The sequence below is a fragment of the Pseudomonas lactis genome, assembly GCF_001439845.1.
In the GTDB taxonomy this organism is placed as follows: Bacteria; Pseudomonadota; Gammaproteobacteria; order Pseudomonadales; family Pseudomonadaceae; genus Aquipseudomonas; species Aquipseudomonas lactis.
Genome location: NZ_JYLO01000022.1, coordinates 1 through 55330, shown reverse-complemented (window position 1 = coordinate 55330; position 55330 = coordinate 1). Strand labels below are relative to the sequence as shown.

Sequence of the window (55330 nt, the reverse complement as noted above, 5' to 3'; positions counted from 1 at the left end):
TTACAAGCTCGGTGACAAGCTGGTGCTGGCCCACGGCGTGGCGGTGGTCAGCCTGGTCAAGCATGACGACAAACCGTTCACAGTGGTCGGCATTCTCAAGCGCACCGGCACGCCGGTGGACCGCACGCTGCATATCAGCCTCGGCGGCATGGAAGCGATCCATATCGACTGGCACAACGGCGTGCCGGCACAGGGCAAAGGCCGCATCAGTGCCGACCAGGCGCGCAATATGGACCTCACGCCGCAAGCCATTACCGCGTTCATGCTCGGCCTGAACAACAAGATTTCCACCTTCGCCTTGCAACGGCAGATCAATGAATTCCGTGGCGAGCCCATGCTGGCGATCCTGCCCGGCGTCGCGCTGCAAGAGTTGTGGAGCATGATGGGCACTGCCGAAAAAGCCTTGTTTGTGATCTCGCTGTTCGTGGTGCTGACCGGTTTGATCGGCATGCTCACGGCGATCCTCACCAGCCTTAACGAGCGCCGCCGCGAGATGGCGATCCTGCGCTCGGTGGGTGCGCGGCCTTGGCACATCGCAACGCTGCTGATCTTCGAAGCCTTCGCCCTGGCCTTGTCCGGCGTGGTGGCGGGCCTGGGGTTGCTGTACCTGTGCATTGCCGCCTCGCGGGGTTATTTGCAGGCCAATTACGGCCTGGACCTGCCGATGTCGTGGCCGAGCGAATATGAATGGACGTTGCTCGCCGGTATCCTGGCAGCCGCCCTGTTGATGGGCAGCGTGCCCGCGTGGCGCGCCTACCGCCAATCTTTGGCCGATGGCCTGTCCATCCGTTTATGAGGAAGGCTTCGATGCGTCGTGCCCTGTTTGCCCTGTTGTTGTTGATGGCCGTGCCTGCCTGGGCGCAGGAGCAGCCCAAGGATTTGTCCTGGCAGGAGATGATCCCGCCTGATGCGCCACCCGAAGTGCCCAATATGAAGCCGCTGCACGACCTGTCGAACATGGCCGATGCCTTGTCCGCCGAAGCCGCGCCGGCGGCCAAGCAGGACATGCCCAACGCGCCGGTGGTACAGAGCCTGGATGGCCAGCACATTCGCCTGCCGGGGTATATCGTGCCGCTGGAAGTCAGCGAAGAAGGCCGCACCACGGAGTTTCTGCTGGTGCCGTATTTCGGCGCCTGCATCCATGTGCCGCCACCGCCGTCGAACCAGATCGTGCACGTGAAAAGCGAGGTGGGGGTGAAGCTCGATGAGCTGTATCAACCGTACTGGATCGAAGGCGCGATGCAGGTCAAGCCATCGTCCAGCGAATTGGCCGATGCCGGTTACCAGATGGATGCCCAGAAGATTTATATGTACGAGCTCGAGGAATAACCCCACCAGCAAACACACCGAAGATCCAAATGTGTGCGGGCTTGCTCCCGAAGGCGGTGTATCAGTCACTGAGTCTTTAACTGAACCAGCTTTATCGCAGCATAGGTATCTACACAACGCTGTAACGGTGGACGGTAACCAAGATGCGAAGCGAGCTGCTCTTGATCTTGATCTGCTTTTGATCTTAGGCGCCCCGTTAAACCACGCTGGCCGGAATTCGACAGGGATTTGGGGGGGGTAAACCGGCAGGGATGCCGGTTTAGCCGCCGTCAGGGCGGAACCCTAAGTGGCCGTTACCGCAGCAATGGATATGTACTCTGTAAGGCCGTCTTCGCAGGCAAGCCAGCTCCCACATTTGGATGGTGGTGTGTCTGGTAGATCAGCGTCGGCTGTCAGGCCGTCACGGGAGCAAGCTCCCTCGCCACAGTCCGGCGTCGCACCAAAGTTGTGTAGATACCTATGGCCATCGCACGCAAGCCAGCTCCCACAGGTTTAGATCAGTGGCAAAAGTGACTGATCACCCTTTCATTGAGCTGAGTCAAAAGACCGAACGGAACGATCTTTACCATTGGACGTACAACTTTTAAACGTCCTTTGGAGCTCCCATGAACAAGTCTCTGCTCGGCGCGTCCCTCTTCGCGCTCGCCCTCGTCGCCCCCGTCGCTCACGCCCACCAGGCGGGCGATATTCTAGTTCGCGCCGGTGCAATCACCGTGAACCCGAAGGCCGACAGCAGCAGCGTCAAAGTTGACCAGGGCCCATTGGCCGGTACCAACCTGGGCGGCAAGGCGACCATGAGCAGCGACACCCAATTGGGCTTGAACTTCGCCTACATGATCACCGACCACGTCGGCATCGAACTGCTCGCGGCCACGCCGTTCGAGCATGACGTGAAGATCAAGAACACCGCCCTGGGCGCCGCCAACGGCAAGCTCGGCACCCTGAAACACCTGCCGCCGACCTTGAGCGTCGTGTACTACCCGCTGGATCATAAGTCTGCGTTCCAGCCGTATGTGGGCGCCGGTATCAACTACACCTGGATCTACGACGAACACGTGGGCAGCCGTGCCGAACAGGCCGGTTTCAGCAACTTCAAGGCCGAAAACTCCTGGGGCTGGGCCGCGCAGATCGGCGCCGACTACATGATCAACGACAAGTGGATGATCAACGCCCAGGCGCGCTACATCGACATCAGCACCAAAGCGACTGTGGATAACAACGCGCTGGGCCAGGGCACTCGGGCCAAGGTCAATGTGGATGTAGACCCGATGGTTTACATGGTGGGTATCGGCTACAAGTTCTAAGTCCGGTTAAGCCACACCGCATAACCCATGTGGGAGGGGGCTTATGTGGGAGCCGGGCTTGCCCGCGATGCAGACACCTCGGTGTATCAGTGATACCCAGGTGATGCTATCGCAGGCAAGCCAGCTCCCACATAAGTCCCCTCCCACTTTTGGTTTTGGGGGTGTCAGCTATGGCGGTAGAAGCGATCCAGTAGCGCCGGCAAGCCTGCCCGCCATGCCCGTGGCTTGATGCCGAAGGTATGCAGGATTTTCTTGCAGGCCAGCACCGCATGCTGCGGTTCATCCGCCGCATCCGGCCGCGCTGCGTGAGCCTGGGCGGTGGGGGACTCGATGGCCAACGGATGGAAGTTGCGCGCTTCAGTGAGAATCGCCTGGCCCAGCGCCAACGGCGTGGTCGCCTCGTGGCCGGCGTAGTGGTAAGTGCCCCACAGTGGCGCGGCGCAATCGAGTTGCTTGAGCACCGAGATAATTACCCGTGCGGCGTCGTCAACCGGCGTCGGGTTGCCACGACGGTCGTCGGCCATCAACAGCTCATCCGGTTTTTCAGCCCGGGCCAGGAAGCGCCCCAGCGTGCCGTCGACGCTGTCATCCAGTAGCCAGCCAAACCGCAGCAGCACATGCTGCGGGCACGTGGCGCGCACGCTTTGTTCGATGCGCCACAACGCCTGGCCGCGCAGGCCCAGGGGCACCGGCTCGTCTTTCTCGCTGTAGGCGGTGGCGCGGGAGCCATCGAATACGCGGTAGCTGGACGGTTGCAGCAGGGTGATGCTGTGATGCTGGCACAGCTCGGCCAGGCGTTCGATGGCGAATTCCTGGGCGGCCAAGCGGGACTCGCTCACGGCTTCGGCCTGGAACCAGTCGAAATAGTAGGCGAGGTTGATCAAGGCATCGGGACGGGTGTCGTCGAGCAATTGGGTGAGACTTGCGGCATCCCAGCCGTCTTGGGGCGGTTTGGGGGCGAGGAAACCGATGTCTTCCTCCGCACCGAGGCGAATCAGCGCCTGCCCGAGGGCATTCCCGCCGCCCAGTAACATAAGGCGCATTCGCATAGATTGAGCAGGCCCGGTCTGTTTGGAACGATGGTTATTATCGACAGGCGTGTGTGCGCTGTCGTAGGTCATTGCCAGAATCGTTGCATTTTGCGGGCTTGTAGCGCAACCGTCACGGATTAAGTGTCTTGACGTCGGGTTCGGCGGCCTCCTGTTTCAGCGCCGTACGCGGTGCGAGCAAGAGCTGCTGTGGATAAGTCTGGGCGAAGTGCACCGCCTCACAGTTATCCACAAGCTTTTTCAGACGCTGGTTAAACGCACGGCTGACCGCGTACTGGCCACCCGAAACCGTGCGGAACTGCGCGGTGAGCACCACGCCATTGAGGTCCATCTTGTCCACCCCGAACACTTCCAACGGCCCTTGCAGGTTGTACTTGAGGAACACATCGTCGCGGATCGACTGGCCGGCTTCGCGGATCAGCTCCACGGCCTTGTCCACGTCGGTGTCGTAGGTGAACTGCACCGAGAAGAACGCATAGGCGAATTGACGGGACTGGTTGGTGACCGCCTTGATCTGCCCGAACGGCACAGAATGCACAAAGCCCTTGCCGTCGCGCAGGCGCAGGGTGCGGATGGTCAGGCCTTCGACGGTGCCGGCGTGGCCGGAGTCGAGCACCACCCAATCGCCGATGGACAGGGTGTCTTCGATAATGATGAACAGGCCGGTGATCACGTCCTGCACCAGTTGCTGGGAACCGAAACCGATGGCCAGGCCCACCACCCCGGCGCCCGCCAGCAACGGCGCGACATTGATGCCCAGGTTGGCCATGGTGGTGATCGCGCAGATCACCACCAGGATGATCTTCACCGCATTGCGCAGCAGCGGCAGGATGGTTTTGACCCGGGTACTGGGCTGGCGGCTGGAGCGTTTATTCACCGGTGGTTTGAGGGCTTCCTGGATCGCGGTGTCGAGCACCACCCAGAACAGCCAGGTCACCAACAGGATCAGGCCGATGCTGCTGAGGGAGTCACTGATGGCCCGGCCCACGGAGTTGCGCTGGGCGAATTCGAACAACGAGACACCCCAGATACGCCCGAGTATCTCGATAAACGCGATGGCCATGACGATACGCAAAATCGCGTGCAGCAAACTCAGGAAGCGTTCCTTGTAGGCGCTGCTGCGTTGGATCGATACCTGACTGCGGGACTTGAACAGGTGTTGCAGCACAGTGCTGAGAAACACCGTACCGATCAGTAACAAGGTGGTGAGCAGCGCGCAGCGCAGGGCCTCTTGGTTGTCGTCACCGGCGCCAATCAGGTTGACCGCCGAGACCAGCACCATCAACAGAATCGGCCAGTACCAGAGCCCGGAAAACACCCGCAGCGACTGTTGCAATGCTGGATGCTTGAGGCGCTGGGCCAACGGCCGGTTGCGGATCAAATGGGCCACCGGGCGACGCAGGCGTACCACCAGCACGCCAAAGATGACCGCGGCAAACAGGCCGGTAAACACAGCGATGCTGCTGGTGATATTGCCGCCCAGTTGCCGAGCGATTTGCGGGCTGGTCAGCGCATCGCTGAGGGCCGCGAGAAAGCCGATCAGGAATAGAGGCTTGGGGCAATAGTCACGAATGATCCGCACCGCAGGCCGCTTGTGCCCGACGTTGAACATCACAATGACGCACAGCAACAGCGAGGTGGAAAAGATGCCACTGCTGGTGGCGTAGGCAAAACACAGCGCCAGGGCTCGGCCGACAGACGCGGCTAAAAAGTGACTGACATAAAGGGTCAACGGCAAGCAGATCAGCGCTGGAATCGTGTAGGGCACCACATAGCCCAGCAAGCCTTGCAGCCGTTGACGCCGCGCAAGGAATGGGCGACGGCTCGCGCGTTTCACAACCAGGCGCCCCAGCATCGTCAGCAAAGCAAAGGCACCGGCCCACACGCCAGACAACAGCAGGAAATCGCCGGCCACGCTCCACGGCGAGCGTGCGGTGGTCTGGTCCACCAGACGCCCTACTTCGTCTGCGGCGCGGTCGGCCCGCAGGCGCCAGGCGTCAATGAGGTTCTGGTTGAGGTCGAGCTTGTCTTGCACGTCATCAATGCTGGAACTGATGGCCCCGAGTAGCCCGCCTTGCACCAGCAATTCCGGCTTGGCCGGCGTCTCGGCAGCGGGTGCCGTCGCTGCGGCTTGCAGTGCGCCGTTACCGCAAAGCAGCAACGCACCGAGCAGTAATGCAGTCTTTAGATTCAGCAAAACAGCGAGCTCCTTCAGCAGGGTCTGTAAGGAACTGACGGGTTTAGGCCTTGATCGTTCCCCGCATGGGCGATGCCCTCGCATCTTTTCCTACCCTGTACCGCCTGTAGGAATGTGGAAACTTTCAGCCAAATAGCGCAGTCATCCCATAACGGAGGTCACCTCACCCACCAACCACGGGAGCACACATGGCGGCGATTCACATCGGCATTTCCGGCTGGCGCTACACGCCCTGGCGCGGGGACTTCTACCCCGAAGGGCTGACCCAGAAACGCGAGTTGCAGTTTGCGTCACGCGCCGTCAACAGCATCGAAATCAACGGCTCGTTCTACGCGCTGCAAACCCCTAAGCGCTATGCCGAGTGGTATGCCGATACGCCTGAAGGTTTCATGTTCAGTGTCAAGGCGCCCCGTTTCATCACGCATATCCTGCGCCTGCGCGATGTACACAAGCCGATGGCGAATTTCTTCGCTTCCGGGGTGCTGGAACTCAAAGAAAAACTCGGCCCAATCCTCTGGCAGTTTCCGCCCAGCTTCAAATTCGACGCCACGCTGTTTGAAACCTTTTTGGCTGAATTACCCGCCGACACCCAACAGGCCGCCGCCCTCGCGCGCCAGCATGAGCCGCGTCTTAACGGCAAGGCGAGCATGAAGGCCTATGCCAAGAAGCCGTTGCGCCATGCCGTGGAGATTCGCAATACGAGTTTTGCCGTGCCGGAGTTCATCCAGATGCTGGATAAGCACGGGGTGGCCCTGGTGGTCGCGGACACCGCAGGCAAGTGGCCGTACATGGAAGACGTGACCGCCAACTTCATGTACCTGCGCTTGCACGGCGACAAGCAGCTATACGCCAGTGGCTATAGCGCCGAAGCGCTCCAGCGCTGGGGTGACCGCATCGAGCGCTGGGCCCACGGCAAGCAGCCTGCCGATGCACACCTGGTCGACCCGCACCACACGCCCCGCAGGCGTAAACAGCGCGATGTGTTCTGCTTTTTCGACAACGACATCAAAGTTCGCGCGCCCTTCGATGCACGCCAATTGCTGCAACGTTTCGGGCTGGACCAACACCTGCTCACCGAACCTGGCCGGCTGCCGGAACCAGGAGTATTGCCATGACACATCCAGAGCTGATCCCCACCCCGCCGACCACCGCCATCACTCGCTTTACAGTGCTGACGGTCAATATACACAAGGGTTTCACCGCACTGAATCGCCGCTTCATCTTGCCCGAGCTGCGTGAAGCGGTGCGCAGCGTGGGCGCAGACATGGTGTTCTTGCAGGAGATCCATGGCACCCACGAACGCCATCCGCAGCGTTACAGCGACTGGCCAAAAATGCCGCAGTATGAGTTCCTCGCCGACAGCATCTGGCCGCAGTTTGCCTATGGGCGCAATGCGGTGTACCCCCATGGCGACCATGGCAATGCACTGCTGTCCAAATTTCAGATCATCCGCTATGACAACCTCGACATATCGCAAAGCGGCCATGAAAACCGCGGCCTGCTGCATTGCGTGCTGCGCCTGCCGGGCAGCGGTCAGCAGGTGCACGCGATCTGCATCCACCTGGGCTTGCGCGAGGTGCATCGCCAACAACAATTGCGGTTGCTGGAACAACGTATCCGCGAGATTCCGGCCGATGCGCCGTTGGTGGTCGCCGGCGACTTCAACGACTGGCGGCAAAAAGCCGACCTGAGTCAAAGCGGTTTGCAGGAAGTGTTCATGCACACCCTCGGCAAACCGGCGCGCACCTTCCCGGCGCGCCTGCCACTACTGCCGCTGGACCGCATTTATGTGCGCAATTTGAAGGTGCACAACCCGCGCGTGCTCACCACTCGCCCCTGGTCCCATCTTTCAGACCATGTGCCGCTGTCGGTGGAGGTGGAGCTATGAACGTTGCGGTAGACCATATCGCCACAGACCAACCGCCAGACGACAGCAAGGCGCGGGATCTGGATTACGGCTGGCAAAGCGGCAACCGCGTGGAGTTGCTGGAGAACGGCGAGGCATACTTTCCTGCCGTATTCGAGGCGTTGCGCGGCGCCGAGCGCGAGATCCTGCTGGAGACCTTTATCCTCTTTGAAGACAAGGTCGGCTTTGAGCTGCACAGCATCCTCATCGAGGCGGCCAAGCGCGGGGTGAAGGTGGTGGTCAGCCTCGACGGTTTTGGCTGCGGCGAACTGAGCCCGGGCTTCCTGCGGGAGTTGGCCGAGGCCGGGGTGATGGTGCAGATGTTCGACCCGGCGCCCAAGACGCTCGGCATACGCACTAACTGGTTTCGCCGCCTGCACCGCAAGATCGTCGTGGTGGACGCCCGCGTGGCGTTTATCGGCGGGATCAATTTTTCCGCCGACCACCTGGCGGATTTCGGCCCCGAAGCCAAGCAGGATTACTCAGTACAGGTGATCGGCCCGGCTGTGGCAGACCTGCACCATTTCGCCCTCGCCCAAAGTGGCCGCCAGGTGCGCAGCCGTCGCGGTTGGCGACGGCGCCAACAACGGCCTTCGCCCTGGACAAACGAGCCAGGCGACGGCCTGGTGCGCCTGATCTATCGCGACAACATCCAGCATCGTGATGACATCGAAGACGCGTATATCCACGCCTTGAGCCAGGCCCGGCAGCGGGTGGTGATCGCCAATGCTTACTTCTTCCCCGGCTACCGCCTGCTTCGCGAGATCCGTAACGCGGCGCGCCGTGGCGTGCACGTGCAGTTGATCATGCAGGGCCAGCCGGACGTGCTGTTGGCGAAACTGGCCGCGCGCATGCTCTATGACTACTTGCTCAAAGATGGCGTGGTGATTCACGAATACTGCCAACGCCCGCTGCACGGCAAGGTGGCGTTGGTGGATGACGAATGGAGCACCGTCGGCTCCAGCAACCTGGACCCACTGAGCCTGGCATTGAACCTAGAAGCCAACGTGCTGATTCGCGACCGGGCTTTCAATCAACAGCTCTACGAACGCCTGGAAGCACTCGCCCACAATCATTGCCAGACCATGCCGGAAAAGCGCAAGCCACGCCTGTGGCTCTGGCGCCTGACCGTGGGTTTCCTGGTGTTTCATGTGATGCGCCATTTCCCGGTACTGGCCAGTTGGTTGCCGGCCCACAAACCGCGCTTGAAACCTTTTGAGGCCACGCCCCATGACGTCTGAAGCCCGCCCCCAAGCGCAAGCCTCTGGGTTCAAGCGCTGGAAGAAACCGCTGACGATTGCGTTCTTCGTGCTGCTGATCGTGTTGTTTACCCTGCTCGCCCGGCGCATCGACTGGAGCGAAGTGTTCCAGACCCTGAGCGAGTTCAAGCTGCGCACATTGTTCATCGCCGGCGCGCTGACGCTGTGCAGTTTCATTGTCTACGCCTGTTTTGACCTGATCGGCCGCACCTACATTCGCCAGCCGCTGCGCTGGAAGCAGATATTGCCGGTGGGCATCATCAGCTACGCGTTCAACCTCAACCTCAGCGCTTGGGTCGGCGGCATTGCCATGCGGTACCGGCTGTATTCGCGCCTGGGCGTGAGCACCAGCAATATCGCCAAGATCCTCGGCCTGAGCCTGGCCACCAATTGGTTCGGCTATACGGCGTTGGCCGGGGTGGTGTTCAGCAGCGGGTTGGTGACCCTGCCGCCGGGCTGGAAGCTCAGCAGCGGCGCCTTGCAAGGAGTCGGGGTGTTATTGGTGCTCGCGAGCCTGGGCTACCTGGCGGCGTGCCGGTTTTCTAAAAAGCGCGCGTGGTCGATTCGCGGTATCGAGATCAACTTGCCGTCGCTGCGCATGGCCTGTTTGCAGCTGGCTCTGGGTGCGTTGAACTGGTCGTTGATGGCCGCAGTGATATTCACCTTGCTGCCGGCCAAACTGGATTACCCGTTGGTGCTGGGGGTGCTGTTGATCAGTGCGATTGCCGGAGTGGTCACCCATATCCCGGCCGGGTTGGGGGTGTTGGAGGCGGTGTTCATTGCGCTATTGCAACATGAGGCGTCGCGGGGGAGTTTGCTGGCGGGGCTGATCGCGTACCGGGCCATTTATTTTATTTGCCCGTTGTTGATTGCACTGGTGATGTATTTGGGGGTGGAGGCCAAGGCCAAGGCGTTGCGGGTGAAGAAGACAGCCTGATGAGGCCGTGGTGACTGTTGAATCGCTATCGCGGGCAAGCCCGGCTCCCACCTCGGAACGCATTCCCCTGTGGGAGCCGGGCTTGCCCGCGATAGCGATCAAAAGGGCGACACCTATCGGGACTGAATGATGCTCAACCGCTCCCCCACCACCATCTCGGTAATCCAGTCCACCAGTATCGAGGTGTACGCCTGTTGCGACACCGGGTCGCTCAGGGAATGGTCGGCACCGTCGATGATGCGGTGGGTCAGGGAGTGGGTCTGCTGGCACGCCGCACGATAACTCATGATGGTGGCGTGGGGCACATGGTCGTCGGTTTCCGATTCGACAATCAGCACATCGCCGGTAAATTGCGCACAGGCATGCAGGGCCCGATTGGTTTCGGCGTGCACCAGGGTGCCGCGGTAATCCATCAGGTCGGCTTTGTCCAAATCGCGCTTGGGCTTGAGCCATTCCTGGTCGCGGTACAGTGCCGGCACTCGCAGCGCCAGCCAGCGTACCGGGCGCAACGAGGTGAGGATCGCCGCCAAGTAGCCGCCATAACTGGTGCCCACCACTGCCACCGCCGAGGTGTCTATTGCCGGGTGGGACAGTAGGCGGTCGTAAGCAGCCAGCAGGTCGCGCAGGTTGTCTTCGCGGGTGACGCGGGACAAGGGGATGCCGGTGCCAGCATGGCCACGCAGGTCGAAGGTCAGGCACACACACCCAAGGCCTGCGATACCTTTGGCTCGCTCCAAGTCGCGCTCCTGGCTACCGCCCCAACCGTGCACGAACAACACACCGGGCACTTTGGACTTGGGGCTGAGGAAGGTCCCGCTCATTTGTTCGTCGTCTATATCAATGCTGATGCTCTCGCTTCTAGCCGTCATAAGTCTGGACCGTCACATACTTGAGTAGAAAGTCGCTGTTCTCGGCCGGGCCTCGGTATACCTCGATGGCATCCGCCGGCAGCGCTTGGTCTACATAGGTTTCTACCGAGGACACACGGATGGCCTTCAGGCCCGGGTGGTTGATAAAGCTCTGCAGCGCCGCGACTTCCGCGCTACTGGCCCCGCCCATGCGCCAGGATTGTTCGAGCACGCCACTGCGGCGCTGGCCTGTGCTGTCCAGGCCTTGGGCGATGTCGTAGTTGCGGCGCGAGGCGAAGAAGCTTGGGTAGGCTTCATTCGCGGCTCGGTCAAAAACCAGCGCCTGTTCGATAGCCTTACGCACGTCTTCAGGCAGATCCAGTTCGAGCAGGGCTGCGTAATCACCGGGGACGACCAGCAGATCGGAACCGCCGTAGACCTCTTCGCCCTGCCCGTCTTGCGTCAGGTGCTGCTCGCCGCAGTAGCTGAAGAGGTGATCGCCGATAAAACTCTGGCCCACACTATGGGTGACCACCTCGTGCAGGTCTTGTTCCAGCACCACGCCTTGATTGAACATTCGGGCCGCTTCCGGGCGGGCCACTATCGCGTCGAATTCATCCAGGCTGTGGATAACTTCCTGCCCCCGCCCTGCACAGGCATTTACGGGTTTCAGACGAATCGGGCCGCTGTAGAGCAAGCGGGTCGCGGCAGGCCGTGCATCCTCAAGGGCGAACACACTCACGCCGTCCAACACCACGTCACGCACACGCTCGCAGAATGTCGGCGACCAGCCTTCGGGCGCCTTGGCCTCGGGACTCAGCAGGCCGTGACTGATGGCTTTGGTGCAGATGAAAGCGTGATCGACATAGCCGCCCCACAGATCTTGTGGCCCTTTGATATTGAGCCGTTGCGCTTGGGCAGGTCCGACCAGCGTTTGCGTGGGCAGCAGGTACAATTCCCGGCCCGCATGCAGGGCCGGGTCGTAGCTACCACCGAACTTGAGCCCCAGGATCTGCGCCAGCCAGCGCGCGAGTGCACGGTTGGTTTCAATTTCATGCAGGGGCGCGCCTTCTCGCATGGAGTGGGCGACCACCAGCTTCTTGCGACTTATGGGGGTCATGCGTTCCCCTTTCTATCAGCCGTTGTGTAGCAGGAGGGCTGCATGGATCAGGCCAACATAGGGTTTGCGGGGATGGTCGTAAAATCAATCAGTTGCGCAAGAAGTGATGGCCGTTAGCCTGTTTTATTCTGCACGACCCTAAGTTAACCCTGCGGCGTTCTGCACGATTCAAACCCCAAAACGGTTGCGGTAATCGCTGGGGGACAAGCCCGTGATTTTCTTGAAAATGGCGCGAAAGGCGCTGGGGTCCTGATAGCCCACGGTCCAGGCAATGTGATCGATCGTGCCGTTGGTGAACTCCAGCATCTGCCGTGCCTTGCCGACCCGCAGGTGCTGGCAGTACTCGGTGGGTTTCAACCCGGTGGCGTTGCGAAATCGCCGCAAGAACGTGCGCTCCTCCAGGTTGGCCTCCTGCGCCATCGCCGCCACGGACACATCCACCGCGCCACTGGCCTGCAGCCAATGCTGGACCTTGAGAACCGCACCATCACCATGCCTGAGAATCGGCGCAAAGTTGCTACCGCACTGGCTGGCACTGGCGCTGTGTTCAATCACCAGAAAACGCGCCGTGTCGGCTGCAACGCTCGGGCCCATCAGGCGGTCGACCAGGCGCAGGCCCAGTTCGGACCAGGCCATCAGCCCAGCGGAGGTGATCAGGTCGCCGTCATCGACAATGGGTTTATCCGCTTCCAGGCGCACCGCCGGGTAACTGGCCGCAAAGGACTTCGCGGAAGACCAGTGAGTGGTGGCGCTGCGACCATCCAACAAGCCGCTGCGCGCCAGCATGATCGAACCGATGCACACACCGCCCAGCACGGTGCCGGCCGCATGTTGCTGGCGCAGCCATTGCAGCAGTGCAGGCGGCGCCTGGTCTTCGGTGAACTCGGCAATCGAGGGTGGCACCAGCACGGCCATCATCGGTTGGTCGGGGCCGGGATGGCTGTCGAACGTGCGCGCGGGCGTGCCGTGGGCATCTACCTGCCAGTGGCTGACCCGCAGCAGCGGCAGTTGCGCAGATTCATGCTCGGCGGCGATGCGGTTGGCGACCCCGAACAGGTCAGTCAGCCCGTGGACTGCGGCGAGTTGCGCGCCCTGGTAGATCAACACACCCAGCTCGACAGTGCTGCGTTGCGCGGCCATTGTCAGTTTTCCCCCTGTTATTGTCGGTGCAGCCAATTCTCGGTGTGATCGCCAGATAAGATACTAGGCCCATCAACCCATCACGAGGCAACATACATGGCCAAGCAGGCGCTCATCCTAATCGATATCCAGAACGACTACTTCCCCCAGGGCAAGTGGCCGCTCGACGGCGTGGAAGCCGCAGCGGACAAGGCGGCGCAGGTGCTACAGGCGTTTCGGCAAGCAGGCGATGCGGTGATTCATGTACGCCATGAGTTCGCTGGCGACGACGCACCCTTCTTCACCCCGGGCTCCGAAGGCGCGCACTTGCATGCCAAGGTAATCAACAAGGGCGATGAGCCGGTGGTACTCAAACACTTCGTGAATGCGTTTCGCCAAACCAACCTGCGCGAACTGCTGGAACAGCGCAGCATCACCGACGTGGTGGTAGTGGGGAGCATGAGCCATATGTGCGTTGACGCCGTGGTGCGGGCAGCGGCGGACCTGGGCTACAAGGTTACGGTGATTCATGATGCCTGCGCGACCCGCGACCAGGAGTTCAACGGCCAGGTGATTCCGGCAGCGCAGGTACACGGCGCGTACATGGCCTCCCTGGCCTTTGGCTATGCGGGTGTGGTGTCGGCAGAGGAATATTTGAAGGCCCAAGCAGCGGCCGCGTGACCGCCACCCGGGCTGATCGCTTTAGCGTGTGGCAATGATGAACAGGCGCGGAAAGGGCAACAACACCGTGCCATCGGCCAGGGCTGGATAAGCCTGGGTAATTCGCGCCTGGTATTGCTGCAGGAAGGCGGCTTTTTCATCGTCGGTCAACGGCGCAAGAAAAGGCCGTAATGCCGAAGCCTTGAACCACTCCACCACCGCCCCGTGGTCCGCCAACGGGTGCTGATAGGTGGTGCGCCACACATCCACGGTACTGCAATGCTTGCTCAGCAGTTCGTAGTAGTAACTGGCGGTGTGCCGCTCATTGTGTTTGACCGCCCCTATCTTGGCCGCCCATGGGCCATCGGCCGCAACTTCACGGGCCAGGCGATGGGCGGGCTCGTCCAGATTGTCCGGGGTTTGCACCGCCAGCGTACCGCCTGGGTTCAGTTGGTGGACCAAGTGCGGGTACAGCGTGGCGTGATCGGGCAGCCATTGCAGCGAGGCATTGGCCAGGATCACATCCAAGCGTTGCGCCGGATGCCAGGCGCCGATGTCTGCCAGCTCGAAGTTCAACCTGGGCAGGCGCTTGCGTGCGTCTACCAACATGTCATCGGAGCTGTCCATGCCCGTGACGTGCGCTTGGGGGAAACGCTCGGCCAGTACTTCGGTGGAGTTCCCCGGCCCGCATCCCAGGTCGACAGCGGTGGTCACGTCGATGTTGGGAATGGCTGCCACCAGGTCACGGACGGGGCGAGTGCGCTGCTGTTCGAACATCGTGTACTGCTTGGCGGACCAGGTCATCACAGCTTTCCTTCTTGCTAGAGGTGGCGACAGCCTAAATCTTGTGAGCCATGAGAACAAATGTCGGGGTTGGTGTGCTGTCTGCACAAAGGCATCCCGTGCACCGACACCTGGGCATTGCCCATAAAAAACCCCCGATGCTTTCGCTATCGGGGGTTTTGTTTGTTCAGGGTCGGTCTTGGACCTTAGAACGGGATATCGTCATCAAAGCTGTCGAAATCCGGAGCCGGTTGCGGAGCAGCCTGTTGTGGCGCTGGGCGCGACTCACGCTGTGGCTGTTGGCTTGGCTGCGGACGCGACTGCTGTGGGCGCGGTGCCGAGTTGGACATGCCGCCCTGGCCCTGTTGGTCGCCCTGTGGACGGCCGCCCAGCAGTTGCATGGTGCCTTGCATGTCGACCACGATTTCGGTGGTGTAACGCTTGATGCCGTCTTTTTCCCACTCGCGGGTTTGCAGTTTGCCTTCGATGTACACCTGCGAACCTTTGCGCAGGTATTCACCGGCGATCTCTGCGACCTTGCCGAACAACGACACGCGGTGCCACTCGGTTTTCTCTTTGCGCTCGTTGGTCTGCTTATCGGTCCATTGCTCGCTGGTCGCCAGACTCAGGTTGGTCACAGCATTACCGTTAGGCAAGTAGCGAACTTCGGGATCCTGGCCGCAAGTACCGACCAATATGACTTTGTTAACCCCACGGGCCATAACGTTCTCCTAGGCTGGGCGCGCTGTCGGCACTGGGTTGACCAGTTGCTCGAGCGTCGCGCGATCCAATAATTCGGTGTCCAATTTGATGTAAATGGCCGCCTCTTCAGCGACCACCACTGCATCCGTTACCCCTACCACGGCCTTCAGGCGCTCGACCAGGCCGGCTTCGCGGATCGCCTCGGGCGATAGCGGCAAACGCAGGCTGGTGACGTAGGGAGGTTCGCGCATGGTAACAGCAAAGACCAGCCAAAGTGCAGCCAGCGCGGCGCATCCGAGGAACACAACCGACAAACCGCCATGCTGGAACATCCAGCCGCCCATGATGCCGCCCAACGCGGAGCCCAGGAACTGGCTGGTGGAATACACCCCCATGGCCGTGCCCTTACCGCCCGCCGGTGAAACTTTACTGATCAGCGACGGCAACGACGCTTCGAGCAGGTTGAACGCGGTGAAAAACACCACCGTGCCGATCAACAGTGCGCGCAGGCTGTCGCCGAACTGCCAGAAGAATAGTTCAGTGAGCATCAATGTCGCGACGGCGCCGAGTAAAACTCGTTTCATTTTGCGTTTCTTCTCGCCATAGATGATGAACGGGATCATGGCGAAGAACGAAATCAACAACGCAGTGAGGTAGACCCACCAGTGCTGTTCCTTGGGCAGCCCGGCTTTTTCCACCAGGGCCAGGGGCAAGGCGACGAAGCTGCACATCAGCATGGCGTGTAATACGAAGATACCTAAATCCAGGCGCAGCAGGTCCGGGTGCTTGAGCGTCGGCAGCAACGCCTTGCGTGCAACGCCCGATTCACGGTGCGCCAGGGTGCCGGTGGAGCGCGGCACCATAAACGCCACGATCAGGATGCCAAACAACGCCATGCCGCCCGTGGCCAGGAACAGCCCATGCAAGCCGAACGCACGCGTGAGCAAGGGGCCCACCACCATGGCCACGGCAAACGACAAGCCGATGGTCATGCCGATCATCGCCATGGCCTTGGTGCGGTGTTGTTCGCGGGTCAGGTCCGAGAGCAGCGCCATCACGGCGGCGGAAATCGCACCGGCGCCCTGCAGGATGCGCCCGGCGATCACGCCCCAGATCGAATCGGACTGGGCCGCCAGCACACTGCCAAGGGCGAATACGATCAGCCCGAGATAGATCACCGGGCGACGGCCAATGCGGTCGGAAATAATCCCGAACGGGATCTGGAAAATTGCCTGGGTCAGGCCATAGGCGCCAATCGCCAGGCCGATCAAGGCGGGGGTCGCCCCTGCGAGATCCATCCCATAGGTGGCCAGCACCGGCAACACCATAAACATGCCCAGCATACGGAAGGCGAACACCAGGGCCAGACCGCTTGCCGCTCGGGTCTCGCCGCTACTCATGCGTTCGCTGTGGGGATCGTGCATGGAAAAACCTCGTGTGAACCGGCGGCGATTCTACCAGTCCCATCGATTGAGAGGGTATATGCGGCGCTTTGCCGCGCAGCTTTCATGTAAGGCTGCAAGCGGCGTTTTGACAGTGTATATTCATCCAGTCTTTAGCCGTATACTCCGGCATCATTTACGCCCGCCGTGCGAGGCCATCTTGGACAAGATCCTGATTCGTGGGGCTAGAACCCACAACCTGAAGAACATCGACCTGACCCTGCCCCGGGACAAACTGATCGTCATCACCGGCTTGTCCGGCTCCGGCAAATCGTCCCTGGCGTTCGACACGCTGTATGCCGAAGGTCAGCGTCGCTATGTGGAATCGCTGTCGGCCTACGCCCGGCAGTTCCTGTCGATGATGGAAAAGCCCGATGTCGACACCATTGAAGGCCTGTCGCCGGCTATTTCCATCGAGCAGAAGTCCACGTCTCACAACCCGCGCTCTACCGTGGGTACCATTACCGAGATCTACGACTACCTGCGCCTGCTGTACGCACGCGTGGGTATCCCCCGTTGCCCGGACCACGATATCCCCCTGGAAGCCCAGACCGTCAGCCAGATGGTCGACCTGGTGCTGGCCCAGCCCGAAGGCGCCAAGCTGATGCTGCTGGCGCCCGTCATTCGCGAGCGCAAGGGTGAACACCTGTCGGTCTTCGAAGAGCTGCGGGCCCAGGGCTTCGTGCGGGCGCGCATCAACGGCAAGCTCTATGAGCTGGACGAAGCGCCGAAGCTGGACAAGCAGAAAAAGCACTCCATTGATGTGGTGGTCGACCGTTTCAAGGTGCGCGCCGACCTGCAGCAGCGTTTGGCGGAATCGTTCGAAACCGCGCTGAAGCTGGCCGATGGCATTGCCCTGGTAGCGCCGATGGATGACGAGCCGGGCGAAGAGATCATCTTCTCCGCGCGTTTCGCCTGCCCTATCTGTGGCCATGCCATCAGTGAGCTGGAACCCAAGCTGTTTTCCTTCAACAACCCGGCCGGCGCCTGCCCGACTTGCGACGGCCTGGGTGTGAAACAGTTTTTCGATATCAAGCGCCTGGTCAATGGCGAACTGACCTTGGCCGAGGGTGCGATACGTGGCTGGGACAGGCGTAACGTCTACTACTTCCAGATGCTTGGGTCATTGGCGTCCCACTACAAATTCAGCCTGGAAGTGCCATTCAACCAACTGCCGGCAGACCAGCAGAAAGTCGTTCTCAATGGCAGCGGTTCACAGAATGTCGACTTCAAATACCTGAACGACCGCGGCGATATCGTCAAGCGCTCGCACCCGTTCGAAGGCATCGTGCCGAACCTGGAACGCCGCTACCGCGAAACCGAATCGGCGAGCGTGCGCGAGGAGCTGGCGAAATTCCTCAGCACACAGCCATGCCCGGATTGCCGTGGCACGCGCCTGCGCCGTGAAGCCCGGCATGTATGGGTAGGCGAGAAGACCCTGCCGGCAGTGACCAACCTGCCGATCGGCGATGCCTGTGAATACTTTGGCGTGCTGAAGCTGACCGGTCGTCGCGGGGAAATTGCCGACAAGATCCTCAAGGAAATTCGCGAGCGATTGCAGTTCCTGGTTAACGTGGGCCTGGACTATCTGTCGCTGGACCGCAGCGCCGACACCTTATCCGGCGGTGAGGCGCAGCGCATTCGCCTGGCCAGCCAGATTGGCGCCGGCCTTGTGGGCGTGCTGTATATCCTCGACGAGCCGTCGATTGGCTTGCACCAACGGGACAATGACCGCTTGCTGGGCACGCTGAAACACCTGCGCGATATTGGCAATACCGTGATCGTGGTCGAGCATGATGAAGACGCTATCCGCCTGGCGGACTACGTAGTCGATATCGGCCCCGGCGCGGGCGTGCATGGTGGCCATATCGTTGCTGAAGGCACGCCTGCCGAGGTGATGGCACATCCTGATTCACTGACCGGCAAATACCTGTCCGGCCGTGTGAAGATTGAAGTGCCCGCCAAGCGCACACCGCGCAACAAGAAGATGGCGCTACACCTCAAGGGCGCGCGCGGCAACAACCTGCGCAATGTCGACCTGGAGATTCCGCTGGGCCTGCTGACTTGCGTGACCGGTGTTTCCGGTTCGGGCAAGTCGACGCTGATCAACAACACCCTGTTCCCCCTGAGTGCTACCGCCCTGAACGGCGCGACCACCCTGGAAGCAGCGGCCCACGACAGCATCAAGGGCCTGGAGCATCTGGACAAGGTGGTCGACATCGACCAGAGCCCGATTGGACGTACGCCGCGTTCAAACCCAGCCACCTACACCGGGCTGTTTACGCCTATCCGCGAGTTGTTCGCTGGCGTGCCAGAGTCGCGCTCACGGGGTTATGGGCCGGGTCGGTTCTCGTTCAACGTCAAGGGTGGCCGCTGTGAAGCGTGCCAGGGCGATGGCCTGATCAAGGTGGAGATGCACTTCCTGCCGGACATCTACGTGCCGTGCGATGTGTGCAAGAGCAAGCGCTACAACCGCGAGACCCTGGAGATCAAGTACAAGGGCAAGAGCATCCACGAGACCCTGGAAATGACCATCGAGGAAGCTCGCGAGTTCTTCGACGCGGTGCCGGCGTTGGCGCGCAAGCTGCAGACGCTGATGGATGTGGGCCTGTCGTACATCAAGCTGGGGCAATCAGCGACCACGCTGTCGGGTGGCGAGGCGCAGCGGGTCAAGCTGTCTCGCGAGCTGTCCAAGCGCGATACCGGCAAAACCTTGTACATCCTCGACGAGCCGACCACCGGCCTGCACTTCGCGGATATTCAGCAGTTGCTGGACGTACTGCACCGCCTGCGAGACCACGGCAATACCGTGGTGGTGATCGAGCACAACCTTGATGTGATCAAGACTGCCGACTGGCTGGTAGACCTGGGGCCGGAAGGTGGTTCGAAGGGTGGCCAGATTATCGCAGTGGGCACTCCGGAGCAGGTTTCCGAAATGCCGCAGTCGCATACCGGTTACTACTTGAAACCGTTGCTGGAACGCGACCGGGCCTGATTTTTCAGGCCCAATAAAAAGCCCCTGTCACTTTGCAGTGACAGGGGCTTTTTTGTAACCGGGAATCAGAACTGCGATTGCAGGTAATTCTCCAGGCCGATCAGCTTGATCAGGCCCAACTGCTTTTCCAGCCAGTAGGTGTGATCTTCTTCGGTGTCATTCAACTGCACCCGCAGTATTTCCCGGGTGACATAGTCGTTGTGCTGCTCGCAAAGCTCGATGCCCTTGCAGAGTGCGGCACGGACCTTGTACTCAAGGCGAAGATCGGCAGCGAGCATGTCAGGCACTGTGGTACCCACATCCAGATCATCAGGACGCATACGCGGCGTGCCTTCGAGCATCAGAATGCGGCGCATCAGGGCATCAGCGTGCTGCGCCTCTTCTTCCATTTCGTGGTTGATACGCTCGTAGAGCTCGGTAAAGCCCCAGTCTTCGTACATACGCGAATGGATGAAATATTGGTCACGAGCTGCCAGTTCGCCCGTCAGCAACGTGTTGAGGTAATCGATTACGTCGGGGTGACCTTGCATCGCCCTACATCTCCCTGCTTGAAAGGCTGTAGTTTGAACCATGCTGACTTGAAGGTCACGGGACAAACGGCAGAAAAGTGAAGATTTTCAGGGAAAAGTAGCTGAATTAACGCAAAAACCGCCCAAATGAGGGCGGTTCTGCTTATCGTTTAGAGTCAGTTAAGCGATACACCCAGTGCCTTTGCGATTGCTTCTCCATAAGCCGGGTCGGCTTTATAGAAGTGCTGCAGTTGACGCTGGACCACGTCGCTGGAAACGCCCCCCATTGCACCGGCGATGTTATTGGTGAGCAGGGCTTTCTGCTCGTCATTCATCAGACGGAACAGCGCACCGGCGTGGCTGTAGTAGTCCGTGTCTTCGCGATGATCGTAGCGATCAGCGGCGCCGCTCAGGGCCAATGCTGGCTCTGCATATTGCGGAGCTTGTTTCGGTGCGTCGGCGTAGCTGTTTGGCTCGTAGTTCGGAGCCGCACCACCGTTGCTGCCAAAAACCATGGAACCGTCACGCTGGTAGCTGTTAACCGGGCTACGTGGCGCGTTCACCGGCAGTTGCTGGTGGTTGGTGCCCACACGGTAGCGGTGCGCATCGGCGTAGGCAAAAACCCGACCTTGCAGCATACGGTCTGGCGACAGGCCAACGCCTGGGACCATGTTGCTTGGGCCAAATGCGGCCTGCTCGACTTCGGCGAAGTAGTTCTGCGGATTACGATTGAGCTCCAACTCACCCACTTCAATCAACGGGAATTCTTTTTGCGACCAGGTCTTGGTCACGTCAAACGGGTTCTCGTAATGGGCGTTCGCCTGGGCCTCGGTCATGATCTGGATGCACACGCGCCACTTGGGGAAGTCACCGCGCTCGATTGCGCCAAACAGATCGCGCTGGGCGTAGTCAGGATCAGTACCCGCCAAGCGGGCAGCCTCGGCCGGCGCCAGGTTCTTGATGCCTTGCTTGGTCTTGTAGTGCCACTTCACCCAATGACGCTCGCCCTGGGCGTTGATCAGGCTGTAAGTGTGGCTGCCGAAACCGTGCATGTGACGGTAGCCGTCTGGAATGCCACGGTCCGAAAACAGAATGGTGACTTGGTGCAGCGCCTCCGGGGAGTGCGACCAAAAATCCCACATCATCTGTGCGCTTTTCAGGTTGCTTTGCGGCAGACGCTTCTGGGTGTGGATAAAGTCCGGGAATTTCAGCGGGTCACGGATAAAGAACACCGGGGTGTTGTTACCGACGATGTCCCAGTTGCCTTCTTCGGTGTAGAACTTCAAGGCGAAGCCACGTGGATCGCGCTCAGTATCAGCCGAACCACGTTCACCGCCTACGGTGGAGAAACGCAGGAACGTAGGCGTCTGCTTGCCAACGGACTCGAACAACTTGGCGCTGGTGTACTGGGTAATGTCTTTTGTCACCGTGAAGGTACCGAAGGCACCCGAACCTTTGGCGTGCACGCGACGCTCAGGGATATTTTCACGGTTGAAGTGAGCAAGCTTCTCGATCAGGTGGAAATCGTCGAGCAGCAATGGGCCACGTGGGCCGGCGGAACGTGAGTTCTGATTGTCCGCAACGGGCGCGCCGCTGGCGGTGGTAAGGACTTTATTCTGGCTCATGCGCATCTTCCTCAGGTCGGGCTTTGAACTGCCGGCTAATCGGCTTGGAGGGAGTATTGACCATCCACATGACACCTACAAATTCATTAAATTGTAGGCTTCAATAGAAAATAACTACCAACATACCCAACGCTCATAGTGAGGCGTGTCGCTTGAGGATTCTTGTACGCAGCACGCTTTTGTTACGCGCACAAAAAACCGGGCACTAGGCCCGGTTTTTCGTTGCAGCTTGTCGTCTTACTCGGCGCTTACAGCTTCGCCGGCAGTAGCACGATCAACCAACTCGACGTACGCCATAGGCGCGTTGTCGCCAGCGCGGAAACCGCACTTGAGGATGCGCAGGTAGCCACCCTCACGGGTAGCGTAACGCTTGCCCAGGTCGTTGAAGAGCTTACCAACGATAGCTTTCGAACGAGTACGGTCGAAAGCCAGACGGCGGTTAGCCAGGCTGTCTGTCTTGGCCAAAGTGATCAGCGGCTCAGCAACGCGACGCAGTTCTTTAGCTTTCGGCAGTGTAGTTTTGATCAGCTCGTGCTCGAACAGCGACACCGCCATGTTTTGGAACATGGCCTTGCGGTGCGAGCTGGTACGGCTCAGGTGACGACCACTTTTACGATGACGCATGGTTCATTCCTTACCAAACTCACGTTCGGTGATTACGACGATCAGGCAGTCGCCTTGTCGTCCTTCTTAAGACTTGCAGGCGGCCAGTTGTCGAGGCGCATGCCGAGGGACAGACCGCGGGAGGCCAGAACGTCCTTGATTTCAGTCAAGGATTTCTTGCCCAGGTTCGGAGTCTTCAACAGTTCTACTTCGGTGCGCTGGATCAGGTCACCGATGTAGTAAATGTTTTCCGCCTTAAGGCAGTTAGCCGAACGTACAGTCAGTTCCAGATCGTCAACCGGGCGAAGCAGGATCGGATCGATCTCGTCTTCCTGCTCGATTACCACTGGTTCGCTGTCACCTTTGAGGTCGACGAACGCAGCCAACTGCTGTTGCAGAATGGTTGCAGCGCGGCGGATAGCCTCTTCAGGATCCAGGGTACCGTTGGTTTCCAGATCAATAACCAGCTTGTCCAGGTTAGTACGCTGTTCGACACGGGCGTTTTCCACCACGTATGCGATACGGCGAACCGGGCTGAACGAAGAGTCAAGCTGCAAGCGACCAATGCTGCGGCTTTCGTCTTCATCGCTCTGACGCGAGTCGGCCGGTTCATAACCACGACCACGAGCTACAGTGAGCTTCATGTTCAGGGCGCCGTTAGACGCCAGGTTAGCGATTACGTGATCGGGGTTAACGATCTCGACATCATGATCCAGCTGAATATCGGCAGCGGTAACCACCCCCGAACCCTTCTTCGACAAGGTCAGCGTAACTTCGTCACGGCCGTGCAGCTTGATAGCCAGACCTTTAAGGTTCAACAGGATTTCAATTACGTCTTCCTGTACACCTTCGATGGCGCTGTACTCGTGGAGCACACCGTCAATCTCGGCCTCGACTACTGCACAGCCGGGCATTGAGGACAACAGGATGCGGCGCAGCGCGTTGCCCAGGGTGTGGCCAAAACCACGCTCGAGAGGCTCGAGAGTAATTTTGGCGCGGGTTGGACTGACAACCTGCACATCAATGTGGCGGGGTGTCAGGAACTCATTTACCGAAATCTGCATGGATGCACCTATTTTCTAGCCCTTACTTGGAGTAGAGCTCGACAATCAGGCTTTCGTTGATGTCGGCGGACAGATCACTGCGAGCAGGAACGTTCTTGAAAACGCCCGACTTCTTCTCAGTGTCTACTTCTACCCATTCTACGCGGCCACGTTGGGCACACAGATCGAGAGCTTGGACAATGCGAAGTTGGTTTTTTGCTTTCTCGCGAACTGCGACCACGTCACCAGCACGAACCTGGTAGGACGGAACGTTTACGGTCTGACCGTTAACGCTGATCGACTTGTGCGATACCAGCTGACGGGATTCGGCACGAGTCGAACCAAAGCCCATACGGTATACAACGTTGTCCAGACGGCATTCGAGCAGTTGCAGCAGGTTTTCACCGGTTGCACCTTTCTTGCCAGCAGCTTCTTTGTAGTAGCCGCTGAACTGACGCTCGAGAACGCCGTAGATACGACGGACCTTCTGCTTTTCACGCAGTTGGGTGCCGTAGTCGGACTGGCGACCGCGGCGTTGGCCGTGGATACCAGGTGCTGCTTCAATGTTGCACTTCGATTCGATCGCGCGCACGCCGCTCTTCAGGAAGAGATCGGTGCCTTCGCGACGAGCGAGTTTGCATTTTGGACCAATGTAACGAGCCATTCTTTACAATCTCCTGGATTACACGCGGCGCTTCTTCGGCGGACGGCACCCGTTGTGCGGGATTGGCGTCACGTCGGTGATGCTGGCGATCTTATAGCCACAGCCGTTCAAAGCACGGACAGCAGACTCACGACCTGGACCTGGACCTTTGACGTTAACGTCGAGGTTTTTCAGGCCATATTCCAGCGCAGCTTGACCAGCACGTTCAGCAGCTACTTGAGCAGCAAACGGAGTGGACTTGCGGGAACCGCGGAAACCCGAACCACCGGAGGTAGCCCAAGAAAGCGCGTTACCTTGACGGTCGGTGATGGTCACGATGGTGTTGTTAAAAGATGCATGGATGTGGGCGATGCCATCAACCACTGTCTTTTTAACTTTTTTACGAGGACGAGCAGCAGGTTTTGCCATGATAATTTTCCTGTCGATTCGCTGGGGCGATTACTTGCGGATCGGCTTACGCGGACCTTTACGGGTACGCGCGTTAGTCTTGGTACGCTGACCGCGTACTGGAAGACCACGACGATGACGCAGACCGCGATAGCAACCGAGGTCCATCAAACGCTTGATTTTCATGTTGATTTCGCGACGCAGGTCACCTTCAGTGGTGAACTTCGCCACTTCGCCACGCAGCTGTTCAATCTGCTCGTCGCTCAGATCCTTGATCTTAGCGGCTGGGTTTACCCCAGCGACCGCGCAAATTTTCTGCGCAGTAGTGCGACCAACACCATAGATGTAGGTCAGCGAGATAACAGTGTGCTTGTTATCTGGAATGTTAACGCCTGCAATACGGGCCATTCAGTGGGACTCCAATTGACAGCTACCTACGCCCCGGAAGCCAAGAAATAGGGCGCGAGATAATATCGCTGTAATAACAAATAATCAACCCGGCAGCGCACTAGCTGCCGGGCTTCAAGCGGATCACACTCAGCCTTGGCGCTGTTTGTGACGCGGTTCCGCGCTGCAAATTACTCGAACAACACCTTCGCGGCGAATAATCTTGCAGTTACGGCACAGCTTTTTCACCGATGCACGAACTTTCATCACCAACTCCTCGAACCTTATGGGGTACTCAGCGCAACATGCCGCTGCCGTAGCCCTTCAGGTTGGCTTTCTTCATCAGGGATTCGTACTGGTGCGAAACGAGGTGCGATTGTACTTGGGACATGAAGTCCATCACAACCACGACCACGATCAGCAACGAGGTCCCGCCAAGGTAGAACGGAACGTTTGCTGCAACCACCAGGAACTGGGGCAACAGACACACGGCCGTCATATATAGAGCACCGAACAGGGTCAAACGAGTCAGAACGCCATCAATGTAGCGTGCCGACTGCTCACCTGGACGGATGCCCGGAATAAAGGCACCGGACTTCTTCAGGTTTTCCGCTACGTCTTTCGGATTGAACATCAACGCCGTATAGAAGAAGCAGAAGAAAATAATCCCTGCACTAAACAGCAGAATATTCAACGGCTGACCAGGAGCGATCGACTGAGAGAGGTCCTGCAGCCAGCCCATATTTTCAGACTGACCAAACCAGGTACCCAACGAAGCCGGAAACAGCAAGATGCTGCTCGCGAAAATTGCCGGAATAACACCGGCCATATTCACTTTCAGCGGCAAGTGGCTGGTCTGCGCAGCAAAGACCTTACGGCCCTGCTGACGCTTGGCGTAGTGAACAGCAATACGACGCTGGCCACGCTCAATGAACACCACAAAACCGATAATCGCTACTGCCAGCAAACCGATGGCAACCAAGGCGAAGATATTGATATCACCCTGACGCGCAGACTCGAAAGACTGCCCGATTGCTCTCGGAAGACCGGCGACGATACCTGCGAAAATCAACATCGAGATACCGTTGCCAACACCACGCTCAGTAATCTGCTCACCCAGCCACATCATGAACATCGCACCAGCCACAAACGTGGATACTGCGACGAAATGGAAGCCAAAGTCACCAGTGAACGCAACGCCCTGCCCGGCCAAGCCAACGGACATGCCGATAGCTTGAACCAGGGCGAGGACGACAGTGCCGTAGCGGGTGTACTGGCTAATCTTGCGACGGCCAGCTTCACCTTCCTTCTTCAACTGCTCCAGCTGCGGGCTGACGGCTGTCATCAGCTGCATGATGATCGATGCCGAGATGTACGGCATGATCCCCAGTGCAAAGATGCTCATCCGCTCCAGCGCGCCGCCGGAAAACATGTTGAACAAGCTAAGAATGGTCCCCTCATTCTGTCGAAACAGGTCTGCGAGTCGGTCCGGGTTGATACCTGGAACCGGGATGTGTGCGCCTATTCGGTAGACGATAATCGCCAGGAACAGAAAACGCAGACGAGCCCAAAGTTCAGACATACCGCCTTTGCCGAGCGCTGAGAGAGCACCTTGCTTAGCCATTTATTCCTCGAACTTGCCGCCAGCTGCTTCGATAGCCGAACGCGCACCTTTGGTGGCGCCGATTCCCTTGCCGATAGTGACAGCGCGAGTCACTTCACCGGACAGCATGATTTTCACACGCTGTACGTTGACGTTGATCACGTTGGCATCTTTCAGGGTCTGCACAGTAACGATGTCGCCTTCCACTTTAGCCAGTTCGGACAGACGCACTTCTGCGCGGTCCATGGCTTTCAGGGATACGAAACCGAACTTAGGCAGGCGACGATGCAGCGGCTGTTGACCGCCTTCAAAGCCTGGAGCAATGGTGCCACCGGAGCGGGAGGTTTGACCCTTGTGGCCACGGCCACCGGTCTTACCCAAACCACTACCGATACCACGGCCCGGACGATGCTTTTCGCGACGGGAACCCGGCGCTGGACTCAGATCATTGAGTTTCATCGATTAACCCTCTACACGCAGCATGTAGTAAGCCTTGTTGATCATCCCGCGATTCTCGGGAGTATCCTGGACTTCTACAGTGTGACCGATGCGACGCAGACCCAAACCTTTAACGCACAATTTGTGGTTAGGGATGCGGCCGGTCATGCTTTTGATCAGCGTTACTTTAACGGTAGCCATGATCAGAAGATCTCCTTGACAGTCAGACCACGCTTGGCAGCGATGGACTCAGGAGATTGCATAGCCTTCAGACCCTTGAAAGTGGCGTGAACCACGTTTACCGGGTTAGTCGAGCCGTAGCACTTGGCCAGAACGTTCTGAACGCCAGCAACTTCGAGGACAGCACGCATAGCGCCGCCAGCGATGATACCGGTACCTTCAGAAGCAGGCTGCATGTACACCTTCGAAGCGCCGTGAGCGGACTTCATTGCGTACTGCAGAGTGGTGCCGTTCAGATCAACTTGGATCATGTTGCGACGAGCAGCTTCCATTGCCTTCTGGATCGCAGCAGGCACTTCACGTGACTTGCCACGGCCGAAGCCAACACGCCCTTTACCATCACCCACCACGGTCAACGCGGTGAAAGTGAAGATACGGCCGCCTTTAACGGTTTTGGCTACGCGGTTAACTTGAACCAGCTTCTCAATGTAGCCTTCGTCGCGCTTTTGGTCGTTATTTGACATAACTTAGAACTCCAGCCCAGCTTCACGAGCAGCATCAGCCAGCGCTTTCACGCGACCGTGGTACTTGAAGCCAGAGCGGTCGAAAGCCACTTGCGAGACGCCAGCGGCCTTAGCACGCGTAGCGACCAGCTGGCCAACCTTTGTGGCCGCGTCGATGTTGCCAGTGGCACCATCACGCAGTTCTTTATCCAAAGTCGAGGCGCTTGCCAGGACTTTGTTGCCGTCGGCCGAGATGACCTGGGCGTAGATGTGCTGCGACGAGCGGAACACGCAGAGACGCACGACTTCGAGTTCGTGCATTTTCAGGCGTGCTTTGCGAGCGCGACGCAGTCGAGTAACTTTTTTGTCGGTCATTTGCTATGCCCTACTTCTTCTTGGCTTCTTTACGACGGACGACTTCGTCCGCGTAGCGCACACCTTTGCCTTTGTACGGCTCTGGTGGACGGAAGTCGCGGATCTCAGCGGCCACTTGACCTACCAGCTGCTTGTCGATGCCCTTGATCAGGATATCGGTCTGGCTAGGAGTCTCAGCAGTGATGCCCGCTGGCAGTTCGTAATCCACTGGGTGCGAGAAGCCAAGGGCAAGGTTCAAAACCGTGCCTTTTGCTTGCGCTTTGTAACCAACACCGACCAGCTGGAGCTTACGCTCGAAGCCTTGGCTTACGCCTTGGACCATATTGTTTACCAACGCACGCGTGGTACCGGCCATTGCGCGAGTTTGTTGATCGCCATTGCGAGCAGCGAAACGCAGCTCACCAGCTTCTTCAACGATCTCAACGGACGAATGGATGTTCAGTTCAAGAGTACCCTTGGCACCCTTCACCGAAAGCTGTTGGCCTGCGAATTTGACTTCGACACCGGCTGGCAGCTTAACGGGGTTCTTAGCGACGCGAGACATGCTTATCCCCCCTTAGAACACAGTGCAAAGAACTTCGCCGCCGACACCGGCAGCGCGCGCAGCACGATCCGTCATCACACCTTTGTTGGTGGAGACGATAGACACGCCCAGACCGCCACGAACTTTCGGCAGATCTTCAGCGGACTTGTACTGACGCAGGCCTGGACGGCTAACGCGCTTCACTTCCTCGATGACCGAACGGCCTTCGAAGTACTTCAGCTCGATGGACAGCAGTGGTTTGATTTCGCTGCTGATCTGATAACCCGCAATGTAGCCTTCGTCTTTCAGGACTTTGGCAACAGCTACCTTCAACTTGGAAGATGGCATGCTTACGACGGACTTTTCAGCCATCTGGGCATTACGGATACGAGTTAGCATGTCCGCTAACGGGTCCTGCATACTCATGGGCTAGACGCTCCTAATACAAAAAAATTAGCCTTGCGGCTACATATGTCGCCGAGAATCTCCGAGCACAAAAAACACGGGCTCAGGCGAGCCGCGTATTTTAGACATACTCCAGAAATGAAACAAGCCCCAAAAGGGGCTTGATCCAGATTCAAGGTCACCGGTGGTCAGTATCTTGCGATTCCGACCACCTGGACGTTGAAAGTACTTACCAGCTGGCTTTAACCAGACCTGGTACGTCACCACGCATTGCCGCTTCACGCAGTTTGTTACGGCCGAGGCCGAACTTGCGGTAAACGCCGTGTGGACGACCGGTCAGGCGGCAGCGGTTACGCATGCGCGAAGCGCTTGCGTCACGTGGCTGCTTCTGCAGAGCAACTGTCGCTTCCCAACGTGCTTCTGGACTTGCGTTCAGATCAACGATGATTGCTTTCAGTGCTGCACGCTTCTTGGCGTACTTGGCAACCGTGAGCTGACGCTTCAGCTCGCGGTTTTTCATGCTCATCTTGGCCATGGTCCTACTCCAATCAGTTGCGGAACGGGAATTTGAAAGCACGCAACAGGGCGCGACCTTCATCATCGTTCTTGGCAGTGGTGGTCAGGGTGATGTCCAGACCGCGGAGAGCATCGATCTTGTCGTAGTCGATTTCCGGGAAGATGATCTGCTCTTTCACGCCCATGCTGTAGTTACCACGACCATCGAAGGACTTGGCATTCAGGCCGCGGAAGTCGCGGACCCGAGGCAGGGAGATCGACAGCAGACGATCCAGGAATTCGTACATACGCTCACGGCGCAGAGTCACTTTGACGCCGATCGGCCAACCTTCACGGACTTTAAAGCCAGCGATGGATTTCCGAGCGTAAGTCACAACGACTTTCTGACCGGTGATCTTTTCCAGGTCGGCAACAGCGTGCTCGATGACTTTTTTGTCGCCGATCGCTTCGCCCAGACCCATGTTCAGGGTGATTTTGGTGACGCGCGGAACTTCCATCACGTTCCCGAGCTTAAGTTCTTCCTTAAGCTTAGGGGCGATTTCCTTCCGGTAAATCTCTTGTAGTCGTGCCATGGTCTAATCTACCTAGCAGTGTTCAAGCATCAACCGCTTTTTGGGTCGACTTGAAGACACGAATTTTCTTACCGTCTTCTACTTTGAAACCAACGCGGTCAGCCTTGTTGGTTTCGCCGTTGAAGATGGCGACGTTAGAAGCATCCAGCGGAGCTTCTTTCTCGACGATACCGCCCTGCACGCCCGACATCGGGTTAGGCTTGGTATGACGCTTGACCAGGTTCAGACCACCGATAACCAGACGGTTATTAGCGAGAACCTTAAGCACCTTACCGCGCTTACCTTTGTCTTTGCCGGCGATCACGATGATCTCGTCGTCACGACGAATCTTTTGCATGTCGGATCTCCTTACAGCACTTCTGGGGCGAGCGAGACGATCTTCATGAACTTCTCAGTACGAAGTTCACGGGTCACTGGCCCAAAGATACGGGTGCCGATCGGCTCTTGCTTGTTGTTCAGAAGAACAGCAGCGTTGCCATCAAAGCGGATAATGGAGCCATCAGCACGACGTACGCCGTGACGAGTGCGGACTACAACAGCAGTCATCACTTGGCCTTTTTTCACCTTACCGCGAGGAATTGCTTCCTTCACGGTAACTTTGATGATGTCACCGATACCAGCGTAACGACGATGGGAGCCACCCAGCACCTTGATGCACATAACACGGCGAGCGCCGCTGTTATCGGCCACATCGAGCATGGATTGAGTCTGAATCATATAATTTCTCCGACCCCTAGTCCTTAGACTTCCACAGCGCGTTCGAGAACATCAACCAGTGCCCAAGACTTGGTCTTGGCCATCGGACGAGTTTCACGAATAGTGACTTTGTCGCCGATGTGGCACTGATTGGTTTCGTCGTGCGCGTGCAGCTTAGTCGAACGCTTAACATATTTACCGTAGATCGGGTGCTTAACGCGACGCTCGATCAAAACGGTGATGGTTTTGTCCATCTTGTCGCTGACAACACGGCCAGTCAGCGTACGGACAGTCTTTTCGGCTTCAGCCATGATCACTTACCTGCCTGCTGGTTGAGCACAGTCTTCACGCGAGCGATGTCACGCTTAACTTGCGAGAGCAGATGAGACTGCCCCAACTGGCCAGTTGCTTTCTGCATACGCAGATTGAACTGGTCGCGCAGCAGGCCGAGCAGTTGCTCGTTCAGCTGCTGTGCGGATTTTTCACGAAGTTCATTCGCTTTCATCACATCACCGTCCGTTTAACAAAGGAGGTGGCGAGCGGCAGCTTTGCAGCAGCCAGGGCGAAAGCCTCACGCGCCAGCTCTTCAGAAACACCCTCGATTTCATACAGGACTTTGCCTGGCTGAATCTGGGCTACCCAGTATTCCACGTTACCCTTACCTTTACCCATCCGAACCTCGAGAGGCTTTTTGGAGATCGGCTTGTCCGGGAATACACGGATCCAGATCTTGCCGCCACGTTTTACGTGACGGGTCAGAGCACGACGCGCTGACTCGATCTGACGAGCGGTGAGACGACCACGAGCTACAGACTTCAGCGCGAACTCGCCGAAGCTGACTTTGCTACCGCGCTGAGCCAGACCACGGTTGTGGCCTGTCATCTGCTTGCGGAACTTCGTACGCTTAGGTTGCAACATTTGGCGTACCCCTTACTTAGCAGCTTTTTTACGAGGCGCTGGTGCTTGTGGTTTCAGTTCTTCTTGGCGACCACCAATTACTTCGCCTTTGAAGATCCAAACCTTTACACCGATCACACCGTAAGTGGTGTGAGCTTCGTAGTTGGCATAGTCGATGTCGGCACGCAGGGTGTGCAGTGGCACACGACCTTCGCGATACCATTCAGTACGTGCGATTTCAGCACCGCCGAGACGACCGCTCACTTGGATTTTGATGCCTTTGGCACCAATGCGCATGGCGTTCTGTACGGCGCGCTTCATAGCGCGACGGAACATTACGCGACGCTCCAGCTGCTGAGCTACGCTCTGCGCAACCAGCATACCGTCGAGCTCCGGCTTGCGGATCTCTTCGATATTGATGTGCACAGGCACACCCATTTGCTTGGTCAGGTCCTGACGCAGTTTCTCAACATCTTCACCTTTCTTCCCGATAACGATACCTGGACGAGCGGTGTGGATGGTGATACGTGCAGTTTGGGCCGGACGATGGATATCGATACGGCTTACGGACGCGCTTTTTAGTTTGTCTTGGAGATACTCACGCACCTTCAGATCAGCGAACAAGTAGTCCGCATAAGTCCGACCGTCTGCGTACCAGACGGAGGTGTGCTCCTTGACGATTCCCAGGCGAATGCCAATGGGATGTACTTTCTGACCCATCTCTTCGACTCCGTTACTTGTCAGCAACCTTGACAGTGATATGGCAAGACCGCTTGACGATGCGATCAGCACGGCCTTTGGCACGTGGCATGATGCGCTTCAGCGAACGCCCTTCGTTGACGAAAACGGTGCTGACCTTCAGGTCATCAACGTCTGCGCCTTCGTTATGCTCGGCGTTGGCTACGGCCGACTCCAGCACTTTCTTCATGATCTCGGCGGCTTTCTTACTGCTGAAAGCCAACAGGTTGAGCGCTTCGCCCACCTTCTTCCCGCGGATCTGGTCGGCGACCAAGCGGGCTTTCTGGGCGGAGATTCGAGCGCCCGACAACTTAGCGGCTACTTCCATTTCCTAACCCCTTAACGCTTGGCTTTCTTGTCTGCCACGTGCCCACGATAAGTGCGGGTACCGGCAAACTCGCCCAGTTTGTGGCCGACCATGTCTTCGTTAACGAGAACTGGGACGTGTTGACGACCGTTGTGTACTGCGATGGTCAGACCGACCATTTGTGGCAGGATCATCGAACGACGCGACCAGGTTTTAACTGGTTTGCGATCGTTCTTTTCCGCCGCCACTTCGATCTTCTTCAGTAGGTGAAGATCAATAAAAGGACCTTTTTTCAGAGAACGTGGCACTGTCGTATCCCTCTATTTACTTGCGACGACGGACGATCATTTTGTCGGTACGCTTATTACCACGAGTCTTCGCGCCCTTAGTCGGGAAGCCCCATGGCGATACCGGATGACGACCACCAGAGGTACGACCTTCACCACCACCGTGTGGGTGGTCAACCGGGTTCATGGCAACACCACGAACGGTTGGGCGAACGCCACGCCAGCGTTTGGCACCAGCTTTACCCAACGAACGCAGGCTGTGCTCGGAGTTCGAGACTTCGCCCAGGGTCGCACGGCATTCAGCCAGTACTTTACGCATCTCACCAGAACGCAGACGCAGGGTCACGTAGACACCTTCACGAGCGATCAGCTGAGCCGAAGCACCAGCGGAACGAGCGATCTGTGCGCCTTTACCTGGCTTCAATTCGATGCCGTGTACGGTGCTACCAACTGGAATGTTACGCAGTTGCAGAGCGTTGCCCGGCTTGATCGGTGCCAGAGCACCTGCGATCAGCTGGTCGCCAGCACTCACGCCTTTAGGGGCGATGATGTAGCGACGCTCGCCATCTGCGTACAGCAGCAGAGCGATGTGAGCAGTACGGTTTGGATCGTATTCGATACGCTCGACAGTGGCAGCGATGCCATCTTTGTCGTTGCGACGGAAGTCGACCAGACGATAATGCTGCTTATGGCCACCACCGATGTGACGAGTGGTAATGCGACCATTGTTGTTACGACCACCAGACTTCGATTTTTTCTCGAGCAGCGGTGCGTGAGGAGCGCCTTTATGCAGCTCCTGGTTGACCACCTTGACCACAAAACGGCGGCCAGGGGAAGTCGGTTTGCATTTAACGATTGCCATGATGCACCCCTTCCTTACTCAGCACTGCTGCTGAAATCGAGATCTTGGCCTGGCTGAAGGGAGATAACTGCCTTCTTCCAGTCATTACGCTTGCCCAGACCGCGAGCAGTGCGCTTGCTCTTACCCAGAACATTCAGGGTAGTAACACGCTCTACTTTCACGCTGAACAGGCTTTCGACGGCCTTCTTGATTTCCAGCTTGGTTGCGTCAGTTGCAACCTTGAAAACGAACTGGCCTTTCTTGTCAGCCAGAACCGTAGCCTTTTCGGAAACGTGCGGGCCAAGCAGAACTTTAAATACGCGTTCCTGGTTCATCCCAGCAGCTCCTCGAATTTCTTCACGGCCGACACGGTGATCAACACCTTGTCGTATGCGATCAGACTAACTGGATCGGAACCTTGCACGTCACGTACATCAACGTGTGGCAGGTTGCGAGCAGCCAGGTACAGGTTCTGATCAACAGCTTCAGACACGATCAAAACGTCGGTCAGGCTCATGTTGTTCAGTTTGCCCAGCAGATCTTTGGTTTTTGGACTTTCAACAGCGAAGTCCTGAACCACGACCAGACGATCAGTACGCACGAGTTCAGCAAGGATGGAGCGCAGTGCTGCGCGGTACATCTTCTTGTTGAGCTTCTGAGAGTGATCCTGTGGACGAGCTGCGAAAGTGGTACCGCCGCCACGCCAGATTGGGCTACGGATAGTACCGGCACGAGCACGGCCAGTGCCTTTCTGACGCCAAGGGCGCTTACCGCCACCACGTACGTCGGAACGGGTCTTTTGCTGCTTGCTACCTTGACGGCCGCCGGCCATGTAGGCCACGACTGCTTGGTGAACGAGCGTCTCGTTGAATTCGCCGCCAAATGTCAGTTCGGAAACTTCGATCGCTTGAGCGTCATTTACATTTAATTGCATGTCAGCTTCCCCTTAACCGCGAGCCTTGGCCGCTGGACGTACAACCAGGTTGCCGCCAGTAGCGCCAGGAACAGCACCCTTGACCAACAACAGATTGCGTTCAGCGTCGACGCGCACTACTTCGAGGGACTGCACGGTCACGCGCTCAGCGCCCATATGACCGGACATTTTTTTGCCCTTGAATACACGACCAGGAGTCTGGCACTGGCCAATAGAGCCCGGGACGCGGTGGGAAACGGAGTTACCGTGAGTGTTGTCTTGACCACGGAAATTCCAACGCTTGATCGTACCCTGGAAGCCTTTACCTTTGGACTGACCGGTTACATCAACCAGTTGACCAGCGGCGAAGATTTCAGCGTTGATCAGATCGCCAGCCTGGTAGTCGCCGTCTTCAAGGCGGAACTCCATGACAGTACGACCAGCTGCAACGTTTGCTTTAGCGAAGTGACCTGCTTGAGCAGCAGTCACGCGCGAAGCACGACGCTCGCCGACAGTGACTTGCACTGCACGATAGCCATCGGTTTCTTCAGTTTTGAACTGGGTGACGCGATTCGGTTCGATCTCAATGACCGTGACCGGAATGGAGACACCTTCTTCGGTGAAAATACGGGTCATACCGCATTTACGACCGACTACACCAATAGTCATGTTGTAAACCTCATGAGTGTACGGGGCTTTCACCCGCTATGGCCGCCCATTTCAGAGCGTTACACGACTAAGACCCAAGTCTTAGCCGAGGCTGATCTGTACTTCCACACCGGCCGCCAGATCGAGCTTCATAAGTGCATCAACGGTTTTATCCGTTGGCTGGACGATGTCCAGTACGCGCTTATGAGTACGGATCTCGTACTGGTCACGCGCGTCTTTGTTGACGTGCGGGGAGACCAGAACGGTGAACCGCTCTTTACGGGTAGGCAGTGGAATTGGACCACGCACTTGAGCACCAGTACGTTTCGCGGTTTCCACGATTTCCTGGGTGGATTGGTCGATCAGGCGATGGTCAAAAGCCTTCAACCTGATACGGATTTGCTGATTTTGCATTGGATTTCAGACTCCGGCTGCTATTCCCACCGGGCGCAATACGCCCGTTAAAAGGAGGCGCAATTCTATAGACGCCCTAGATAGGTGTCAACCCAATAAAAAAGCCCCCGCTAAGCGGGGGCTTTCTCAAAACATCAAAGCTCACTCAAAAGAGAGATTACTCGATGATTTTAGCTACAACGCCAGCACCAACGGTACGGCCGCCTTCACGGATTGCGAAACGCAGACCGTCTTCCATAGCGATGGTTTTGATCAGGGTGACAACCATTTTGATGTTGTCGCCTGGCATTACCATTTCTACGCCTTCCGGCAGTTCGCAGTTACCAGTCACGTCAGTAGTACGGAAGTAGAACTGTGGACGGTAGCCTTTGAAGAACGGAGTGTGACGACCGCCTTCTTCTTTGCTCAGCACGTACACTTCAGCTTCGAACTTGGTGTGCGGCTTAACCGAACCTGGCTTGACCAGAACCTGGCCACGCTCAACGTCGTCACGCTTGGTACCACGCAGCAGAACGCCGCAGTTCTCGCCAGCACGACCTTCGTCGAGCAGCTTACGGAACATTTCAACACCGGTGCAGGTGGTGACGGTAGTGTCACGCAGACCAACGATTTCCAGTGGATCTTGTACCTTGACGATACCGCGCTCGATACGACCAGTTACAACAGTACCGCGACCGGAGATCGAGAATACGTCTTCGATTGGCATCAGGAACGGCTTGTCGATAACACGGACTGGATCTGGGATGTAGCTATCCAGAGTCTCAACCAGTTTACGAACGGACGTGGTGCCCATTTCGTTATCGTCTTTGCCTTCCAGAGCCATACGAGCAGAACCGATGATGATCGGAGTGTCGTCACCTGGGAAGTCGTAAGTGCTCAGCAGATCGCGCACTTCCATCTCAACCAGTTCCAGCAGCTCAGCGTCGTCTACCAGGTCAGCCTTGTTCAGGTAAACCACGATGTACGGAACGCCAACCTGACGGGACAGCAGGATGTGCTCACGGGTTTGTGGCATCGGACCATCAGCGGCCGAGCAAACCAGGATTGCGCCGTCCATCTGGGCAGCACCGGTGATCATGTTCTTCACATAGTCAGCGTGACCTGGGCAGTCAACGTGAGCGTAGTGACGGATCAGCGAGTTGTATTCAACGTGCGCGGTGTTGATGGTGATACCACGAGCTTTCTCTTCTGGCGCGCTGTCGATTTTATCGAAATCAACGATTGCGGAACCGAATACTTCGGAGCAAACGCGAGTCAGAGCAGCAGTCAGAGTGGTTTTACCGTGGTCAACGTGACCGATGGTGCCAACGTTGACGTGCGGTAGGGAACGATCAAATTTTTCTTTAGCCACGACAATTAACTCCTTGCCTAAAGGACTGAATCAGCCTTGTTTTTTGGATACAGTTTCAGCGATGTGCGCCGGAGCTGTGTTGTATTTTTTGAATTCCATAGAGTAGCTTGCGCGACCCTGGGACATGGAACGAACGTCGGTCGCATAACCGAACATCTCGCCCAACGGAACCTCGGCGCGAATCACTTTGCCGGAAACCGTGTCTTCCATACCCAAGATCATGCCGCGACGACGGTTAAGGTCGCCCATGACATCACCCATATAGTCTTCAGGTGTAACAACTTCTACCGCCATGATTGGCTCAAGCAACTCACCACCGCCCTTCTGGGCCAGTTGCTTGGTTGCCATGGAAGCAGCCACCTTAAACGCCATCTCGTTGGAGTCGACGTCGTGGTAAGAACCGTCAAAAACGGTTGCTTTCAGGCCGATCAGCGGATAGCCGGCAACAACACCGTTCTTCATCTGCTCTTCGATACCCTTCTGGATAGCAGGGATGTATTCCTTAGGAACAACACCACCTACTACTTCGTTCACGAATTGCAGACCTTCCTGACCTTCGTCAGCAGGAGCAAAACGGATCCAGCAGTGACCGAACTGACCACGACCGCCGGACTGACGAACGAACTTGCCTTCGATTTCACAGTTCTTCGTGATGCGCTCACGATAGGAAACCTGAGGCTTACCGATGTTGGCTTCGACGTTGAACTCACGGCGCATCCGGTCAACCAGGATGTCCAGGTGCAGCTCGCCCATGCCGGAGATGATCGTTTGACCAGTCTCTTCATCAGTCTTGACGCGGAAAGATGGATCTTCCTGAGCAAGTTTGCCCAGAGCGATACCCATTTTTTCCTGGTCATCCTTGGTCTTAGGCTCTACGGCAACCGAAATAACCGGCTCCGGGAAGTCCATGCGAACCAGGATGATTGGCTTGGCAGCGTCGCACAAAGTCTCACCAGTGGTGACGTCCTTCATGCCGATCAGGGCCGCGATGTCACCAGCGCGTACTTCCTTGATCTCTTCACGGGCGTTTGCGTGCATTTGCACCATACGACCCACGCGCTCTTTCTTGCCTTTAACCGAGTTGATCACGCCGTCGCCGGAGGCCAACACGCCCGAGTAAACGCGGACGAAGGTCAAAGTACCCACGAATGGGTCGGTAGCGATCTTGAACGCCAGAGCCGAGAACGGCTCGTTGTCATCGGCGTGACGCTCCATTTCTTCTTCCTCGTTATCAGGGTTGGAACCCTTGATAGCAGGAATGTCGGTTGGAGCAGGCAGGTAGTCGATAACGGCGTCGAGAACCAGGGGAACACCCTTGTTCTTGAACGAGGAACCGCAAACAGCCAAGACGATCTCACCAGCGATAGTACGCTGACGCAGAGCGGCCTTGATTTCCACGTTGGTGAGTTCTTCACCTTCGAGGTATTTGTTCATCAGCTCTTCGCTGGCTTCGGCAGCAGCCTCAACCATGTTGTTGCGCCACTCGTCAGCCAGTTCCTGAAGCTCTTCAGGGATAGGCTTACGAACAGGAACCATACCTTTGTCGGAATCATTCCAGTAAACAGCTTCCATGTTGATCAGATCGATCTGACCCTGGAAGTTGTCTTCGGAACCGATAGCCAACTGGATAGGCACCGGAGTGTGACCCAGACGCTGCTTGATCTGACCGATCACGCGCAGGAAGTTGGCACCAGCACGGTCCATCTTGTTTACATAAACAAGACGTGGAACACCGTACTTGTTGGCTTGACGCCATACGGTTTCCGACTGAGGCTCAACACCCGAGGTGCCGCAGAACACAACGACAGCGCCGTCGAGTACGCGCAGGGAACGCTCAACTTCAATGGTGAAGTCTACGTGGCCCGGGGTATCGATTACGTTGAAGCGATGCTCGTCTTTGTACTGCTTCTCGGAACCTTTCCAGAAGGCGGTAATAGCAGCAGAAGTAATGGTAATACCACGCTCCTGCTCCTGAACCATCCAGTCTGTGGTCGCGGCGCCGTCATGCACCTCGCCCATTTTGTGACTTTTGCCGGTGTAAAACAGTACGCGCTCGGTGGTGGTGGTTTTACCAGCATCCACGTGAGCGACGATACCGATGTTACGGTAGCGGCTAATCGGAGTAGTACGAGCCATAAAGCCCTCGCAAAATTAGTGAAGCTAAAATTAGAAGCGGTAGTGCGAGAAAGCTTTGTTGGCTTCAGCCATACGGTGCACGTCTTCACGCTTCTTAACAGCAGCACCTTTACCTTCAGCAGCGTCCAACAGTTCGCCGGCCAAACGCAGAGCCATAGACTTCTCGCCGCGCTTACGGGCGAAGTCTACCAACCAGCGCATTGCCAGAGCGTTACGACGGGACGGGCGAACTTCAACCGGAACCTGGTAAGTAGCACCGCCTACACGGCGCGACTTCACTTCGACCAGCGGAGCGATGGCGTCGAGAGCTTTCTCGAAGATTTCCAGGGGGTCGCTGTTCTTGCGTTCTTTAACCTTTTCCAGCGCGCCATAAACGATACGCTCGGCAACGGCTTTCTTGCCGCTTTCCATCACGTGGTTCATGAACTTGGCCAGAATTTGGCTTCCGTATTTTGGATCGTCAAGCACTTCGCGCTTGGCTGCTACGCGTCTTCTTGGCATGGATAAGCCCTCAAACGGTCTTCAGGTTCGCTCGGAATCGGTGCCCTTTCGGGACGCCTCCGACCTTACTCTTATCGACTCAGAAAATAAGATGATTCAGGTTTACAAAAAGCCGCTACTACTTAGGCTTCTTGGTACCGTACTTCGAACGACCCTGGTTACGACCTTTAACGCCGGAAGTATCCAAAGAACCGCGTACGGTGTGATAACGAACACCTGGCAAGTCTTTTACACGACCGCCGCGGATCAGTACCACGCTGTGCTCTTGCAGGTTGTGGCCTTCACCGCCGATGTACGAGGAAACCTCGAAACCGTTGGTCAGACGCACACGGCATACTTTACGCAGTGCCGAGTTAGGTTTTTTCGGCGTGGTGGTATACACACGGGTGCATACGCCACGACGTTGCGGGCAGTTCTGCAGCGCAGGTACGTCGGATTTCTCGACGATACGCTTACGCGGCTGACGTACCAGCTGGTTGATAGTTGCCATCTACTAGCTCCACTGTTGTCTTGCGACGCTATTGTCTTGCAAGAAAAGCAAAATGGCAGGAACGAATTCCCGCCAAATTTAGGGGTACAAGAGTCTAAAGAGGATCTTGTCCCCAGTCAAGGCAAGGCCCCGACCTCCCCTCGCGTCGAACCGGGGCAAAAATGCCTCGATCCGACGAATGGGAGTGTCAGGGCCCAGACTCATCTATCGCAGAACTCAGTTACCGCTTGAGTTCAGCGCTTCGGTCAGTGCAGCTTCCACTTCACTGGCGCTTACGCGCAGCGGCTTGTCAGCATCACGGCGACGCTTACGCTCGCTGTGATAAGCCAAACCGGTACCCGCCGGGATCAGACGACCCACGACTACGTTTTCTTTCAGGCCGCGCAGGTAATCGCGCTTGCCGGTTACCGCTGCTTCGGTCAGTACGCGAGTGGTCTCCTGGAAGGAGGCCGCCGAGATGAACGACTCAGTGGACAACGACGCCTTGGTGATACCCAGCAACACGCGAGTGAACTTGGAGACAAATTTCTCTTCGTTCGCCAGGCGCTCGTTTTCTACCAGTACGTGAGTCAGTTCCATCTGGTCGCCCTTGATGAAACTGGAATCGCCGGATTCAGCGATTTCAACTTTACGCAGCATCTGACGCAGGATGGTCTCGATGTGCTTGTCGTTGATCTTCACGCCTTGCAGACGGTAAACGTCCTGGATCTCGTTAACGATGTACTTGGCCAGCGCACTCACACCCAGCAGACGCAGGATGTCGTGTGGATCGCTCGGACCGTCGGAGATAACTTCGCCGCGGTTTACCTGTTCGCCTTCGAACACGTTCAGGTGACGCCACTTCGGAATCAGCTCTTCATACGGATCGCTACCGTCGTTCGGGGTAATGACCAGACGGCGCTTGCCCTTGGTCTCTTTACCGAACGCGATGGTGCCGCTGACTTCAGCCAGAATCGACGCTTCTTTCGGACGACGAGCTTCGAACAAGTCGGCAACACGCGGCAGACCACCGGTGATGTCACGGGTCTTCGAAGTTTCTTGCGGGATACGCGCGATAACATCACCGATCGCGATCTTCGCACCATCCGCTACACCGACCAGGGCGTTGGCTGGCAGGAAGTACTGAGCGATTACGTCAGTGCCTGGCAGCAACAGATCCTTGCCGTTGTCATCGACCATCTTCACGGCAGGACGGATGTCCTTACCGGCAGCTGGACGATCTTTGGCGTCGAGTACTTCAATGTTGGTCATACCGGTCAATTCGTCAGTCTGACGCTTGATCGTGATGCCTTCTTCCATGCCCACGTAGGTCACGGTACCTTTCATTTCGGTAACGATTGGGTGAGTGTGCGGATCCCACTTGGCCACGATTGCGCCAGCGTCGACCTTGTCACCTTCTTTAACCGAAATCACAGCACCGTACGGCAGCTTGTAACGCTCACGCTCACGACCGTAGTCATCAGCGATGGCCAGCTCACCGGAACGGGACACAGCAACCAGGTGGCCATCCACTCGCTCAACGTGCTTGAGGTTGTGCAGGCGGACGGTACCGCCATTCTTCACCTGAACGCTGTCGGCTGCGGAGGTCCGGCTTGCCGCACCACCGATGTGGAACGTACGCATGGTCAGCTGGGTACCCGGCTCACCGATGGACTGGGCAGCGATAACGCCGACCGCTTCACCGATGTTCACCTGGTGACCACGAGCCAAGTCACGGCCGTAGCACTTGGCGCAGATGCCGTAGCGGGTTTCGCAGCTGATCGGCGAGCGAACGATCACTTCGTCGATGCTGTTGAGTTCGATGAACTCGACCCACTTCTCGTCAACCAGGGTGCCGGCAGGAACGATAACTTCCTCGGTACCTGGCTTGAATACGTCACGGGCAATAACACGACCCAATACACGTTCACCCAGTGGCTCTACAACGTCACCGCCTTCAATGTGCGGAGTCATCAGCAGGCCGTGCTCGGTGCCGCAATCGATCTCGGTTACAACCAGATCTTGTGCAACGTCTACCAGACGACGAGTCAGGTAACCGGAGTTAGCGGTTTTCAACGCGGTATCCGCAAGACCCTTACGAGCACCGTGAGTGGAGATGAAGTACTGAAGTACGCTCAAACCTTCACGGAAGTTCGCAGTGATCGGCGTTTCGATGATGGAACCGTCCGGCTTGGCCATCAGGCCACGCATACCGGCGAGCTGACGGATCTGCGCAGCAGAACCCCGCGCGCCCGAGTCGGCCATCATGTACATCGAGTTGAAGGATTCCTGGTCAACTTCGTCGCCGTGACGGTCGATGACTTTCTCTTTCGAGAGGTTGGCCATCATCGCCTTGGAAACTTCGTCGTTCGCCTTGGACCAAAGGTCGATCACCTTGTTGTACTTCTCGCCCTGGGTTACCAGGCCGGAGGCGTACTGGCTCTCGATCTCTTTCACTTCGTCAGTGGCAGCACTGATGATGCGAGCTTTTTCATCCGGGATAACGAAGTCGTTAACGCCGATGGAAACGCCGGAGATAGTCGAGTAAGCGAAACCTGTGTACATCAACTGGTCAGCGAAGATAACGGTCTCTTTCAAACCAACCACGCGGTAGCACTGGTTGATCAGCTTGGAGATCGCCTTTTTCTTCATCGGCAGGTTGACGACGTCGTACGACAGACCTTTTGGCACAACCTGGTACAACAGCGCACGGCCGACAGTGGTGTCGACGATACGGGTGTTGCTCACGCTGCCGCCGTCACGGTCGTTGACGGTTTCGTGGATCCGCACTTTGACCTTGGCGTGCAGTGCGGCTTCGCCGGCACGGAACACACGGTCAACTTCTTGCAGGTCAGCGAACACACGACCTTCGCCCTTGGCGTTGATCGCTTCACGGGTCATGTAGTACAGACCCAATACAACGTCCTGCGACGGAACGATGATTGGCTCACCGTTGGCTGGCGACAGGATGTTGTTGGTCGACATCATCAACGCACGCGCTTCCAACTGAGCTTCCAGTGTCAGCGGTACGTGCACGGCCATTTGGTCGCCGTCGAAGTCGGCGTTGTACGCAGCACAGACCAGAGGGTGCAGCTGGATAGCCTTACCTTCGATCAGTACAGGTTCAAACGCCTGGATACCCAGACGGTGAAGGGTCGGTGCACGGTTGAGGAGAACCGGGTGTTCGCGGATCACTTCAGCAAGAACGTCCCAAACCTCTGGCAGTTCGCGCTCGACCATTTTCTTGGCCGCTTTGATGGTGGTCGCGAGACCGCGCATTTCTAGCTTGCCGAAGATGAACGGCTTGAACAGCTCGAGTGCCATCTTCTTAGGCAGACCGCACTGGTGCAGACGCAGGGTCGGGCCTACGGTAATTACCGAACGACCGGAGTAGTCAACACGCTTACCGAGCAAGTTCTGACGGAAACGACCTTGCTTACCCTTGATCATGTCAGCTAGGGATTTCAGAGGACGCTTGTTGGAACCTGTGATAGCGCGGCCACGACGACCGTTGTCGAGCAGGGCATCGACCGCTTCTTGCAACATACGCTTTTCGTTGCGCACGATGATGTCCGGAGCGGACAGATCAAGCAGGCGCTTCAAGCGGTTGTTACGGTTGATCACGCGGCGGTACAGGTCGTTGAGGTCGGACGTCGCGAAACGACCACCGTCCAACGGTACCAGCGGACGCAGGTCTGGCGGCAGAACCGGCAGAACGGTCAGCACCATCCACTCTGGCAAGTTGCCGGAACCCTGGAAGGCTTCCATCAACTTCAGACGCTTGGACAGCTTCTTGATCTTGGTTTCGGAGTTGGTTTGCGGAATCTCTTCGCGCAGACGACCAATCTCGTGCTCCAGGTCGATAGCGTGCAGCAGTTCGCGGACAGCTTCGGCACCCATGCGGGCATCGAAATCGTCGCCGAACTCTTCCAGCGCTTCGAAGTACTGCTCGTCGTTCAGCAGCTGACCTTTTTCAAGGGTGGTCATGCCTGGGTCGATAACGACATAGCTCTCGAAGTAGAGAACACGTTCGATATCACGCAGGGTCATGTCCATCAGCAAGCCGATACGGGACGGCAACGATTTCAGGAACCAGATGTGGGCAACCGGCGAAGCCAGTTCGATGTGCGCCATGCGCTCACGACGAACCTTGGCCAGCGCGACTTCAACGCCACACTTCTCGCAGATCACACCACGGTGCTTCAAGCGCTTGTACTTACCGCACAGGCACTCGTAATCCTTTACCGGGCCAAAGATCTTGGCGCAGAACAGGCCGTCACGTTCTGGTTTGAACGTACGGTAGTTGATGGTTTCCGGCTTTTTAACTTCACCGAACGACCACGAACGGATCATCTCAGGCGATGCCAATCCAATACGGATGGCGTCGAACTCTTCGACTTGACCCTGGTTTTTCAGCAAATTCAGTAGGTCTTTCAAGGCCTTTCCTCCTGGCGGAGCAGAGAGCGGGCTAAACAGCCCCGCTCTCGATTCGCGTCACGTGTTATTCGGTTTCCAGATCGATATCGATGCCGAGGGAACGAATTTCTTTGATCAACACGTTGAAGGACTCGGGCATGCCCGGCTCCATACGGTGATCGCCGTCCACGATGTTTTTGTACATCTTGGTACGACCGTTCACATCGTCCGACTTCACTGTGAGCATTTCTTGCAGAGTGTATGCAGCACCGTATGCTTCCAGTGCCCAGACCTCCATCTCCCCGAAACGCTGACCACCGAACTGAGCCTTACCACCCAGCGGCTGCTGGGTAACCAGGCTGTACGAACCGGTAGAACGAGCGTGCATCTTGTCGTCTACCAAGTGGTTCAGCTTCAGCATGTACATGTAGCCAACAGTAACCGGGCGCTCGAACTTGTTGCCGGTACGGCCGTCGAACAGCTGCATCTGGCCGCTTTCTGGCAGGTCTGCCAGTTTCAGCATGGCCTTGATTTCGCTTTCCTTGGCACCGTCGAACACCGGGGTAGCCATTGGAACGCCGCCGCGCAGGTTCTTCGCCAGATCCAGGATTTCCTGGTCGGAGAAGGTGTCCAGCTCTTCGTTGCGACCGCCGATCTCGTTGTAGATCTCGTGCAGGAACTTACGAAGGTCTGCGACCTTGCGCTGCTCTTCGATCATACGGTTGATCTTCTCGCCCAGACCTTTGGCCGCGAGGCCCAGGTGGGTTTCAAGGATCTGACCAACGTTCATACGCGAAGGTACGCCCAACGGGTTGAGGACCACGTCGACCGGGGTGCCATTGGCATCGTGCGGCATGTCTTCAACCGGCATGATCACAGAGACCACACCCTTGTTACCGTGACGACCGGCCATCTTGTCGCCCGGTTGGATGCGGCGACGGATTGCCAGGTAAACCTTGACGATTTTCAGCACGCCTGGAGCCAGGTCATCGCCCTGCTGCAGTTTGCGCTTCTTGTCTTCGAACTTGTCGTCCAGCAGACGGCGGCGATCAACGATATAGGCCTGGGCCTTCTCGAGCTGCTCGTTCAGAGCGTCTTCAGCCATGCGCAGTTTGAACCACTGGCCGTGCTCAAGACCGTCGAGGATTTCGTCGGTGATGTCCTGACCTTTCTTCAGGCCTGCGCCACCTTCGGCCTTGTGGCCTACCAGAGCGGAACGCAGACGTTCGAAGGTCGCGCCTTCAACGATACGGAACTCTTCGTTCAGATCCTTGCGGATCTCGTCGAGCTGGGTCTTCTCGATGGACAGTGCACGAGCATCACGCTCAACGCCGTCACGGGTGAAGACCTGTACGTCGATGACAGTACCCTTGGTACCGGTAGGTACACGCAGGGAGGTGTCTTTAACGTCGCTGGCTTTTTCACCGAAGATGGCACGCAGCAGCTTCTCTTCCGGCGTCAGTTGGGTCTCGCCTTTCGGAGTGACCTTACCGACCAGGATATCGCCAGCGCCAACTTCAGCACCTACATAAACGATACCGGCTTCGTCCAGCTTGTTCAGTGCAGCTTCACCCACGTTCGGGATGTCTGCAGTGATTTCCTCAGGCCCAAGCTTGGTATCACGCGCCACACAGGTCAGTTCCTGAATGTGGATCGTGGTGAAGCGGTCTTCTTGAACCACACGCTCGGACAGGCAGATGGAGTCTTCGAAGTTGAAGCCGTTCCATGCCATGAACGCGATGCGCATGTTCTGACCCAGAGCCAGTTCACCCATGTCGGTGGACGGGCCGTCGGCCATGATGTCGCTACGCTGAACGCGATCACCCTTGCTCACCAGCGGACGCTGGTTGATGCAGGTGTTCTGGTTCGAGCGGGTGTATTTGGTCAGGTTGTAGATGTCGACACCGGCTTCGCCAGTTTCTACTTCGTCATCGGCAACACGAACCACGATGCGGCTGGCATCAACGGAGTCGATCACACCGCCACGACGAGCCACGACGCAAACGCCGGAATCACGCGCTACGTTGCGCTCCATGCCGGTACCTACCAGCGGCTTGTCAGCACGCAGGGTCGGTACAGCTTGACGCTGCATGTTGGAACCCATCAACGCACGGTTGGCGTCATCGTGTTCCAGGAACGGGATCAGCGACGCTGCAACCGAAACTACCTGCTTCGGAGAAACGTCCATCAAGGTGACGTCTTCCGGCGCCTTGACGGTGAACTCGTTCAAGTGACGAACAGCTACCAGCTCGTCGACCAGGACTTTCTTGTCGTTCATAGTGGCCGAAGCCTGAGCGATCACGTGATCAGCTTCTTCGATGGCGGACAGGAATACGATCTCGTCGGTGACCAGGGCGTCTTTCACCACACGGTACGGGCTTTCGAGGAAGCCGTACTGGTTGGTGCGCGCATAGGCAGCCAGGGAGTTGATCAGACCGATGTTCGGACCTTCCGGCGTTTCGATCGGGCAAACACGACCGTAGTGCGTCGGGTGTACGTCACGGACTTCAAAGCCAGCACGCTCACGGGTCAGACCGCCCGGGCCCAGTGCAGAAACACGGCGCTTGTGGGTGATCTCGGAGAGCGGGTTGTTCTGGTCCATGAACTGCGAAAGCTGGCTGGAACCGAAGAACTCTTTCACCGCAGCAGCCACTGGCTTGGCGTTGATCAGGTCTTGCGGCATCAGGCCTTCGCTTTCAGCCATCGACAGACGCTCTTTGACCGCACGCTCAACACGTACCAGGCCAACGCGGAACTGGTTCTCGGCCATTTCGCCTACGCAGCGAACACGACGGTTACCCAGGTGGTCGATGTCATCGACGATGCCTTTGCCGTTACGGATGTCGACCAGGGTCTTCAATACCGCGACGATGTCTTCCTTGCACAGCACGCCCGAACCTTCGATCTCGGTACGACCGATACGACGGTTGAACTTCATCCGGCCGACCGCAGACAGGTCATAGCGCTCAGGGCTGAAGAACAGGTTGTTGAACAGGGTTTCGGCAGCGTCTTTGGTTGGTGGCTCACCAGGACGCATCATGCGATAGATCTCGACCAGCGCTTCCAATTGGTTGCTGGTGGAGTCGATCTTCAGTGTGTCGGAGATGAACGGACCGCAGTCGATATCGTTGGTGTACAGGGTCTCGATGCGAACAACCTGGGCCTTGGCGATCTTGGCCAGGATCTCGGTGTTCAGCTCGGTGTTGCACTCAGCCAGGATTTCGCCTGTAGCCGGGTGAACGATGACCTTGGCGGTAGTGCGACCCAGGACGTAGTCCAGTGGCACTTCCAGCTCTTTGATACCGGCTTTTTCGATCTGGTTGATGTGGCGCGCAGTGATACGACGGCCAGCCTCAACGATGACCTTGCCTTTTTCGTCCTGGATGTCCAGGACAGCAATTTCACCACGCAGACGCGAAGCGATCAGTTCCAGCTTGAGGGTTTCATCCTTCAGGCTGAATACGTTGGTGGTATAGAAAGCATCCAGCACTTGCTCAGTGGTGTAACCGAGCGCGCGCAGCAATACCGAGGCCGGCAGCTTGCGACGACGGTCGATACGCACGAACACGCAGTCTTTCGGGTCGAACTCGAAGTCCAACCACGAACCGCGGTACGGAATGATCCGCGCGGAGTACAGGAGTTTGCCGGAGCTGTGCGTCTTGCCGCGGTCGTGGTCGAAGAACACGCCCGGGGAACGGTGCAGCTGGGAAACGATTACACGCTCGGTACCGTTGATTACGAAGGTACCGTTTTCAGTCATCAGTGGGATTTCGCCCATGTAGACTTCTTGCTCTTTGATGTCCTTGATCGCTTTGTTCGACGATTCTTTGTCGAAAATGATCAGACGGACTTTTACCCGCAAAGGTACGGCGTACGTAACGCCACGCAACACGCATTCTTTGACATCAAATGCCGGTTCGCCCAGGCGATAACCGACGTACTCCAGCGCAGCATTGCCGGAGTAGCTGATGATCGGGAAAACGGATTTGAAGGCCGCATGCAGGCCCACGTCGCGGAACTGATCTTTGGTCGCTCCCGCCTGCAAGAATTCACGATACGAATCCAGCTGGATAGCCAGAAGGTACGGGACATCCATGACGTCCGGCAACTTGCTAAAGTCCTTGCGGATACGTTTTTTCTCAGTATATGAGTAAGCCATCAGCGTTCCCCAGCTTGGTCACCTGCTTGTTTGGCCCCTCCGACGGGAGCAGCCAGAAAATCTTGCAAACCCCATGGTTTGCACCACCGCTTCGGGTGGCTACAGCGCGTTAATGGCGGCGACCGAGTCGACAGCCAAGAACGGAAAAAGGCCGGTGGCAAGAGCCACCAGCCATCAGCCTTCAGCTTAACGCTTGGGCTGGAGACGCAAGGTCGATGCTTACTTCAGCTCGACTTTAGCGCCTGCTTCTTCCAGAGTAGCTTTGGCTTTGTCAGCGGCGTCTTTCGACACAGCTTCCAGAACCTGGGCAGGAGCGCCGTCAACTACAGCCTTGGCTTCTTTCAGGCCCAGACCGGTCAGTTCACGTACTGCCTTGATCACGTTTACTTTCTTCTCGCCAGCTTCCAGCAGCATGACGTTGAATTCGGTTTGCTCTTCAGCAGCGACAGCAGCAACAGCTGGGCCAGCGGAAGCAGCGGCAGCGGAAACGCCGAATTTTTCTTCGAAAGCTTTGATCAGCTCAACAACCTGCAGAACCGACATTTCAGCTACGGCGTTGAGGATATCGTCTTGGGAGATAGACATTGCTGTATTTCCTGAATTGGGGGACGGCCTACGCGGCCATCGAAATAAACAAAAATACGCGAGAGAATTTGCTCAGCCTTAGGCTGCGGCAGCTTCTTTTTGCTCGCGAACTGCAGCCAGAGTACGAGCCAGCTTGCTGGTAGCGCCTTGAATCACGCTCATCAGCTGCGAAATAGCTTCGTTACGGGTCGGCAGTGTTGCCAGTACGTCGATTTGGTTAGCTGCGAGGAACTTGCCCTCGAACGCAGCTGCCTTGATCTCGAACTTATCCTGACTCTTGGCGAATTCTTTGAACAAACGGGCAGCAGCGCCTGGATGATCTTTAGAGAACGCGATCAGAGTCGGGCCGGTGAACACGTCGTTGAGAACACTGTATTCAGTGTCAGCAACAGCGCGCTTGAGCAGGGTGTTACGTACAACACGTACGTATACGCCAGCTTCACGAGCCTCTTTACGGAGTCCGGTCATAGCGCCTACTGTCACACCACGGGCATCAGCCACGACAGCGGACAGAGCAGCTTTGGCAGCCTCGTTGACTTCAGCGACGATGGCCTTCTTGTCTTCGAGATTAATTGCCACGGGTTTAACTCCTGCTTGTTACCGTTTCATCTGGCCTAGGCCTGATGTCGTTTTGGTGTCTGATTCGGTAAGGAACCGGGAGCACCATCTGCGTAGGCTTGTTGGTTTAAGACTTGCGTCGCCTACGGTCTTGGATAGCCCCCGCCAGGCAGGGACCCCAATCTTTCAATTGGCGCAATTACTTGCGCCAATTTATGTCTTATACGTCCAGCGAGCCTTGGTCGATGACCAGACCTGGGCCCATAGTGGTGCTCAGGGTAACGCGCTTAACGTAGATACCTTTCGAGGAAGCAGGCTTGATACGCTTCAGATCAGCGATCAGGGCTTCAACGTTTTCCTTCAGCTTGACGGCATCGAAGCCGACTTTGCCAACGGAGGTGTGAATGATGCCGTTTTTGTCGGTGCGATAACGAACCTGACCAGCCTTGGCGTTTTTAACCGCGGTAGCTACGTCTGGCGTTACGGTGCCGACTTTAGGGTTAGGCATCAGGCCACGTGGACCGAGGATCTGACCCAACTGACCTACAACGCGCATTGCATCCGGGGAAGCAATTACGACGTCATAGTTCAGGTCGCCGCCTTTCATTTCGGCAGCCAGGTCGTCCATGCCAACGCGATCAGCACCAGCGGCCAGAGCAGCTTCAGCAGCTGGGCCTTGGGTGAAGACAGCAACACGTACAGTCTTGCCAGTGCCGTGTGGCAGCACAGTAGCGCTACGAACGACCTGGTCGGATTTACGCGGGTCAACACCCAGGTTTACAGCAACGTCAACAGACTCGCTGAACTTGACAGTCGACAGCTCGGTCAGCAGGGCAGCAGCGTCTACGAAGTTGTAGGACTTGCCCGCTTCGATTTTGCCGGCGATAGCCTTTTGGCGCTTGGTCAGCTTAGCCATTACACACCCTCCACGTTAAGGCCCATGCTACGAGCAGAACCGGCGATGGTACGCACGGCTGCATCCATATCAGCTGCAGTCAGATCCGCGTTTTTGGTTTTCGCGATTTCTTCCAGCTGAGCACGGGTTACAGTGCCAACCTTAACGGTGTTAGGACGAGCGGAACCGCTAGTCAGACCGGCAGCTTTCTTCAGCAAAACCGAAGCCGGGGTCGACTTGGTTTCGAAGGTGAAGCTACGGTCGCTGTATACAGTGATGATCACTGGAGTCGGCAGACCTGGCTCAAGACCCTGAGTACGGGCGTTGAAGGCCTTGCAGAATTCCATGATGTTCACGCCGTGCTGACCCAGAGCTGGACCGACGGGTGGGCTAGGGTTGGCCTGAGCGGCCTTCACTTGCAGCTTGATGTAAGCGGTAATCTTCTTGGCCATGAGGCACTCCAATTACGGGTTCAAACGCCTCGAAAGGCTCCCCGGTTACTTGCGCGTTTATCCCAGTGACGACAAAACCCCACAGCCGAAGCTGCGGGGTTGGGATGCTTGCCCAGCTAGACCTTCTCGACCTGGCTGAACTCCAACTCTACCGGAGTAGAGCGACCGAAAATGAGCACTGCCACTTGGATCCGGCTCTTTTCGTAGTTAACTTCTTCGACCGTACCGTTGAAATCAGCAAACGGACCGTCTGTAACGCGAACAACCTCACCCGGCTCGAACAACGTCTTCGGCTTGGGCTTGTCGCTACCGTCAGCAACACGACGCAGAATTGCTTCCGCCTCTTTATCGGTGATCGGAGCAGGCTTATCGGCAGTACCGCCAATGAAGCCCATGACGCGAGGGGTATCCTTGACCAAGTGCCAAGTACCTTCGTTCATGTCCATCTGTACCAGCACGTAGCCAGGGAAGAACTTGCGTTCGCTTTTGCGCTTCTGCCCATTCCGCATTTCAACCACTTCTTCAGTGGGAACCAGAATTTCGCCGAAGCCATCTTCCATGCCTGCCAGCTTTACGCGCTCCAGCAAAGAGCGCATAACATGCTTCTCGTAACCCGAGTAAGCATGCACAACGTACCAACGCTTAGCCACGGGACACCCTTAGCCAACAATCAAGGAAACAAGCCAGCCGAGCAGGGAATCAAGCCCCCACAACAGCAACGCCATAACCAGAACAACAGCCACGACAATCAATGTGGTCTGCGTGGTTTCTTGGCGAGTCGGCCAAACGACTTTACGGATTTCGGTGCGAGCTTCCTTAACCAGTACCGCGAAGGACTTGCCTTTGGCAGTCTGCAGGCCTACAAAGGCAGCTACAGCAGCAAGGGCAAGCAAAGCGAGTACACGGTACAGGATCGGCGAAGCAGAATAGTACTGATTGCCAACAACGCCTACGACCACCAAGGCGACTACAGCGAGCCACTTTACCAGATCGAAACGAGAGCTTTGAGCTTCAGCCTTAGGAGTCATCTATGAAGATCCTGTGAAAAGAAAGCCAGACACACCACGTGAATCTGGCAGGTCAGGAGGGAATCGAACCCCCAACCTACGGTTTTGGAGACCGTCGCTCTGCCAATTGAGCTACTGACCTAAAACAAAATCAGGCCGACCATTATGCAGGCCTGAAAAAGACTTTACAACAACCAACCCCACAAGACCTGAAACATCGAACAACATTCAAGCCGAGGCAGCTGTTAAAACAAAGGCAGATATTTTCATATCTGCCTTGTTATATGGAGCTCTTGAGCGGATTTGAACCGCTGACCTCACCCTTACCAAGGGTGTGCTCTACCAACTGAGCTACAAGAGCGAAACACCCTGCACAACCTGCAAACTTGGAGCGGGTAGCGGGAATCGAACCCGCATCATCAGCTTGGAAGGCTGAGGTTCTACCACTAAACTATACCCGCGGAGCTTGCAGCTCACGCTAAAAATGGTGGAGGGGGAAGGATTCGAACCTTCGAAGTCGTAGACGTCAGATTTACAGTCTGATCCCTTTGGCCGCTCGGGAACCCCTCCTAAGCGAGCCGGCATTTTACATCACGCCGACCTTCTGTCAAGCATTTTCTCATTTAAATTATGAGGTTAGCTGCATTGACGGTAGCTTTGCACTGTAGCCCTTAAAGGTCTTCACTGCGAAGCGGGCGCCATTCTATGCAAACTATTCGAGAGTTGCAATGCCTTCACACAGCATTATTTTATGTTTTAACTCATTGAATTCATTAGCAAGGCTTTCAAAGGGCAGATCGTCAGCCAGGCGACGGCTCTCAGGGGCTACGCGCAACCAATAACCCGAGGCGTCCGGTGCGTTCAGCAACTGGACCTTGACCTTGATATCCAGGCTCGTGAGCCTCTGTTCGAGAGAGGAGGCTTGGCGTCGATCAGAGAACCCACCGATGTATAAGCAGGTATTTTGCGCCTCCGCCGGCCTAGCCCGATCACGCCGCGCCACCGCATCTGCCGACTCACTCAGCAGGCGAATATCTTGTTGTGCTCCCCGATGGAGACTCAAGGGCGTGACATCCTTGGCCCGCAATGGCGCCCCTTGCTGATGCCAGACGTAATAGAAAACATTGAGAACCAGTAAAAGTAAAAACAGCCAGCGCATAATCACCTCAAGACAAAGGACACGCCATCGCCAAACCAACAAACACCAGGTCCGGGACCAGCCGAGCCTGAGGCGCAGCTTCCCTGACCAGGTCGGCATCGCCTCCAGTGAGGAAGACCGTGAAATCCTCCCCCCAATAGCCTCGGGCCAACTCGAGCTGGGTCAGCACGAACCCTCTAAGCATGAGCGTACAACCACGCTCGACAGCCTCTACGGTCGTTCGACCAGGAGAGAGACGCTCCAGAGCCCGCTCAGCGGCCGCATCGTCATAGCGTATCTTGCGGGTATGGGTTCGCAGCTGATTCCGCATAAGCGGCATACCCGGGCAAATAAACCCACCCAGGTGCCCACCGTCCGGACCAATAAAATCTGCTGTCGCCGCTGTACCAAAGTCGAGTACCAAGCATGCACCTGACGCCAACTTGAACGCGCCCAGCATGGCCAGCCATCGATCCATCCCCAGGCGCTGGAAGTCGTCGTAGCCATTGCGCACTCCACCCATTTCTTGAGCAGACGTTGCACAGGAAACAGCAACGCCAAATGCCGCTACCAAGGCTGCTATCAGCTTATCGGTCTCCTCAAGCGCGCGAACACTCACCAACCGACAACGCGTGAGCAATAGACCAGGCAAAGCCACCAAACTATCGATCAGCGCGATATCCGAACCTGCGATGCCTTCCGCGCGAACAGTTGCCTCACTCAACTCAAGAACACGCCATTTGATAAAGCTATTTCCACAGTCGAGCTCAAGAATCATCACGCAACCTCAGGCTTAACTCACCACCGCTGTATATTTTCTCAACGCCACCGACATTCAAACGCAAGGCGCCCTGACGATCCACGCCCAGCACAACCCCATCAATCTGATTGACGCCCGCGATAAGAGACACGGACTTCCCCTGCCAGGCGTGATGCTGTTCCCATTCGTCTTGCAACCCTGCAAAACCCGCAGCCTTGTGTCGATCTAGGTAGGCTTGTAGTTGCAAACCCAAACGCGCCACCAGGTGATTACGATCCACAGGAGAGCCAGCCTCGAGCTGCATCGAAGTCCATTGCTGATCAACCTCTACAGCCTTCTGCATATTCACATTGATACCTATCCCTAGCACAACGTGACAGATATCTGCAGGATCTCCCACCAACTCAAGCAAGATGCCTGAGATTTTCTTTTGCCCAACCAGGACGTCGTTTGGCCACTTCAAAGCTGCACCCCGCACACCCGACTCACGCAGAGCCTGCAGGACTGCCAGCCCCACCACCAGACTCAGCCCTTCCAGTTGCCGCAGACCGCCCTCAATACGCAATACAAGGCTGTAGTAAACGTTTTGCGCAAATGGGCTGACCCACTTTCGGCCTCGTCGCCCCCTACCCGCCGTTTGCTGCTCCGCCAGCACAACAAAAGGAGCCGCACTGCCCGCACCGATAAGACGTAAAGCCTCAGCATTAGTGGAATCAATGGAGTCGAAAATGTGAACGGGCCAAGCCAAGGAAGCCGCGCCCAGAGAAATCTCCTGCGCATTCAAAAACACCAATGGCGCAGCCAATCTATATCCGCGGCCCCGCACCTTATGAATGGGGAGATTCAATTCTGCCTCAAGATGCTGAAGCTGCTTCCACACGGCACTGCGACTAACGCCCAAGGCAGCGCCAAGCGCTTCTCCAGAATGGAACTGACCATCTTTCAGAAGTTTCAACAACGTCAGCATGCACATATCGCCTCAGAATGAGGCACGCATGATAGCCATGCGCAGGGTCATTGCATAGAAAGGCTGGATATCAGTCTGGGTCGAGATTTTCGAGCGCCCAAAACAAAACCCCAACTGCTTTCGCAATTGGGGTTTCGGAATTTAATCTTGACGATGACCTACTCTCACATGGGGAAACCCCACACTACCATCGGCGATGCATCGTTTCACTG

The 55330-nt window shown here is 57.1% G+C and carries 62 protein-coding genes and 4 tRNA genes (1 of these 66 cut by a window edge); 9 read left to right on the top strand and 57 right to left on the bottom strand.

Annotated features, from left to right (window positions below; all coding sequences use genetic code 11):
* The 3 genes from TX24_RS28760 to TX24_RS28750 form a co-directional block, all read left to right on the top strand.
* On the top strand, window positions 1–796 hold the 3' portion of the coding sequence (locus TX24_RS28760) for an ABC transporter permease (RefSeq protein ID WP_044269071.1). It extends 470 nt beyond the left edge of the window; only the last 796 of its 1266 coding nucleotides appear in the window; its start codon lies beyond the left edge, outside the window; its stop codon occupies window positions 794–796.
* A gap of 11 nt (window positions 797–807) precedes the next feature.
* The gene (locus tag TX24_RS28755) at window positions 808–1329 is read left to right on the top strand and encodes a DUF3299 domain-containing protein (protein WP_032895087.1); all 522 of its coding nucleotides are present in this window, start codon (window positions 808–810) and stop codon (window positions 1327–1329) included.
* Between the two features lie 605 nt (window positions 1330–1934).
* Entirely contained in the window at window positions 1935–2633 is a 699-nt protein-coding gene (locus TX24_RS28750) for an OmpW/AlkL family protein (RefSeq protein ID WP_014720136.1), read from the top strand.
* A 164-nt stretch (window positions 2634–2797) separates the two neighbouring features.
* On the opposite strand, the gene TX24_RS28745 is transcribed toward TX24_RS28750, so the two are convergent.
* Complete coding sequence (locus TX24_RS28745; protein ID WP_032897752.1) at window positions 2798–3682, bottom strand: sugar nucleotide-binding protein; 885 nt, start codon at window positions 3680–3682, stop codon at window positions 2798–2800.
* A 112-nt stretch (window positions 3683–3794) separates the two neighbouring features.
* Window positions 3795–5879: a mechanosensitive ion channel family protein gene (locus TX24_RS28740; RefSeq protein ID WP_057711939.1), complete on the bottom strand. Its 2085-nt coding sequence runs from the start codon at window positions 5877–5879 to the stop codon at window positions 3795–3797.
* A gap of 188 nt (window positions 5880–6067) precedes the next feature.
* On the opposite strand from TX24_RS28740, the gene TX24_RS28735 reads away from it, so the two are divergent.
* Genes TX24_RS28735 through TX24_RS28720 form a run of 4 tightly spaced genes read left to right on the top strand, consistent with a single transcriptional unit; the run spans window position 6068 to window position 9981 of the window.
* On the top strand, window positions 6068–6994 hold the full coding sequence (locus TX24_RS28735) for a DUF72 domain-containing protein (protein ID WP_057711938.1): 927 nt from the start codon (window positions 6068–6070) through the stop codon (window positions 6992–6994).
* Window positions 6991–7767 carry an endonuclease/exonuclease/phosphatase family protein gene (locus TX24_RS28730; protein ID WP_044269375.1) on the top strand — a complete coding sequence of 259 codons (777 nt, stop codon included), beginning with the start codon at window positions 6991–6993 and terminating at the stop codon, window positions 7765–7767. Before TX24_RS28735 ends, TX24_RS28730 begins: the two co-directional genes overlap by 4 nt.
* The gene (clsB, locus tag TX24_RS28725) at window positions 7764–9026 is read left to right on the top strand and encodes a cardiolipin synthase ClsB (protein WP_047711886.1); all 1263 of its coding nucleotides are present in this window, start codon (window positions 7764–7766) and stop codon (window positions 9024–9026) included. Before TX24_RS28730 ends, clsB begins: the two co-directional genes overlap by 4 nt.
* Complete coding sequence (locus TX24_RS28720; RefSeq protein WP_057711937.1) at window positions 9016–9981, top strand: lysylphosphatidylglycerol synthase domain-containing protein; 966 nt, start codon at window positions 9016–9018, stop codon at window positions 9979–9981. Before clsB ends, TX24_RS28720 begins: the two co-directional genes overlap by 11 nt.
* A gap of 113 nt (window positions 9982–10094) precedes the next feature.
* On the opposite strand, the gene TX24_RS28715 is transcribed toward TX24_RS28720, so the two are convergent.
* The 3 genes from TX24_RS28715 to TX24_RS28705 all read right to left on the bottom strand — a co-directional run bounded on the left by TX24_RS28715 (window position 10095) and on the right by TX24_RS28705 (window position 13089).
* Entirely contained in the window at window positions 10095–10850 is a 756-nt protein-coding gene (locus tag TX24_RS28715; RefSeq protein WP_032895080.1) for an alpha/beta hydrolase family protein, read from the bottom strand.
* Window positions 10840–11949, bottom strand: coding sequence for a DUF3182 family protein (locus tag TX24_RS28710; RefSeq protein ID WP_057711936.1), 1110 nt, complete (start codon window positions 11947–11949; stop codon window positions 10840–10842). The genes TX24_RS28715 and TX24_RS28710 overlap by 11 nt, the downstream gene beginning before the upstream one ends.
* 168 nt (window positions 11950–12117) lie before the next feature.
* On the bottom strand, window positions 12118–13089 hold the full coding sequence (locus tag TX24_RS28705) for a GlxA family transcriptional regulator (RefSeq protein WP_044269383.1): 972 nt from the start codon (window positions 13087–13089) through the stop codon (window positions 12118–12120).
* A 96-nt stretch (window positions 13090–13185) separates the two neighbouring features.
* Between TX24_RS28705 and TX24_RS28700 the strand changes: the two genes are divergently transcribed.
* Complete coding sequence (locus TX24_RS28700; RefSeq protein ID WP_057711935.1) at window positions 13186–13749, top strand: cysteine hydrolase family protein; 564 nt, start codon at window positions 13186–13188, stop codon at window positions 13747–13749.
* A gap of 21 nt (window positions 13750–13770) precedes the next feature.
* Here the strand turns inward: TX24_RS28700 and tam are convergent, their stop codons facing one another.
* The 3 genes from tam to TX24_RS28685 all read right to left on the bottom strand — a co-directional run bounded on the left by tam (window position 13771) and on the right by TX24_RS28685 (window position 16637).
* Entirely contained in the window at window positions 13771–14532 is a 762-nt protein-coding gene (gene tam, locus TX24_RS28695; protein WP_057711934.1) for a trans-aconitate 2-methyltransferase, read from the bottom strand.
* Between the two features lie 185 nt (window positions 14533–14717).
* Window positions 14718–15233 carry a single-stranded DNA-binding protein gene (locus TX24_RS28690; RefSeq protein ID WP_003194626.1) on the bottom strand — a complete coding sequence of 172 codons (516 nt, stop codon included), beginning with the start codon at window positions 15231–15233 and terminating at the stop codon, window positions 14718–14720.
* Window positions 15234–15242: 9 nt separating this feature from the next.
* Entirely contained in the window at window positions 15243–16637 is a 1395-nt protein-coding gene (locus TX24_RS28685) for an MFS transporter (protein WP_057711933.1), read from the bottom strand.
* A 178-nt stretch (window positions 16638–16815) separates the two neighbouring features.
* Between TX24_RS28685 and uvrA the strand changes: the two genes are divergently transcribed.
* Window positions 16816–19650, top strand: a complete 2835-nt coding sequence (uvrA, locus tag TX24_RS28680) for an excinuclease ABC subunit UvrA (RefSeq protein WP_057711932.1) — start codon at window positions 16816–16818, stop codon at window positions 19648–19650.
* 65 nt (window positions 19651–19715) lie between these two features.
* Here uvrA and bfr read toward each other — a convergent pair whose 3' ends face one another.
* From bfr to birA, 49 genes are all read right to left on the bottom strand, one after another.
* Window positions 19716–20180 (bottom strand): bacterioferritin, encoded by a 465-nt coding sequence (gene bfr, locus TX24_RS28675; RefSeq protein WP_003176400.1) that lies wholly within the window; start codon window positions 20178–20180, stop codon window positions 19716–19718.
* A 155-nt stretch (window positions 20181–20335) separates the two neighbouring features.
* The gene (locus TX24_RS28670) at window positions 20336–21784 is read right to left on the bottom strand and encodes a catalase (RefSeq protein WP_057711931.1); all 1449 of its coding nucleotides are present in this window, start codon (window positions 21782–21784) and stop codon (window positions 20336–20338) included.
* 237 nt (window positions 21785–22021) lie between these two features.
* Window positions 22022–22408 (bottom strand): 50S ribosomal protein L17, encoded by a 387-nt coding sequence (gene rplQ / locus TX24_RS28665; RefSeq protein WP_003176402.1) that lies wholly within the window; start codon window positions 22406–22408, stop codon window positions 22022–22024.
* A 41-nt stretch (window positions 22409–22449) separates the two neighbouring features.
* Window positions 22450–23451, bottom strand: a complete 1002-nt coding sequence (locus TX24_RS28660) for a DNA-directed RNA polymerase subunit alpha (RefSeq protein WP_003176403.1) — start codon at window positions 23449–23451, stop codon at window positions 22450–22452.
* Window positions 23452–23473: 22 nt separating this feature from the next.
* Window positions 23474–24094, bottom strand: a complete 621-nt coding sequence (gene rpsD, locus TX24_RS28655) for a 30S ribosomal protein S4 (protein ID WP_003176404.1) — start codon at window positions 24092–24094, stop codon at window positions 23474–23476.
* An 18-nt stretch (window positions 24095–24112) separates the two neighbouring features.
* The gene (gene rpsK / locus TX24_RS28650; RefSeq protein ID WP_002555466.1) at window positions 24113–24502 is read right to left on the bottom strand and encodes a 30S ribosomal protein S11; all 390 of its coding nucleotides are present in this window, start codon (window positions 24500–24502) and stop codon (window positions 24113–24115) included.
* A gap of 30 nt (window positions 24503–24532) precedes the next feature.
* The gene (rpsM, locus tag TX24_RS28645) at window positions 24533–24889 is read right to left on the bottom strand and encodes a 30S ribosomal protein S13 (RefSeq protein ID WP_003194635.1); all 357 of its coding nucleotides are present in this window, start codon (window positions 24887–24889) and stop codon (window positions 24533–24535) included.
* Window positions 24890–25018: 129 nt separating this feature from the next.
* A complete protein-coding gene (gene rpmJ / locus TX24_RS31520) occupies window positions 25019–25135 on the bottom strand; it encodes a 50S ribosomal protein L36 (RefSeq protein WP_002555468.1) in 117 nt (38 codons plus the stop codon).
* Window positions 25136–25163: 28 nt separating this feature from the next.
* A complete protein-coding gene (gene secY, locus TX24_RS28640; protein ID WP_003194637.1) occupies window positions 25164–26492 on the bottom strand; it encodes a preprotein translocase subunit SecY in 1329 nt (442 codons plus the stop codon).
* The gene (rplO, locus tag TX24_RS28635; protein ID WP_003176407.1) at window positions 26493–26930 is read right to left on the bottom strand and encodes a 50S ribosomal protein L15; all 438 of its coding nucleotides are present in this window, start codon (window positions 26928–26930) and stop codon (window positions 26493–26495) included.
* Window positions 26931–26933: 3 nt separating this feature from the next.
* Window positions 26934–27110 carry a 50S ribosomal protein L30 gene (gene rpmD, locus TX24_RS28630; RefSeq protein WP_003176408.1) on the bottom strand — a complete coding sequence of 59 codons (177 nt, stop codon included), beginning with the start codon at window positions 27108–27110 and terminating at the stop codon, window positions 26934–26936.
* Between the two features lie 2 nt (window positions 27111–27112).
* Window positions 27113–27613 carry a 30S ribosomal protein S5 gene (rpsE, locus tag TX24_RS28625; protein WP_003176409.1) on the bottom strand — a complete coding sequence of 167 codons (501 nt, stop codon included), beginning with the start codon at window positions 27611–27613 and terminating at the stop codon, window positions 27113–27115.
* Window positions 27614–27616: 3 nt separating this feature from the next.
* Entirely contained in the window at window positions 27617–27967 is a 351-nt protein-coding gene (rplR, locus tag TX24_RS28620; RefSeq protein ID WP_003186037.1) for a 50S ribosomal protein L18, read from the bottom strand.
* A gap of 10 nt (window positions 27968–27977) precedes the next feature.
* Entirely contained in the window at window positions 27978–28511 is a 534-nt protein-coding gene (gene rplF, locus TX24_RS28615) for a 50S ribosomal protein L6 (RefSeq protein ID WP_003194640.1), read from the bottom strand.
* 12 nt (window positions 28512–28523) lie between these two features.
* Window positions 28524–28916: a 30S ribosomal protein S8 gene (rpsH, locus tag TX24_RS28610; protein WP_003176413.1), complete on the bottom strand. Its 393-nt coding sequence runs from the start codon at window positions 28914–28916 to the stop codon at window positions 28524–28526.
* Window positions 28917–29124: 208 nt separating this feature from the next.
* The gene (gene rpsN / locus TX24_RS28605) at window positions 29125–29430 is read right to left on the bottom strand and encodes a 30S ribosomal protein S14 (RefSeq protein ID WP_003176414.1); all 306 of its coding nucleotides are present in this window, start codon (window positions 29428–29430) and stop codon (window positions 29125–29127) included.
* Window positions 29431–29443: 13 nt separating this feature from the next.
* Complete coding sequence (rplE, locus tag TX24_RS28600) at window positions 29444–29983, bottom strand: 50S ribosomal protein L5 (RefSeq protein ID WP_003194642.1); 540 nt, start codon at window positions 29981–29983, stop codon at window positions 29444–29446.
* 22 nt (window positions 29984–30005) lie between these two features.
* A complete protein-coding gene (rplX, locus tag TX24_RS28595) occupies window positions 30006–30320 on the bottom strand; it encodes a 50S ribosomal protein L24 (protein WP_003176416.1) in 315 nt (104 codons plus the stop codon).
* Window positions 30321–30331: 11 nt separating this feature from the next.
* Window positions 30332–30700 carry a 50S ribosomal protein L14 gene (rplN, locus tag TX24_RS28590; RefSeq protein ID WP_002555479.1) on the bottom strand — a complete coding sequence of 123 codons (369 nt, stop codon included), beginning with the start codon at window positions 30698–30700 and terminating at the stop codon, window positions 30332–30334.
* 23 nt (window positions 30701–30723) lie between these two features.
* Window positions 30724–30990, bottom strand: a complete 267-nt coding sequence (rpsQ, locus tag TX24_RS28585; RefSeq protein ID WP_003194644.1) for a 30S ribosomal protein S17 — start codon at window positions 30988–30990, stop codon at window positions 30724–30726.
* A gap of 2 nt (window positions 30991–30992) precedes the next feature.
* Window positions 30993–31184 (bottom strand): 50S ribosomal protein L29, encoded by a 192-nt coding sequence (gene rpmC / locus TX24_RS28580; protein ID WP_002555481.1) that lies wholly within the window; start codon window positions 31182–31184, stop codon window positions 30993–30995.
* Window positions 31184–31597, bottom strand: a complete 414-nt coding sequence (rplP, locus tag TX24_RS28575) for a 50S ribosomal protein L16 (RefSeq protein WP_003176421.1) — start codon at window positions 31595–31597, stop codon at window positions 31184–31186. Before rplP ends, rpmC begins: the two co-directional genes overlap by 1 nt.
* 12 nt (window positions 31598–31609) lie before the next feature.
* Entirely contained in the window at window positions 31610–32296 is a 687-nt protein-coding gene (gene rpsC, locus TX24_RS28570; protein ID WP_003176422.1) for a 30S ribosomal protein S3, read from the bottom strand.
* 13 nt (window positions 32297–32309) lie between these two features.
* The gene (rplV, locus tag TX24_RS28565; RefSeq protein WP_003103908.1) at window positions 32310–32642 is read right to left on the bottom strand and encodes a 50S ribosomal protein L22; all 333 of its coding nucleotides are present in this window, start codon (window positions 32640–32642) and stop codon (window positions 32310–32312) included.
* A gap of 11 nt (window positions 32643–32653) precedes the next feature.
* The gene (gene rpsS / locus TX24_RS28560; RefSeq protein WP_002555486.1) at window positions 32654–32929 is read right to left on the bottom strand and encodes a 30S ribosomal protein S19; all 276 of its coding nucleotides are present in this window, start codon (window positions 32927–32929) and stop codon (window positions 32654–32656) included.
* A gap of 16 nt (window positions 32930–32945) precedes the next feature.
* On the bottom strand, window positions 32946–33770 hold the full coding sequence (gene rplB, locus TX24_RS28555) for a 50S ribosomal protein L2 (protein ID WP_003186055.1): 825 nt from the start codon (window positions 33768–33770) through the stop codon (window positions 32946–32948).
* A 14-nt stretch (window positions 33771–33784) separates the two neighbouring features.
* A complete protein-coding gene (rplW, locus tag TX24_RS28550; protein ID WP_002555488.1) occupies window positions 33785–34084 on the bottom strand; it encodes a 50S ribosomal protein L23 in 300 nt (99 codons plus the stop codon).
* A complete protein-coding gene (gene rplD, locus TX24_RS28545) occupies window positions 34081–34683 on the bottom strand; it encodes a 50S ribosomal protein L4 (protein ID WP_003176424.1) in 603 nt (200 codons plus the stop codon). The genes rplW and rplD overlap by 4 nt, the downstream gene beginning before the upstream one ends.
* 12 nt (window positions 34684–34695) lie before the next feature.
* Window positions 34696–35331 (bottom strand): 50S ribosomal protein L3, encoded by a 636-nt coding sequence (rplC, locus tag TX24_RS28540; protein ID WP_003194649.1) that lies wholly within the window; start codon window positions 35329–35331, stop codon window positions 34696–34698.
* An 81-nt stretch (window positions 35332–35412) separates the two neighbouring features.
* On the bottom strand, window positions 35413–35724 hold the full coding sequence (gene rpsJ, locus TX24_RS28535; RefSeq protein WP_003186070.1) for a 30S ribosomal protein S10: 312 nt from the start codon (window positions 35722–35724) through the stop codon (window positions 35413–35415).
* A 157-nt stretch (window positions 35725–35881) separates the two neighbouring features.
* Window positions 35882–37075: an elongation factor Tu gene (gene tuf, locus TX24_RS28530; protein ID WP_003176426.1), complete on the bottom strand. Its 1194-nt coding sequence runs from the start codon at window positions 37073–37075 to the stop codon at window positions 35882–35884.
* 30 nt (window positions 37076–37105) lie between these two features.
* Window positions 37106–39211 carry an elongation factor G gene (gene fusA, locus TX24_RS28525; RefSeq protein ID WP_003194651.1) on the bottom strand — a complete coding sequence of 702 codons (2106 nt, stop codon included), beginning with the start codon at window positions 39209–39211 and terminating at the stop codon, window positions 37106–37108.
* A gap of 30 nt (window positions 39212–39241) precedes the next feature.
* A complete protein-coding gene (gene rpsG, locus TX24_RS28520; RefSeq protein ID WP_002555493.1) occupies window positions 39242–39712 on the bottom strand; it encodes a 30S ribosomal protein S7 in 471 nt (156 codons plus the stop codon).
* Window positions 39713–39830: 118 nt separating this feature from the next.
* A complete protein-coding gene (gene rpsL / locus TX24_RS28515) occupies window positions 39831–40202 on the bottom strand; it encodes a 30S ribosomal protein S12 (protein ID WP_002555494.1) in 372 nt (123 codons plus the stop codon).
* Window positions 40203–40418: 216 nt separating this feature from the next.
* Entirely contained in the window at window positions 40419–44618 is a 4200-nt protein-coding gene (rpoC, locus tag TX24_RS28510; protein ID WP_003194653.1) for a DNA-directed RNA polymerase subunit beta', read from the bottom strand.
* Window positions 44619–44682: 64 nt separating this feature from the next.
* Entirely contained in the window at window positions 44683–48756 is a 4074-nt protein-coding gene (gene rpoB / locus TX24_RS28505; protein ID WP_010206926.1) for a DNA-directed RNA polymerase subunit beta, read from the bottom strand.
* A 219-nt stretch (window positions 48757–48975) separates the two neighbouring features.
* Window positions 48976–49341 carry a 50S ribosomal protein L7/L12 gene (rplL, locus tag TX24_RS28500; protein WP_003176432.1) on the bottom strand — a complete coding sequence of 122 codons (366 nt, stop codon included), beginning with the start codon at window positions 49339–49341 and terminating at the stop codon, window positions 48976–48978.
* A gap of 78 nt (window positions 49342–49419) precedes the next feature.
* Entirely contained in the window at window positions 49420–49920 is a 501-nt protein-coding gene (gene rplJ, locus TX24_RS28495; protein WP_003176433.1) for a 50S ribosomal protein L10, read from the bottom strand.
* Between the two features lie 199 nt (window positions 49921–50119).
* The gene (gene rplA / locus TX24_RS28490) at window positions 50120–50815 is read right to left on the bottom strand and encodes a 50S ribosomal protein L1 (RefSeq protein ID WP_003176434.1); all 696 of its coding nucleotides are present in this window, start codon (window positions 50813–50815) and stop codon (window positions 50120–50122) included.
* Window positions 50815–51246: a 50S ribosomal protein L11 gene (gene rplK / locus TX24_RS28485; RefSeq protein ID WP_003176435.1), complete on the bottom strand. Its 432-nt coding sequence runs from the start codon at window positions 51244–51246 to the stop codon at window positions 50815–50817. Before rplK ends, rplA begins: the two co-directional genes overlap by 1 nt.
* A gap of 116 nt (window positions 51247–51362) precedes the next feature.
* Entirely contained in the window at window positions 51363–51896 is a 534-nt protein-coding gene (gene nusG, locus TX24_RS28480; RefSeq protein ID WP_003176436.1) for a transcription termination/antitermination protein NusG, read from the bottom strand.
* A 9-nt stretch (window positions 51897–51905) separates the two neighbouring features.
* A complete protein-coding gene (secE, locus tag TX24_RS28475) occupies window positions 51906–52274 on the bottom strand; it encodes a preprotein translocase subunit SecE (protein ID WP_003194658.1) in 369 nt (122 codons plus the stop codon).
* A gap of 45 nt (window positions 52275–52319) precedes the next feature.
* Window positions 52320–52395 (bottom strand) — tRNA-Trp (locus TX24_RS28470).
* Between the two features lie 143 nt (window positions 52396–52538).
* A tRNA-Thr gene (locus TX24_RS28465) sits at window positions 52539–52614 on the bottom strand.
* A 26-nt stretch (window positions 52615–52640) separates the two neighbouring features.
* A tRNA-Gly gene (locus tag TX24_RS28460) sits at window positions 52641–52714 on the bottom strand.
* A 24-nt stretch (window positions 52715–52738) separates the two neighbouring features.
* A tRNA-Tyr gene (locus tag TX24_RS28455) sits at window positions 52739–52823 on the bottom strand.
* 142 nt (window positions 52824–52965) lie between these two features.
* On the bottom strand, window positions 52966–53412 hold the full coding sequence (locus TX24_RS28450) for a hypothetical protein (RefSeq protein WP_057711930.1): 447 nt from the start codon (window positions 53410–53412) through the stop codon (window positions 52966–52968).
* Between the two features lie 7 nt (window positions 53413–53419).
* Window positions 53420–54169 (bottom strand): pantothenate kinase, encoded by a 750-nt coding sequence (locus tag TX24_RS28445; protein ID WP_057711929.1) that lies wholly within the window; start codon window positions 54167–54169, stop codon window positions 53420–53422.
* A complete protein-coding gene (birA, locus tag TX24_RS28440) occupies window positions 54159–55118 on the bottom strand; it encodes a bifunctional biotin--[acetyl-CoA-carboxylase] ligase/biotin operon repressor BirA (RefSeq protein ID WP_057711959.1) in 960 nt (319 codons plus the stop codon). Before birA ends, TX24_RS28445 begins: the two co-directional genes overlap by 11 nt.
* Between the last annotated feature and the right edge of the window lie 212 nt (window positions 55119–55330).

What these genes read in the sequence shown, in the direction of transcription:
- TX24_RS28730 (WP_044269375.1), top strand. Translation starts at nt 6,991, where the DNA reads ATGACACATCCAGAGCTGATCCCCACCCCGCCGACCACCGCCATCACT.
- rplA (WP_003176434.1), bottom strand. Translation starts at nt 50,815, where the DNA reads ATGGCTAAGCTGACCAAGCGCCAAAAGGCTATCGCCGGCAAAATCGAA.
- rplN (WP_002555479.1), bottom strand. Translation starts at nt 30,700, where the DNA reads ATGATTCAGACTCAATCCATGCTCGATGTGGCCGATAACAGCGGCGCT.
- rpsH (WP_003176413.1), bottom strand. Translation starts at nt 28,916, where the DNA reads ATGAGTATGCAGGACCCGTTAGCGGACATGCTAACTCGTATCCGTAAT.
- TX24_RS28720 (WP_057711937.1), top strand. Translation starts at nt 9,016, where the DNA reads ATGACGTCTGAAGCCCGCCCCCAAGCGCAAGCCTCTGGGTTCAAGCGC.
- rplB (WP_003186055.1), bottom strand. Translation starts at nt 33,770, where the DNA reads ATGGCAATCGTTAAATGCAAACCGACTTCCCCTGGCCGCCGTTTTGTG.
- birA (WP_057711959.1), bottom strand. Translation starts at nt 55,118, where the DNA reads ATGCTGACGTTGTTGAAACTTCTGAAAGATGGTCAGTTCCATTCTGGA.
- rplR (WP_003186037.1), bottom strand. Translation starts at nt 27,967, where the DNA reads ATGACCGACAAAAAAGTTACTCGACTGCGTCGCGCTCGCAAAGCACGC.
- rplK (WP_003176435.1), bottom strand. Translation starts at nt 51,246, where the DNA reads ATGGCCAAGAAGATTACCGCTTACATCAAGCTGCAAGTGAAGGCCGCT.
- TX24_RS28755 (WP_032895087.1), top strand. Translation starts at nt 808, where the DNA reads ATGCGTCGTGCCCTGTTTGCCCTGTTGTTGTTGATGGCCGTGCCTGCC.
- rpmC (WP_002555481.1), bottom strand. Translation starts at nt 31,184, where the DNA reads ATGAAAGCGAATGAACTTCGTGAAAAATCCGCACAGCAGCTGAACGAG.
- rpsE (WP_003176409.1), bottom strand. Translation starts at nt 27,613, where the DNA reads ATGTCAAATAACGACCAAAAGCGCGACGAAGGCTACATTGAGAAGCTG.
- TX24_RS28445 (WP_057711929.1), bottom strand. Translation starts at nt 54,169, where the DNA reads ATGATTCTTGAGCTCGACTGTGGAAATAGCTTTATCAAATGGCGTGTT.
- rpsM (WP_003194635.1), bottom strand. Translation starts at nt 24,889, where the DNA reads ATGGCCCGTATTGCAGGCGTTAACATTCCAGATAACAAGCACACTGTT.
- TX24_RS28710 (WP_057711936.1), bottom strand. Translation starts at nt 11,949, where the DNA reads ATGACCCCCATAAGTCGCAAGAAGCTGGTGGTCGCCCACTCCATGCGA.
- fusA (WP_003194651.1), bottom strand. Translation starts at nt 39,211, where the DNA reads ATGGCTCGTACTACTCCGATTAGCCGCTACCGTAACATCGGTATCGTC.
- TX24_RS28700 (WP_057711935.1), top strand. Translation starts at nt 13,186, where the DNA reads ATGGCCAAGCAGGCGCTCATCCTAATCGATATCCAGAACGACTACTTC.
- rplO (WP_003176407.1), bottom strand. Translation starts at nt 26,930, where the DNA reads ATGAAACTCAATGATCTGAGTCCAGCGCCGGGTTCCCGTCGCGAAAAG.
- TX24_RS28660 (WP_003176403.1), bottom strand. Translation starts at nt 23,451, where the DNA reads ATGCAGATTTCGGTAAATGAGTTCCTGACACCCCGCCACATTGATGTG.
- rpmD (WP_003176408.1), bottom strand. Translation starts at nt 27,110, where the DNA reads ATGGCTACCGTTAAAGTAACGCTGATCAAAAGCATGACCGGCCGCATC.
- rplE (WP_003194642.1), bottom strand. Translation starts at nt 29,983, where the DNA reads ATGGCACGACTACAAGAGATTTACCGGAAGGAAATCGCCCCTAAGCTT.
- rpoB (WP_010206926.1), bottom strand. Translation starts at nt 48,756, where the DNA reads ATGGCTTACTCATATACTGAGAAAAAACGTATCCGCAAGGACTTTAGC.
- rplL (WP_003176432.1), bottom strand. Translation starts at nt 49,341, where the DNA reads ATGTCTATCTCCCAAGACGATATCCTCAACGCCGTAGCTGAAATGTCG.
- TX24_RS28690 (WP_003194626.1), bottom strand. Translation starts at nt 15,233, where the DNA reads ATGGCCCGTGGGGTTAACAAAGTCATATTGGTCGGTACTTGCGGCCAG.
- rpsL (WP_002555494.1), bottom strand. Translation starts at nt 40,202, where the DNA reads ATGGCAACTATCAACCAGCTGGTACGTCAGCCGCGTAAGCGTATCGTC.
- rpsC (WP_003176422.1), bottom strand. Translation starts at nt 32,296, where the DNA reads ATGGGTCAGAAAGTACATCCCATTGGCATTCGCCTGGGAATCGTCAAG.
- rplW (WP_002555488.1), bottom strand. Translation starts at nt 34,084, where the DNA reads ATGAACCAGGAACGCGTATTTAAAGTTCTGCTTGGCCCGCACGTTTCC.
- secY (WP_003194637.1), bottom strand. Translation starts at nt 26,492, where the DNA reads ATGGCTAAGCAAGGTGCTCTCTCAGCGCTCGGCAAAGGCGGTATGTCT.
- rpmJ (WP_002555468.1), bottom strand. Translation starts at nt 25,135, where the DNA reads ATGAAAGTTCGTGCATCGGTGAAAAAGCTGTGCCGTAACTGCAAGATT.
- rpsN (WP_003176414.1), bottom strand. Translation starts at nt 29,430, where the DNA reads ATGGCCAAGATGAGCATGAAAAACCGCGAGCTGAAGCGTCAGCTCACG.
- rplP (WP_003176421.1), bottom strand. Translation starts at nt 31,597, where the DNA reads ATGTTGCAACCTAAGCGTACGAAGTTCCGCAAGCAGATGACAGGCCAC.
- rplX (WP_003176416.1), bottom strand. Translation starts at nt 30,320, where the DNA reads ATGCAAAAGATTCGTCGTGACGACGAGATCATCGTGATCGCCGGCAAA.
- TX24_RS28705 (WP_044269383.1), bottom strand. Translation starts at nt 13,089, where the DNA reads ATGGCCGCGCAACGCAGCACTGTCGAGCTGGGTGTGTTGATCTACCAG.
- tam (WP_057711934.1), bottom strand. Translation starts at nt 14,532, where the DNA reads ATGACCTGGTCCGCCAAGCAGTACACGATGTTCGAACAGCAGCGCACT.
- TX24_RS28750 (WP_014720136.1), top strand. Translation starts at nt 1,935, where the DNA reads ATGAACAAGTCTCTGCTCGGCGCGTCCCTCTTCGCGCTCGCCCTCGTC.
- rplF (WP_003194640.1), bottom strand. Translation starts at nt 28,511, where the DNA reads ATGTCTCGCGTCGCTAAGAACCCCGTTAAGCTGCCAGCCGGTGTCGAA.
- TX24_RS28685 (WP_057711933.1), bottom strand. Translation starts at nt 16,637, where the DNA reads ATGCACGATCCCCACAGCGAACGCATGAGTAGCGGCGAGACCCGAGCG.
- rpsQ (WP_003194644.1), bottom strand. Translation starts at nt 30,990, where the DNA reads ATGGCTGAAGCCGAAAAGACTGTCCGTACGCTGACTGGCCGTGTTGTC.
- TX24_RS28735 (WP_057711938.1), top strand. Translation starts at nt 6,068, where the DNA reads ATGGCGGCGATTCACATCGGCATTTCCGGCTGGCGCTACACGCCCTGG.
- rpsK (WP_002555466.1), bottom strand. Translation starts at nt 24,502, where the DNA reads ATGGCAAAACCTGCTGCTCGTCCTCGTAAAAAAGTTAAAAAGACAGTG.
- rpsJ (WP_003186070.1), bottom strand. Translation starts at nt 35,724, where the DNA reads ATGCAAAATCAGCAAATCCGTATCAGGTTGAAGGCTTTTGACCATCGC.
- rpsD (WP_003176404.1), bottom strand. Translation starts at nt 24,094, where the DNA reads ATGGCTCGTTACATTGGTCCAAAATGCAAACTCGCTCGTCGCGAAGGC.
- TX24_RS28450 (WP_057711930.1), bottom strand. Translation starts at nt 53,412, where the DNA reads ATGCGCTGGCTGTTTTTACTTTTACTGGTTCTCAATGTTTTCTATTAC.
- rplD (WP_003176424.1), bottom strand. Translation starts at nt 34,683, where the DNA reads ATGCAATTAAATGTAAATGACGCTCAAGCGATCGAAGTTTCCGAACTG.
- rplC (WP_003194649.1), bottom strand. Translation starts at nt 35,331, where the DNA reads ATGACTATTGGTGTAGTCGGTCGTAAATGCGGTATGACCCGTATTTTC.
- rplV (WP_003103908.1), bottom strand. Translation starts at nt 32,642, where the DNA reads ATGGAAGTAGCCGCTAAGTTGTCGGGCGCTCGAATCTCCGCCCAGAAA.
- clsB (WP_047711886.1), top strand. Translation starts at nt 7,764, where the DNA reads ATGAACGTTGCGGTAGACCATATCGCCACAGACCAACCGCCAGACGAC.
- TX24_RS28715 (WP_032895080.1), bottom strand. Translation starts at nt 10,850, where the DNA reads ATGACGGCTAGAAGCGAGAGCATCAGCATTGATATAGACGACGAACAA.
- bfr (WP_003176400.1), bottom strand. Translation starts at nt 20,180, where the DNA reads ATGCAAGGTCACCCCGACGTAATCGATTACCTCAACACGTTGCTGACG.
- secE (WP_003194658.1), bottom strand. Translation starts at nt 52,274, where the DNA reads ATGACTCCTAAGGCTGAAGCTCAAAGCTCTCGTTTCGATCTGGTAAAG.
- TX24_RS28670 (WP_057711931.1), bottom strand. Translation starts at nt 21,784, where the DNA reads ATGAGCCAGAATAAAGTCCTTACCACCGCCAGCGGCGCGCCCGTTGCG.
- TX24_RS28745 (WP_032897752.1), bottom strand. Translation starts at nt 3,682, where the DNA reads ATGCGAATGCGCCTTATGTTACTGGGCGGCGGGAATGCCCTCGGGCAG.
- rpsG (WP_002555493.1), bottom strand. Translation starts at nt 39,712, where the DNA reads ATGCCAAGAAGACGCGTAGCAGCCAAGCGCGAAGTGCTTGACGATCCA.
- rplQ (WP_003176402.1), bottom strand. Translation starts at nt 22,408, where the DNA reads ATGCGTCATCGTAAAAGTGGTCGTCACCTGAGCCGTACCAGCTCGCAC.